This window comes from Pseudomonas oryzihabitans, assembly GCF_032027545.1.
Taxonomy (GTDB): domain Bacteria; phylum Pseudomonadota; class Gammaproteobacteria; order Pseudomonadales; family Pseudomonadaceae; genus Chryseomonas; species Chryseomonas oryzihabitans_F.
Map to the genome: position 1 here is coordinate 338727 of NZ_JAVSJB010000004.1, position 56110 is coordinate 394836.

The following is a 56110-nucleotide window of genomic DNA, read 5'->3' on the forward strand; positions in this document are numbered from 1 at the left end:
TGGAAGAAGGCGCCCGCCTGGCCCGGCCGGGCGAATTCAGCGAGCGCGCCTTCCTCAACGACAAGCTCGACCTGGCCCAGGCCGAGGCCATCGCCGATCTGATCGAAGCCAGCACCGAACAGGCCGCACGCAATGCCCTGAGGTCGCTGCAGGGCGAATTCTCGCGGCGGGTGGAAAGCCTGGTCGAGCAGCTCATCCGCCTGCGCATCTACGTCGAGGCCGCCATCGACTTTCCCGAGGAGGAGATCGACTTCCTCGCCGATGGCAAGGTGCAGGGCCTGCTGGAAGACGTCCAGGCGGAATTGCGCGACGTCCAGCGCGAGGCCAATCGCGGCGCCCTGCTGCGCGACGGCATGACCGTGGTGATCGCCGGCCGACCCAATGCCGGCAAGTCCAGCCTGCTCAATGCCCTGGCTGGGCGCGAGGCGGCCATCGTCACCGACATCGCCGGCACCACCCGCGATGTGCTGCGCGAACATATCCACCTCGATGGCATGCCACTGCATGTGGTCGATACCGCCGGTCTGCGCGATACCGACGACCGGGTCGAGCAGATCGGCGTCCAGCGCGCCCTGGACGCGATCGCCAGCGCTGATCGCGTGTTGCTGGTGGTGGACGCCAGCGCCCCGGAAGCCCGGGATCCCCAGGCGCTCTGGCCGGAGCTGCTCAGTACCCGGCCGCCGCTGGAGAAGCTGACGGTGATCCGCAACAAGACCGACCTCACCGGCGAGGCCACTGGCCTGGTCGAACAGGGCGAAACGGTCGAGATCGCCCTCAGCGCCACCGATGGCCAGGGTGTCGAGGCCCTGCGCGAGCACCTCAAGGCCTGCATGGGTTTCGAGCAGACCACCGAGGGCGGCTTCAGCGCCCGCCGGCGCCATCTGGACGCCCTGCAGCGTGCGGCCAGCGCCCTGGACCACGGCTATCGGCAACTCACCCTGGCCGGTTCGGGCGAGCTGTTGGCCGAGGATCTGCGCCAGGCGCAACAGGTGCTGGGCGAGATCACCGGTGCCTTCAGCTCCGACGACCTGCTCGGTCGCATCTTCTCCAGCTTCTGCATCGGCAAGTAGTCCCGCCTCGCGCTTCAGGCCTGCGCAATGCAGGCCTTGTCTATCCTCATTCCCCCCTCACGAGCTCTGTTGATAACCCTGCCTGAGGTCTGCCCATAAAACGGTGCATGAACTGTCCATGACTGCCACTGTGGATAAGCACGCAAAGGGTCCACAGGATGCTGAGAGCTTGTATCCATCCACAGCACAAGACGTACACGGGGTTCAGGTTTTCCCCAAGTCACGGCTGACGCGGGCTGGATAAGCTTATCCACAGCAGAGGGCCTGCATATACATAAGCTCTATATCAGTCCTTTTAAACATTTCTTCCCTATTGTTTATATTGATCGCCGCCGGAGCCGACTGGTCATTTTTTGGCCAGAGGCCCTTCTGCAAGATCGGTCGAGGCCTTATACTTGCCGGCTTTCCTTTGAATTCCTGCCAACAGGCACGAGGTGCGTGGTGGACTTTCCTTCCCGTTTCGACGTCATCGTGATCGGTGGCGGCCATGCCGGTACCGAAGCGGCCCTGGCGGCCGCCCGCATGGGTGTGCGCACCCTGCTGCTCACGCATAATGTGGAAACTCTCGGCCAGATGAGCTGCAACCCCGCCATTGGCGGTATCGGCAAGAGCCATTTGGTCAAGGAGATCGATGCCCTGGGCGGCGCCATGGCCGCGGCCACGGATCTCGCCGGCATCCAGTTCCGTATTCTCAACAGCCGCAAGGGACCTGCCGTGCGCGCCACTCGCGCCCAGGCCGACCGCGTGCTGTACAAGGCGGCGATTCGCTACACCCTGGAAAACCAGCCGAACCTGTGGATATTCCAGCAGGCCTGCGATGACCTCATCGTCGAAGGTGATCGCGTCGCCGGCGTGGTTACCCAGATGGGCCTGAAATTCCACGCCGACAACGTGGTACTGACTGCCGGGACCTTCCTCGGTGGACTTATCCACATCGGCCTGCAGAACCACAGCGGTGGACGAGCCGGCGATCCGCCGGCCATTGCCCTGGCCCACCGCCTGAGAGAATTGCCGCTGCGGGTCTCGCGCCTGAAGACTGGTACGCCGCCGCGCATCGACGGTCGCTCGGTGGATTTCTCGGTGATGACCGAGCAGCCCGGGGATACCCCGTTGCCGGTGATGTCCTTCCTCGGCAATCGCGAGCAGCATCCCGCACAGGTCAGTTGCTGGATCACCCACACCAATGCCCGCACCCACGACATCATCCGCGCCAACCTGGACCGTTCGCCCATGTACTCGGGCGTGATCGAAGGGGTAGGGCCGCGTTACTGCCCGTCCATCGAGGACAAGATCCATCGCTTCGCCGACAAGGACAGCCACCAGGTCTTCCTCGAACCCGAAGGCCTGACCACCCACGAGCTCTACCCCAACGGCATCTCCACCTCGCTGCCCTTCGACGTGCAGCTCGAGGTGGTGCGCTCCATGCGCGGCATGGAGAACGCCCATATCCTGCGACCCGGCTACGCCATCGAATACGATTTCTTCGATCCGCGGGATCTCAAGTACAGCCTGGAGACCAAGGTCATCGCCGGGCTGTTCTTCGCCGGCCAGATCAATGGCACCACCGGCTACGAAGAAGCCGGCGCCCAGGGCCTGCTGGCCGGTGCCAATGCCGCGCTGCGCGCCCAGGGCCGTGAGGCCTGGTGTCCGCGCCGCGACGAAGCCTACCTCGGCGTGCTGGTGGACGACCTCATCACCCTGGGCACCCAGGAGCCCTACCGGATGTTCACCTCGCGCGCCGAATACCGGCTGATCCTGCGCGAGGACAACGCCGACCTGCGCCTGACCGAGAAAGGCCGCGAGCTGGGCCTGGTGGACGACCAGCGCTGGGCGTTGTTCGAAGCCAAGCGCGAGGGTATCGCCCTGGAAGAGCAGCGTCTCAAGACGACCTGGATTCGTCCGGGCACGCCCCAGGGCACGGCGGTCGCCGAACGCTTCGGCACCCCGCTCAACCACGAATACAACCTGCAGAATCTGCTGGCCCGGCCAGAGATCGACTATGCCGGACTGATGGCCGCGGTGGGCGAGACGCCGGCCGAGACCCAGGTCGCCGAGCAGATCGAGATCAAGACCAAGTACGCCGGCTACATCGATCGTCAGCAGGACGAGATCCAGCGCCTGCGCGCCAGCGATGCCGTGGCGTTGCCGGTGGAGCTCGACTACGCCACCATCTCCGGCCTGTCCAAGGAGATCCAGCACAAGCTGGCCCAGGCCCGTCCCGAGACCCTGGGCCAGGCGTCGCGCATTCCCGGCGTGACGCCGGCGGCGGTCTCGCTGCTGCTGATCCACCTGAAGAAGCGCAGCGCCGGTCGCAGCCTGGAGCACAGCGCCTGATGGCCAGCGCGATCCAAGCCAACGAACTGCGCCAGGGCGCCGCGACCCTGGGAGTGACGCTCTCCGCCGCGGTGGAAGAGCGGCTGCTGGGCTACCTGGACCTGCTGGTCAAGTGGAACAAGGCCTACAACCTCACCGCGGTGCGCGATCCCAACGAGATGGTCTCGCGGCACCTGCTCGACAGTCTCAGCATCGTCCCCTACGTCATCGAAGGAAACTGGCTGGACGTAGGCAGCGGCGGTGGCATGCCGGGCATCCCCTTGGCGATCCTCTTTCCCGAGTCGCGCTTCACCCTGCTCGACAGCAACGGCAAGAAGACGCGCTTCCTGACCCAGGCCAAGATCGAGCTGGGCCTGGCCAATCTCGAGGTGGTCCACGCCCGGGTCGAGGCCTACCAGCCCGACGCGCCCTTCACCGGCATCGTCTCGCGGGCGTTCAGCGCCATCGACGACTTCGCCAACTGGACGCGGCACCTGGGCGACCAGGAAACACACTGGCTGGCGATGAAGGGGCTGCACCCCGACGACGAGCTGGCCAAGCTACCAGCGGATTTCCGGGTTGCGGCGGCGCACGTCCTCGCCGTTCCCGGTTGCCAAGGCCAGCGGCACTTGCTGATACTGCGCCGCACGATTGGAGAGGGGTAAGGCGGGGACATGGCCAAGGTTTACGCGATAGCCAACCAGAAGGGCGGAGTGGGCAAGACCACCACGTGCATCAATCTCGCCGCTTCCCTGGCCGCCACCAACCGGCGCAAGGTGCTGTTGATCGACCTCGATCCCCAGGGTAACGCCACCATGGGCAGCGGGGTGGACAAGCACGCCCTGGAGCATTCGGTACTGGACGTCCTCACCGGCGCCTGTGGCCTGATCGACGCCATGCACTTCTCGGAGCACGGCGGCTACCAGCTGCTGCCCTCGAACCGCGACGTCACCGCGGCGGAAGTCGAGCTGCTGGAATTGCCCGGCCGCGAGAGTCGCCTGCGCGACGCCCTGGCACCGGTGCGGGACAACTACGACTTCGTGCTCATCGACTGTCCGCCGTCGCTGTCCATGCTGACCATCAACGGCCTGGTGGCCGCCGATGGGGTGATCATCCCCATGCAGTGCGAATACTTCGCCCTGGAAGGCCTGACCGACTTGATGGGCAGCATCCAGCACATCGCCCAACGGCTCAATCCACAGTTGAAGATCGAAGGCCTGCTGCGCACCATGTTCGATCCGCGCATCGGCCTGGCCAATGATGTCGCCGCCCAGCTCAAGCAGCATTTCGGCGACCAGTTGTACGAAACCATCATTCCACGCAACGTCCGTCTGGCCGAAGCGCCCAGCTACGGTATGCCCGCCCTGGTCTACGACAAGAGTTCGAAGGGCGCCGTGGCCTATCTGGAGCTGGCCAGCGAGCTGGTCAAACGTCAGCGCAAGGCGGCTCGTACCGCCAAGACCGCCTAAGGAATCCCCATGGCTGTGAAGAAACGAGGACTGGGCCGCGGCCTCGATGCCCTGCTCGGTGGCGCCAGCGTCAAGGTCCTGCAGGAGCAGGCCGCCGCCGCACCGGTCAGCGAACTGCAATCGCTGCCGCTGGACATCATCCAGCGCGGCAAGTACCAGCCACGCCGGCACATGGATCCGGTCGCCCTGGAAGAGCTGGCCAACTCCATCCGCGCCCAGGGGCTGATGCAACCCATCGTGGTGCGCGCCATCGGCGAGGGTCGCTACGAGATCATCGCTGGCGAACGCCGCTGGCGCGCGAGCCAGCAGGCTGGCCTGGACCATATCCCGGCGCTGGTGCGCGACGTGCCCGACCAGGTGGCCATTGCCCTGGCATTGATCGAGAACATCCAGCGACAGAACCTCAATCCGCTTGAAGAGGCCATGGCCCTGCAGCGGCTGCAGGACGAATTCGAACTGACCCAGGCCCAGGTGGCCGAGGCCGTCGGCAAGTCGCGCTCGGGGGTCACCAACCTGCTGCGCCTGCTGGCCCTGGCCGAGGACGCCAAGGAACTGCTGGCCAAGGGCGAACTGGAAATGGGGCATGCCCGTGCCCTGCTCGGTCTACCCAAGGCTCGTCAGGCCGAAGGGGCGCGGCACGTTGTCGCACGGGGTCTCACCGTCCGCCAGACCGAAGCCCTGGTACGCCAATGGCTCAGCGGAGCGGAACCGGTCGAGAAGGCACCCGCCGTGGACCCGGACATCAGCCGCCTGGAGCAGCGGCTGGCCGAACGTTTGGGCGCTAGCGTGCAGATCCGCCACGGCGAGAAGGGCAAGGGCCAGCTGGTGATCCGCTATACCTCTTTGGACGAACTTCAAGGCGTACTGGCGCACATTCGCTGACACAAATGGCTGTCAGCCTGGGCGGCAATCTGTCCGGGGTGGCTTGAACCACCCCTGGCGCGCCCCTATACTTTGCCCGCTTTTTGTCGGCACAAAGCATGCCAGTGAAAACAACTATTAAGCCGACACCAGAGGACTTCGAGCCGATGGACCGCCGCACGCCCAAACGCCTGCCTTTCCATCACCAGCCTGCCTTTCGCCTGCTGCTCGTCCAACTGGCCGTCGCGTCGTGTGCCGCCGTTGTCTTGTTTTGCTTCGTCGGTAAGGTCACCGGTTATTCCGGATTGTTGGGCGGGCTGATTGCCTGGCTGCCCAATCTGTATTTTTCGTTCAAGGCGTTCCGCTATCGCGGCGCCCATGCCGCCCAAGACATCGTCCGTTCTTTCTACTCGGGCGAGGCGGGCAAACTGATTCTCACGGCAGTGCTCTTTGCACTGACGTTTGCCGGGGTAAAACCGCTTTCGGCTCCTGCACTGTTCGGCGTCTACCTGTTGACGCTGATGGTCAATGCCGGCGCCCCCCTGCTACTGAAAAAACCGACTAGACCTTAAAGGCATTCGAGGCACACATGGCAGCAGACTCCGCTTCGGCTTATATCCAGCACCACCTGCAGAACATGACCTATGGCCTGCACCCGGTGAACGGCTGGAGCTTCGCCCATACCCCCGCCGAGGCCAAGGCCATGGGCTTCTGGGCCTTCAACTTGGATACCCTGGGTTGGTCGGTCGCCCTTGGCCTGATCTTCCTGTTCATTTTCCGCAGCATCGCCAAGAAGGCCACCAGCGGCCAGCCCGGTCGCGTGCAGAATCTGGTCGAGATCCTGGTCGAGTTCGTCGATGGCAGCGTCCGTGACACCTTCCACGGCAAGAATGCCCTGATCGCCCCGCTGGCCCTGACCATCTTCGTCTGGATCTTCCTGATGAACCTGATGGACCTGGTACCGGTGGACTGGCTGCCGATGCTGGCCATGGCCATCGGTGGTGACCACACCTACTTCCGCGTCGTGCCCACCACCGACCCGAACGCCACCCTGGGCATGGCCCTGTCGGTGTTCGCCCTGATCATCTTCTACAGCATCAAGATGAAGGGTATCGGCGGGTTCTTCGGCGAGCTGACCCTGCACCCCTTCAGCAGCAAGAATCCCCTGCTGCAGATCATCCTGATCCCGATCAACTTCCTGCTCGAATTCGTCACCCTGATCGCCAAGCCGATTTCGCTGGCACTGCGACTGTTCGGCAACATGTATGCTGGCGAGCTGATCTTCATCCTGATCGCCATCATGTTCGCCAACGGTCTGGCACTGGGTGGTCTGGGTATCGTGCTGCATTGGGCCTGGGCGGTGTTCCACATCCTGATCATCACCCTGCAAGCCTTCATCTTCATGATGCTGACCATCGTCTACCTGTCGATGGCGCACGAAGAAAGTCACTAAGGAATGGCCTCTGGACGCTGCTGACGGCGTCCAGAGGCGGTTCTGCCGTGAGTCCCGGGGGGCCTTGTCCACCGGGTAACTTGGGAAAACTTTTTCGCTTCAACCTTAACCAAGACGACTAAAAAAGTCGGGAGGAAAGATGGAAACTGTAGTTGGTCTGACCGCGATCGCCGTTGCTCTGCTGATTGGCCTGGGCGCTCTGGGTACCGCCATTGGCTTTGGTCTGCTGGGTGGCAAGTTCCTCGAAGGCGCCGCTCGTCAGCCGGAAATGGTTCCGATGCTGCAAGTCAAGATGTTCATCGTCGCCGGTCTGCTCGACGCCGTGACCATGATCGGTGTTGGTATCGCCCTGTTCTTCACCTTCGCTAACCCCTTCGTTGGTCAGATCGCCGGCTGATCACCCTTCGGGGTGCAGGCAGGACTGATGGACAACGAACGAGCGAGGTGTTGGCGTGAACATTAATGCAACCCTGATAGGCCAGTCCGTTGCCTTCTTCATCTTCGTGCTCTTCTGCATGAAGTACGTGTGGCCGCCGATCATCTCGGCGCTACGTGAGCGTGAGAAGAAGATTGCCGATGGCCTTGACGCTGCCAACCGCGCGGCTCGTGATCTGGAAGTGGCACAGCAGCAAGCCAACCAGAAAGTGAGCGAAGCCAAGGGCCAGGCAGCCGAGATCATCGAGCAAGCCAACAAGCGTGCCGCCCAGATCGTCGAGGACGCACAGGCCAAGGCCCGTGTCGAAGGCGAGCGGATCAAGGCGCAGGCTCAGGCTGAAATCGAGCAGGAAATCAACAGTGCGAAGGACGCCCTGCGTGCTCGCGTCGGTTTGCTGGCCGTGGCCGGCGCCGAGAAGATCCTCGGATCGACCGTTGATGCCAATGCTCATGCCCAGTTGGTCGACCGACTGGCAGCGGAAATCTAAGCGAGGCCACCAATGGCAGAACTGAACACGCTGGCCCGGCCCTATGCCAAGGCGGCTTTCGAGTTCGCACAGGCCCAGCAGCAGCTGACCCAATGGTCGGCAGCGCTCGGGCTGCTCGCCGCGGTATCCCAGGACGGGACCGTGCGCCAGCTGCTTCAGCAGCCGCAGTTGACCGCGGACGCCAAGGCCGGATTGCTCATCGACGTATGTGGCGATCAGCTGGATGCACAGTCCCAGAACTTCGTTCGGACCGTGGCAGAAAACGACCGGATCGACCTGTTCCCGGCCATCGCCGAGATCTACGAGGCGTACAAGGCCGAACAGGAAAAATCCATTGAGGCGGAAGTCACCAGTGCTTTCGCCTTGAGCGACGAACAGCAAGACAAACTCGCCAAGGCTCTCAGCGCAAGGCTAGGTCGACACGTGCGACTAAATGCATCCGAGGATGCGAGCCTGATCGGTGGTGTGGTTATCCGCGCCGGCGACTTGGTAATCGATGGCTCCGTTCGCGGCAAGCTCGCGCAACTGGCCGAAGCGTTGAAACCTTGAGTTTGAAGGGGCAGTAGCATGCAGCAACTCAATCCTTCCGAAATTAGTGAAATCATCAAGGGTCGCATCGACAAGCTCGACGTGACCTCGCAAGCCCGCAACGAAGGCACCATTGTCAGCGTCTCCGACGGTATCGTGCGCATTTTCGGTCTGGCCGACGTCATGTACGGCGAAATGATCGAATTCCCCGGCGGCATCTATGGCATGGCCCTGAACCTGGAGCAAGACTCCGTCGGCGCCGTGGTCCTGGGTAGCTACCTGGGTCTGGCCGAAGGCATGAGTGCCAAGTGCACCGGCCGCATCCTGGAAGTCCCGGTCGGTCCGGAACTGCTGGGTCGCGTCGTCGACGCCCTGGGTAACCCCATCGATGGCAAGGGTCCGCTGAACGCCAGCGCCACCGACGCCGTCGAGAAGGTCGCACCGGGCGTGATCTGGCGTCAGTCGGTCGACCAGCCGGTGCAGACCGGCTACAAGGCCGTCGATGCCATGATCCCGGTCGGCCGCGGTCAGCGCGAGCTGATCATCGGTGACCGTCAGATCGGCAAGACCGCCATGGCGATCGATGCCATCATCAACCAGAAGAACAGCGGCATCCGCTGCGTCTACGTCGCCATCGGCCAGAAGCAGTCGACCATTGCCAACGTGGTCCGCAAGCTGGAAGAGCACGGCGCCCTGCAGAACACCATCGTGGTGGCAGCCAGTGCGTCCGAATCGGCTGCCCTGCAGTTCCTGGCGCCCTACTCGGGCTGCACCATGGGCGAATACTTCCGCGACCGCGGTGAAGACGCCCTGATCGTCTATGACGATCTGTCCAAGCAGGCCGTAGCCTATCGCCAGATCTCCCTGCTGCTGCGTCGTCCGCCAGGCCGCGAAGCCTATCCCGGCGATGTGTTCTATCTCCACAGCCGTCTGCTCGAGCGTGCTTCCCGCGTTTCCGCCGACTACGTCGAGAAGTTCACCAACGGCGCCGTGACCGGCAAGACCGGCTCGCTGACCGCACTGCCGATCATCGAGACCCAGGCCGGCGACGTGTCCGCCTTCGTTCCGACCAACGTGATCTCCATCACCGACGGCCAGATCTTCCTGGAAGCCGGCCTTTTCAACTCGGGCATCCGCCCGGCGGTCAACGCCGGTGTCTCGGTATCCCGTGTGGGTGGTGCGGCCCAGACCAAGATCATCAAGAAGCTGTCCGGCGGTATCCGTACCGCGCTGGCCCAGTACCGTGAACTGGCGGCCTTCGCCCAGTTCGCCTCGGACCTGGACGAAGCCACCCGCAAGCAGCTCGAGCATGGTCAGCGCGTCACCGAGCTGATGAAGCAGAAGCAGTACGCGCCCATGTCCATCGCCGAGATGTCCCTGAGCCTGTATGCCGCCGAGCGTGGTTTCCTGAGCGATGTGTCCCTGGACAAGATCGGTAGCTTCGAGCAGGCCCTGATCGCCTACTTCAACCGCGATCACGCCGACCTGATGGCCAAGATCAACGTGAAGGGCGACTTCAACGACGAGATCGACGCCGGCATCAAGGCGGGAATCGAGAAGTTCAAGGCCACGCAAACCTGGTAAGCCGCGACGGGGGCGCCAGCCCCCGTTTGCCAACCCGATAGGTGTCACATGGCAGGCGCAAAAGAGATTCGCGGCAAGATCGCGAGCATCAAAAGCACACAGAAGATCACCAGCGCCATGGAAAAGGTTGCGGTCAGCAAGATGCGTAAGGCTCAGGCCCGCATGGCTGCCAGCAAACCTTATGCCGAGCGCATCCGCGCTGTGATCGGCCACCTGGCCAACGCCAACCCCGAGTACCGCCATGCCTTCATGGTGGAACGCGAGGTCAAGCGCGTCGGTTACATCGTGGTCAGCTCCGATCGGGGTCTGGCCGGTGGTCTGAACACCAACCTGTTCAAGGCTCTGGTCCGCGACATGAGCGACCAGCGCGGCAAGGGTGTGGAAATCGATCTGGCGGTGATCGGGGCCAAGGGCGCCTCCTTCTTCCGCAGCTTCGGCGGCAACGTGGTCGCGGCCATCAGCCACCTTGGCGAAGCCCCGGCGATCGGCGATCTGATCGGCAGCATCAAGGTGATGCTGGATGCCTACCTGGACGGCCGTATCGACCGTCTGTACGTGGTATCCAACGTCTTCGTCAACACCATGACCCAGAAGCCGACCATCCAGCAGCTGGTACCCCTGGTGCCGACCGAGGGCGGTGAGCTGCAGGGCAAGCATTGGGACTACCTCTACGAACCCGACGCCAAGACCCTGCTCGACGGTCTGCTGGTGCGCTACGTGGAATCCCAGGTGTACCAGGCCGTGGTCGAGAACGCTGCCAGCGAACAGGCCGCGCGGATGATCGCGATGAAGAACGCCACCGACAACGCCGGCGATCTCATCAAGGAGCTGCAGCTGGTCTACAACAAGGCTCGCCAGGCTGCAATCACCCAGGAAATTTCGGAAATCGTCGGCGGCGCCGCCGCGGTCTGACGGACAGCTTAAACATTCGAGGAACGCGAAATGAGTAGCGGACGTATCGTACAAATCATCGGCGCCGTGATCGACGTGGAATTCCCGCGCGACGCGGTACCGCGCGTCTATGACGCCCTCAAGGTGCAGGGTGCCGAAACCACCCTGGAAGTCCAGCAGCAGCTGGGCGACGGCGTGGTTCGTACCATCGCCATGGGTAGCACCGAAGGCCTCAAGCGTGGCCTGAACGTAGGCAACACCGGCGAGGCCATCAAGGTCCCGGTCGGCGTCAAGACCCTCGGCCGCATCATGGACGTGCTGGGCAACCCCATCGACGAAGCCGGCCCCATCGGCGAGGAAGAGCGCTGGGAAATCCACCGCAAGGCCCCGTCCTATGCAGAGCAGGCTGGTGGTAACGATCTGCTGGAAACCGGTATCAAGGTCATCGACCTGGTCTGCCCCTTCGCCAAGGGCGGCAAGGTCGGCCTGTTCGGCGGCGCCGGCGTGGGCAAGACCGTGAACATGATGGAACTCATCCGTAACATCGCCATCGAGCACAGCGGTTATTCCGTGTTCGCCGGCGTGGGCGAGCGTACCCGTGAAGGGAACGACTTCTACCACGAGATGAAGGACTCCAACGTTCTGGACAAGGTCGCCCTGGTCTATGGCCAGATGAACGAGCCGCCGGGCAACCGTCTGCGCGTGGCCCTGACCGGTCTGACCATGGCCGAGAAATTCCGTGACGAAGGCCGTGACGTCCTGCTGTTCGTCGACAACATCTACCGCTACACCCTGGCCGGTACCGAAGTGTCCGCGCTGCTGGGTCGTATGCCGTCCGCGGTGGGCTACCAGCCGACCCTGGCCGAGGAGATGGGTGTCCTGCAGGAGCGCATCACCTCCACCAAGCTGGGTTCGATCACCTCCGTACAGGCTGTTTACGTCCCTGCGGATGACTTGACCGACCCGTCCCCGGCGACCACCTTCGCCCACCTGGACGCTACCGTGGTTCTGTCCCGTGACATCGCCTCCCTGGGTATCTACCCGGCGGTCGATCCCCTGGACTCCACCTCGCGCCAGCTGGACCCGAACGTGATCGGCCAGGAGCACTACGACACCGCTCGCGGCGTCCAGTATGTGCTGCAGCGCTACAAGGAGCTGAAGGACATCATCGCGATCCTGGGCATGGACGAACTGTCCGAGTCCGACAAGCAACTGGTGTCCCGCGCGCGTAAGATCCAGCGCTTCCTGTCCCAGCCGTTCTTCGTGGCCGAAGTCTTCACCGGTTCGCCCGGCAAGTACGTGTCCCTCAAGGACACCATCGCCGGCTTCTCCGGGATCCTGCGTGGCGACTACGATCACCTGCCCGAGCAGGCGTTCTACATGGTCGGCGGCATCGACGAAGCCATCGAGAAAGCCAAGAAACTGTAACTGCCGCGCCCGGCGACGGGCGCTCTTAGAGGCACGCTATGGCCAAGACAGTCCAATGCGACATCGTCAGCGCGGAAGGGGAAATCTTCTCCGGCGCGGTGGAGATGATCATCGCCCACGGCCACCTGGGTGATCTGGGTATCGCCCCGGGCCATGCGCCGCTGCTTACCGATCTGAAACCGGGCCCCATCCGCCTGGTCAAGGCCGGGGGCGCCGAGGAGGTGTTCTACATCTCCGGCGGTTTTCTGGAAGTGCAGCCGAATGTCGTCGAAGTGCTGGCCGATACCGCCAGCCGCGCCGGTGACATCGACGAAGCTGCCGCTCTGGAAGCCAAGCAGCGCGCCGAGGCAGCCCTGAGCGACAAGGGCACGGAGTTCGACTATACCGCTGCCGCGACTCAGCTCGCCGAAGCCGCCGCTCAGCTGCGCACCATCCAGCAGCTCAAGCGGCAGGCCAAGCGCTAAGCGCAAGGTCAGGCTGTAACGACAAGGGTAGCTTCGGCTACCCTTTTCTTTTGTCGCCCGAAAAGTGGGGCGAGCAATTCCGCTTGGTCGGACGTCGAGGGTCCCAGTTGCCTTCGGCCCCGGCCCGTCTCTTCCTCCTGTCTCCGAGGTTCCGATGTCCCTGGAAATCGTCATCCTGGCCGCTGGCCAGGGCACCCGCATGAGATCCGCTCTACCCAAGGTGCTGCATCCCGTGGCCGGTCGCAGCATGCTGGGGCATGTCCTCGACCGCGCCCGCGACCTGAAGCCGGTCGGGATCCACGTCGTCATCGGGCACGGTGCGGACGAGGTGCGCAGCCAACTGGTCGCCGACGACGTGAGCTTCGTGGTCCAGGCCGAGCAGCTCGGTACCGGTCATGCCGTGGCCCAGGCCGCGCCGGCACTGACGGCGGAGCGGGTACTGATCCTCTACGGCGATGTACCCCTTATCCAGACCGAGACTCTGGAGCGTCTCTTGCAACAGGTCGATGACCAACACCTCGCCTTGCTGACAGTGGAGCTGGACGATCCCACCGGCTATGGCCGCATCCTCCGTGACGGCGAGGGCCGGGTCACCGCCATTGTGGAGCACAAGGACGCCAGCGAGGCCCAGCGCGCCATTCGCGAAGGCAATACCGGTATCCTCGCAGTACCCGGCCGGCGTTTGGCCGACTGGCTAGGAAGGCTGTCCAACAGCAACGCCCAAGGCGAGTATTACCTGACCGATGTCATCGCCTTGGCGGTAGCGGATGGCCTGACCATCGCTACCAGCCAGCCGGCGGACGCCATGGAAGTGCAGGGCGCCAATGACCGGCGGCAACTGGCGCAACTGGAGCGTCATTTCCAGCAGCGCGCCGCCGAGCGTCTGATGCTGCAGGGTGTGACCCTGTTGGACCCGCAACGCTTCGATCAGCGCGGCCAGGTCGAGGCCGGACGGGATGTCTGCATCGACGTCAACGTGATCCTGGAAGGTCGGGTGGTGCTGGATGAGGGCGTCAGCATCGGTCCGAACTGCGTGATCAAGGACAGCGTTCTCAAGCGCGGCGCCATCATCAAGGCCAACAGCCACCTGGATGGCGTGGTCGTGGGGGAGGGCGCCGACGTCGGTCCCTTCGCCCGACTGCGGCCCGGGAGCGAACTGGGTGCCAAGGCCCACGTGGGCAACTTCGTCGAGCTGAAAAATGCTCATTTGCAGGATGGCGCCAAGGCCGGCCATCTCACCTACCTCGGGGATGCCAGCATAGGACCGGGCAGCAACATAGGTGCGGGCACCATCACCTGCAACTATGACGGAGCCAATAAGTTTCGAACCGAAATCGGGGCAGACGTCTTCGTTGGTTCCAATAGTTCCCTGGTGGCGCCGGTTACCCTGGGTGCGAGGGCGACCACGGCTGCAGGTTCGGTCATCACTGCGGATGTGCCAGAGGATACCTTGGCACTGGGCCGTGCACGGCAGATCAACAAGAGTGGCTGGCAGCGTCCGAAAAAGACTCCCAAGACTTGACGTCGAAGGGCTATTAGGTTTTGATTCGATCCATTATCTTTCGAATCGAAATTTATGACTCGTCGCAATATCGTTCAGCGTCGCCATGCCATCCTCGCCCAGCTCCAGGCGCTGGGTGAGGTGAGCGTCGACGAACTGGCCCGGCAGTTGGAGACGTCCGAGGTGACTATCCGTAAGGATCTGGCCGCCCTCGAGCGCAACGGGCTGCTGCTGCGTCGCTATGGCGGTGCGGTGGCCATGCCCCAGGAGCTGCTGGTCGAGGCACCGCCCCAGGCCTCACCTTTCAAGCAGGCCATCGCCCGGGCGGCCGCCCAGCGGCTGCGCGAACACGCCCGGATCATCATCGACTGTGGCAGCACGACCGCAGCGCTGATTCCACAACTCGATCGCCGCCCTGGTCTGGTGGTCATGACCAATTCCCTACAGGTGGCCATGGCCCTGCGCGAGTTGGAGCAGGAGCCGATGCTGCTGATGACCGGTGGCACCTGGGACCCGCATTCGGAATCCTTCCAGGGCCAGGTCGCCGAGCAGGTATTGCGCTCCTATGACTTCGACCAGCTGTTCATCGGCGCCGACGGCCTCGATCCCGAGCGGGGGACCACGACGTTCAACGAGCACCTGTCGCTATCGCGGGTGATGGCCGAGGTAGCACGCGAGGTGGTGGTCATGGCCGAAGCGGACAAATTGGGCAGGCGAATTCCAAATCTGGAACTACCGTGGGAAAAGGTGGACGTCCTCATCACCGATGAACGCCTGTCGTCCGAGGCGGCACAGGCAATCGAAAGGCGCGGTGTGCAGGTCGTCCGCGCCGCTGTGGAAAACTAGACAATCAGGTCATCCACAGTCGGCGCTGAAAAGTCGCTGTGGATAAGACCGGCAACGGGAGGTAAGCATGTGTGGAATCGTCGGCGCCATCGCCGAGCGTAACATCACCGCCATTCTGGTCGAGGGTCTCAAGCGCCTGGAGTACCGCGGCTACGATAGCGCTGGCCTGGCCCTGCTGGATGCCCAGGGTGAGCTGCAGCGGCTGCGCCGCATCGGCAAGGTCAGCGAACTGGAGGCAGGTCTGCTCGCCGATCCCCTGGCTGGCCGCCTGGGCATCGCCCATACCCGCTGGGCCACCCATGGCGCCCCTACCGAAGCCAATGCCCACCCGCATTTCTCCCAGGGTGATGTGGCGGTGGTGCACAACGGCATCATCGAGAACCACGAGACCCTGCGGGCCCAGCTCAAGGCCCAGGGTTACGTCTTCACCTCCCAAACCGATACCGAGGTCATCGTCCACCTGTTGCATCTCAAGCTGCAGGACAGTGGCGACCTGACCACGGCACTCAAGGCAGCGGTCAAGGAACTGCACGGTGCCTATGGCCTGGCGGCCGTCTGGCGCCAGCAACCGGATCGCCTGGTGGCGACCCGTAGCGGTAGCCCGCTGGTGATCGGTCTGGGGCTGGGCGAGAACTACCTGGCCTCCGACCAATTGGCGCTGCGTCAGGTGACCGACCGCTTCGTCTACCTGGAGGAGGGTGACGTCGCCGAGATTCGCCTCGATCAGGTCAGCCTGTGGAACGTCGATGGCCAGCCGGTACAGCGTGAAACAGTGCAGTACCACGAAGGCAGCGAGGCTGCCGACAAGGGCGCCTATCGTCACTTCATGCTCAAGGAAATCCACGAGCAGCCCAGCGTGGTCCAGCGCACCCTCGAAGGTCGTCTGGGTGATGGCCAGGTCTTGCCGGAGGCTTTCGGACCAGCCGCGTCCGCGTTGTTCGCCAAGGTCCGTCAGGTGCAGATCGTCGCCTGCGGTACCAGCTTTCATGCCGGCTCGGTGGCGCGGTACTGGATCGAGGAGTACGTGGGCATTCCCTGCCACGTGGAGGTCGCCAGCGAATTCCGCTATCGCCGCGTCGCGGTCAGTCCGGATACCCTGTTCGTCACCATCTCCCAGTCCGGCGAGACAGCCGACACCCTGGCCGCCCTGCGTATGGCCAAGCAGTCCGGCTATCTGAGCAGCCTGGCGATCTGCAACGTGGCGACCAGCTCCCTGGTGCGCGAATCCCAGCTGAGCTTCCTGACCCAGGCCGGCCCGGAAATCGGCGTGGCCTCCACCAAGGCTTTCACCACCCAGCTGGTCTCGCTGCTGCTGCTGACCCTGAGCCTGGGCCGCTGCCAGCAGCGCCTGGATGCCGGTGTCGAAGCCGAGCTGGTGGCCGAACTACGTCGGCTGCCGGCACGGCTGGACGAAGCCCTGGCCATGGACAAGACTGTCGAGAAGCTGGCGGAGTCCTTCGCCGAGAAGCACCACACCCTGTTCCTGGGGCGTGGCGAGCAGTATCCCGTGGCGATGGAAGGCGCACTCAAGCTCAAGGAAATCTCCTACATCCACGCCGAGGCCTATCCGGCCGGCGAACTCAAGCACGGTCCCCTGGCGCTGGTAGATGCCGACATGCCGGTGGTGACGGTGGCTCCCAACAACGAGCTGCTGGAAAAGCTCAAGTCCAACCTGCAGGAAGTGCGCGCCCGCGGCGGTCAGCTGATCGTCTTCGCCGACGAGCGCGCCGGCTTCGAAGATGGCGAAGGCACTCGTATCGTGACCATGCCGCACATCCACGACGCCCTGTCACCGATCCTCTATACGATCCCGTTGCAGCTGCTGTCCTACCACGTGGCCGTGTTCAAGGGCACCGACGTGGACCAGCCGCGTAACCTGGCGAAATCGGTAACGGTGGAGTAAGCAGGTTCCACGTGGAACTTGCTGGTTTTGGAGAGCAGCGTTGTTGCAGGAGCGGGTAGGCGTCTAGGTTTCCTCTCCTGCACTGCTTCTCGGCTACTCGTCAGCGTACCCGATCCAAGGCGCGTACATCGGTAAGGGTGGTCTATATTGGCTGCTGTGCCGACCGCTACCGGCCGCTGGTTGATGGAGTCTTCTCAGGTGAGGTCCAAGGATGTCGCTTCACGATTGGTTCGGTTTTGTCGCAGTCGCCATGCTGGTTACCCTTACGCCGGGTCCCGGGGTAATCATGGCGCTATCCAATTCGGTGGCGTGCGGGCCACGGCGGGCGATGCTTGGCTCGGTTGGCAATGCCTGCGGCTTGCTGGTGGTCTCGACCGCCACCAGTGCCGGGCTGGGGATACTGTTACAGGCATCAGCTACGGCCTTCCTGCTGCTCAAGGTGCTCGGCGCAAGCTACCTGATCTACCTGGGCATCAAGCAATGGAAGAGCCGTGCCAGTGCCTTCGACACCCTCGACCAGCCGGCCAGGCGCGCGCTCACCAACAACAGACTGATGTTCAACGGCATGCTGGTGGCGCTGACCAACCCCAAGGCGATCTTGTTCTTCGCTGCCTTTCTGCCGCAATTCATCCGCCCGGTTGGTGACTCGAACACTCAGTTGAGCATTCTGGTGCTGACCTTTGCGGCCTGCTCGATGCTCTCCCATCTCTTCTATGTGACCCTGGCTCAGGTGCTGCGGCGCCAGCTCGCCTCGCCGAATCGTGCACGGTTGATGAACCGGCTGTTCGGTGCCTCGTTCGTGGCCTTGGGGGCAAGCCTGTTCACCGTTCAAGCCAAGACAGCCTGAGTATCGGGCAGAGGTTCACTTCTCCTGGCAGAACTCGTTCAGGGCACGCGCCAGCTGCCCTGGTTCTGCTGGCGACAGGCGACGGCCAGGAAGCGACCATCGCCGGGTTCGCCGTAGTAGTGGATATCCTGCCGGTAGGGCACGCCGGGGCTGCGTGCGTCCTGGCAGATACCGATCTCGCCTACGGGGCAGCGCTCGACGAAGCTCACCTCGGTCTGCTGATCCTTGAGCTGGGGCTGGCAGAAACCTTCGCGGAACAGTTTGTCCGGGATGTCGATGTTGCTCTGGCAGATCTGCACGTCCACACTGCCCTGACGGCTGCGAATCACACAGGCGTCAGCCAGCGCCAATGACGGCAACAGCACCAGGGTGATCAGCAACCGCCACATTCCATCCATCCTCCCACGCAAAGTCGCCACTCTAGCATTCGACCTCCCACCATGCGCCTCGCCAATATCAAGACCCATGTGATCGCCGGTCCCCTGGGGGCCGGCAAGACCACCCTGATACGCCAGCTGTTCGCTCAACGGCCGAGCGACGAGCGTTGGGCGATCCTGGTCAACGAATTCGGCCAGGTGGGCCTCGATGCGGCGCTGATGGCCCTGGACGACGAGGGACTGAGCATCGCGGAAGTCCCGGGTGGTTGCCTCTGTTGCGTCCAGGGCGTGCCCCTGCAGGTAGCCCTGACGCGATTGCTCAGACGCGCAAGACCTCATCGCCTGTTCATCGAACCCTCAGGCCTGGGCCATCCCGCCAGTCTCTACCGCCAGCTCCAGGCGCCGCCTTGGGATGGGGTGCTAACCCTGCAACCCCTGATTTGGGTGGTGGATGCCGGGCAACTGCTCGAGGGTCAGCCCTTGCCGGATGCCCAGCAACAGGCACTCGAGCAGGCCGGACTGATCGTGCTCAACAAAAGCGCGGGCCTGGACCGGACGCTCTTGCCTGCGCGGCTGGGCGACAGATCGCTGTACTGGACCGAAGGGGGGCGAGTCACCCTCGCCGAGCTGCCCCAGACTACCGATGAGCTGCCGCGCAGCGGCGAATTGCCCGAGCTGGTTGTTGCACCCAGCCCGCAGGCGCTGTTGCTGCCCAATCGCCCGCTGCGCTTCAGCCATACCCAGGAGGGCTACCATGCCGTTGGCTGGCGCTGGCATCCCCGGCACAGTTTCGATGGACCGGCGCTGTCGGCCCTGCTGGCCGGACTCCCCGGTCTGCTCAGGCTGAAAGCCGTCCTGCAGTTGGAAGGCGGCTGGCAGGCCTACAACGGTCTGGCCGGACAGGCTAGCTGGGAGCCTACTCTGTGGCGGCGCGATAATCGGGTGGAGCTGATCTTGGAGAAGATGCCGGATCTAGAGGCCCTCGAAAAAGGCCTGCGCGGGACCATTCGCGACATTTGAGGTTGCCAAATTTGTTCAGTTAATGATAATGATTATTAAATTTACTTCCTCTGCGTATTGCTCCCATGGCTCCGACGTCTCTTGCCAAGCCTGAACCTCTCGTAGTCGCCGCGCGTGCCGATGGTGATGAAGTGGAATCCGTCCCGGGCCCCGTCAGGGCCGCCTTGGCAGGCGACGTGGAGCCCGTGGCGGGGGTCAATGCCAAGCGTAGCGAACCCTCGGCTACCATCCTGTCGTTCCGGATGCCGGAGCGTAACGAAGAGATCCTCACCCCGGTACTGACTTCGGTAGGCGCTGCCGAACCGAGCGAGCAGCCACCGCGCGGTCGTGGCTGGGGTGCCGCCTCGGTACTGTCGCTGCTGATGCATGCCAGCATGGCGGCGGCCCTGTTCGTGGTGGTCCAGGCGCCCCCGGAGCTGAAGATCGCCAAGGGCGACGAGCCCATGCAGGTCAGCTTCATCCAGCTGCCCAAGCCGACCCCCGAGCCGCCGGCGCCCACGCCGGCACCCCCGGCACCGCCGCCTCCCCAGCCCGAGCCGCCACCACCGGAGCCGCCCAAGCCCGTGGAGCCACCGAAACCGGTGGAACCACCCAAGCCGGTGGTGGAGAAGCCCAAACCCAAGCCGAAGCCCAAGCCGGTTGAGCATACCCAGCAGAAGCCGCTGCCGAAGAAGGTCGAACCCGCGCCAGAGCCGGTGGCGGAAGCCGCTCCCACCTCCAGTTCGGCACCGACGCCTGCGCCCGCCGCCCCGGCATCCAGTCAGCAGTCACCGGCCACCAGCCAGGTCTCCGGTCCGCCGAAGACCGCCGGCCTGCCCACCGGCAGCATCGACGATGCCGATATCCGGCCGATCAAGATGACGCCGCCGGAGTATCCGGAGATGCTGCGTCGTCGCGGCGTGGGTGGCGAGGTACGGGTGATGTTCACCGTCACCGCCGAGGGCCGGCTGGCCGATATCCAGGTGCTGGAAGCCTCCAATGCGCAACTGGAGCGCGCCGTGCTCGAGGTGCTCGGCGAATGGCGCTTCGCCCCGCGCGTAGCGGGCGGCCAGATCGTGCCGCGCAAGGCCACCAAGACCTTCAACTTCAAGATCCAGCGCCGCTAGGTTGCGGAGTCCTGCGGGGCTCCGCCTCATGTTCACCGGGTTGTTCCAGGCCCAGGTAGCGGAACATGCCGTGGGCGATCTCGCGTTCACCCATGATCACTTCATCCACGCCGTTGTTTTCCAGGTGACGAATCTCGTCGTCGTGATGAGCGCGGGCGAGGATGTGCAGGCCGGGCGCCAGCTCGCGTGCCCGGCGAGCGATTTCCGCGGCTTCGAAGCCGGTGGGAATGGCCAGCAGTAGCGCCCGGGCTTCCTGGAGCTTCGCCCGGGCCAGCACCTTTTCCTGGGTCGCATTGCCCAGGATCGCCTTGAAGCCCTTCTGGCGCAGCGCCGTGACATGCTCGGGTTCGTCGGCGATGACGATCAGCGGCGACCCTGTGTCATCCAGGCGCTCGCAGATGTAGCGGCCGACCCGGCCATAGCCTACCAGTACCAGGTGACCCCGCTGCGCGACGGTGTCGGGCTCGTCGTCGTCCAGTTCCGGCGCATGCTTGCCCTTGACGTTGACCAGCCGGCGCCCCTCGCGACGTTCCATCCAGGGCTGCAGCAGGTCGATGCCGTGGAACAGCAGCGGATTGAGGATGATGGAGATGATCGCCGCGGCCAGGATGAGATCGTGGGCGCCCTGGTCGAGTAGCTTCAGCGACAGGCCGAGGCTGGCGAGGATGAAGGAGAATTCACCGATCTGCGCCAGGCTCGCGGCGATGGTCAGGGCCACGCTCAGCGGTCGGCGATAGGCCAGGACGATCAGCGCCGCGGCGATGGACTTGCCGAAGACGATCACTGCCACCGTGGCCAGCACCGCCAAGGGTTGCTCCAGCAGGATCGCCGGATCGAAGAGGCTACCCACCGAAAAGAAGAACAGCACGGCGAAGGCTTCGCGCAATGGCAGCGAATTTTCCGCGGCGTCATGGCTGAGCTCCGATTCGTTGAGCACCACCCCGGCGAAGAAGGCGCCCAGGGCGAAGGACACGCCGAACAGCGCCGCCGAGCCGTAGGCGATACCCATGGCGATGGCCAGGGTCGCCAGGGTGAACAGCTCTCGCGAGCCGGTGCGGACCACCCGGGCCAGTAGCCAGGGAATGGCCCGCCGCCCCACCACCAGCATCAGGGCAATGAAGGCCCCCACCTTGAGGGCGGTGAGGCCCAGTTCGAGCGCCAGACTGCTGTCTCCCTGCGCCTCGGCCTCACCGCCCAGCGGCCCGGCCAGTGCCGGCAGGACCACCAGCGCCAGTACCATCAGCAGGTCTTCGACGATCAGCCAACCCACGGCGATCCGGCCGCGCCGGCTTTCCACCATCTGGCGTTCTTCCAACGCCCGCAGCAGTACCACGGTACTGGCGACCGACAGCGACAGGCCGAAGATCAGACCGCTGCCCAGGCTCCAGCCAAGGAAATGGCTGACGCCCATGCCCATGAGGGTGGCGACCGCGATCTGGACAACGGCGCCGGGGACGGCGATGCGCCTGACCGCCAGTAGATCCTTGATGGAAAAATGCAGTCCCACGCCGAACATCAGCAGGATGACGCCGATCTCGCTCAGCTCCTTGGACAACTCGGGATCGGCGACGAAGCCGGGCGTGAAGGGGCCAGCCGCGACGCCGGCGAGCAGGTAGCCGGCGATCGGTGGCAGCTTCAGCCGGGTAGCCAGGGTGCCGAAGGCGAAGGCCAGGACCAGGCCGATCGCCAGGGTGGATAGCAGGGGGGTGTCATGCGGCATGGCAGGCTCCGGGAGGGGAGTTGCCAGATCCTGGAGCCGCTGCCGTCGAACGACGGCGACCTAGCCGGCAAAACTCAGAGGGTGTCCTTGAGTGCCTGATAGCGCTCCTGAAGTTCCCGACGGATCTGCCGGCGCTGCTGCGCCTGTACACAGCGGCGCTTCTCGTCCGGGGTCGCCGGTTCGAGTTGGGGGACCGGGCAGGACTTGCCGTTCTCGTCCACCGCGACCATGGTGAAGAAGCAGCTGTTGGTGTGGCGCACCGAGCGCTGCTGGATGTTCTCGGTGATGACCTTGACGCCGATTTCCATGGAGGTGGTGCCGGTGTAGTTCACCGAGGCGAGGAAGGTCACCAGTTCGCCGACATGCACGGGCTCGCGAAAGATCACCTGGTCCACCGACAGGGTGACCACGTAGCGACCGGCATAGCGGCTGGCGCAGGCGTAGGCCACTTCGTCGAGGTGCTTGAGCAGGGCACCCCCGTGGACGTTGCCGGAAAAGTTGGCCAGGTCCGGGGTCATCAGGATGGTCATGCTCAACTGGTGGTTGCCGGCTTCCAAGGGCGTGTCCTCAAGGGGTGGGAAATCCTGTAGACGGCGCACTGGCGCCGACTGTCACAGCCGTCAACGACCTGCGGAAAGGCCGAAGTCGATGGGCAGGTCGGCTCCGGAAATCGCCGCTGCCTGGGGCTGGCAGAGGAAGTAGACGAACTCGGCCACTTCCTTGGGCTGGATGAAGCGGGCGGTATCGCCCTGGGGATAGCGATTGAGCAGGTTGCGGCGGTAGCCGGCGGGATCGCCGCTGCCATAGTGGTCAGCCTGGAAGTCCAGCATGGGGGTGTCGATGTCTCCAGGGGACACGGCATTGACCCGTACCCCATCGCGGGCGAGCTCTACCGCCAGATTCTGGCTGAAGAAGCGCACGGCGGCCTTGGCTGCGCCGTAAGCGGCCGCTCCGGCGATGGGTTGGCGACCGGCGCCGCTCGCCACATTGATGATGACGCCGCGGTTTTCCTTGAGGAAGGGAATGGCGGCCGAGCACATGAAGAAGGTGGCCTTGAGATTGACCGCCATCACCAGGTCGTAGTCCTCTTCGCTGAAGGTTTCCACCTCGCCTTCGCGCCAGATGCCGGCGGCGTTGATCAGGGCATCCAGCCGCCCGGTGCGGGCCATCACCTTGCTGACCAGGCTACGGCAGCCCTCGGCATTGGAAATGTCGGCGGTCACGCTGGAGTCCAGGCCGACGATGCCGTTCAGTCCGTGCAGGCCCTCGGCATCGCGGTCGGCCGCGGCGACGCGCCAGCGACTTTGGGCGAAACGCTGCGCCAGGGCGCGGCCGAGGCCGCCAGCGGCGCCGGTGATCAGGACGACGGGAGTGCTCATGACGCATCCTCCGGAAGTGATGGCCTTATCCAGACCCACGCAGGGCAGGGTCGTTCAGTGCCGGTAGCGTCAGCTTTCCAGCCAGACGTCGCGTGCCCAGACCCACACCGAATCCCAGGACTCGTCGGTCAGGTCGCCGTCTTCCCACAGCAGTACCTCGCCTTCTTGGCTGACGCAGTAATAGCCGTCGTCGCTGGCGCAGAGGGGAATGTATTCCCGCGGCAGGCCTTCGTCCCAGGCAGTGGCGGCGACTTCCGGCAGATAGGTATGGGACTGGGGATCGGTGACGGTCACCGGCTCGATGCGGCCGTAGACCACGTCGCTGACGGTGAGCAGGAATTCGCGGAATTCCGGCGGCAGGCTGATGAGTAGTTCTTCCTCGATCTCGACCAGCAGGTCTTCATCGGGCAGCTCCAGGGGCACCGGAACGGGTTCGTTTTCTTCACGCAGGCGTTCGATGACGTCTTCCATAGCAGGCCTCTCTCGAAATGCGCACCGGATGGAATAGGGAAGAGGCGCGCAAGGTTAGCAGTTCAGTCCGGGATAACGGCAGTTTCCCTACGGACTTGATAGCGTTTTCGAGAGATGGTCGGCGTCGCGTGGCCATGAAAAAGCCCGGCGTAGAGCCGGGCTTCTCGATACCGCCTTCGCTTAGGTGTTCTGGCGGATACCGGCCAGCAGCCAGGGCTGGTTCTCACCGGCCATGCGCTCCATGCGCCAGCTCTCGCTAAACGGCTGGCCTTGGTCGAAGCGCGATTCCTTGGAAACGCCACTGAAGGTGATGGTGGCGATGGTCTTGCCCTGCAGATCCTCTACCCCGTCCAGGTTGGCGTTGAGGTTCTCGATGTAGGTGGACTGGAAGCCTTCACCCAGGGCAGCGCGCTCGTCACGCAGCCACTGCAGCATCTGCGGGGTGACGAACTCGGCGATCTTGTCCATCTCGTTGGCATCCCAGTGCTGCTGCAGGCTCATGAAGTGCTCACGGCCAGCGGCGACGAAGCGCTCGGCATTGAACCAGCTCGGCGCATCGATCACCGGGGCGGTACCGGCGGCGCCACCGAACAGACCGCCATTGGTGGGCTGGGTCGGCATCTCACGCTGCATCGGGGCATGGCCAGCGACGGCGGGCTGCGGACCGGCCTGCTGCTTGCGACGGGCGATCAGGCGGAAGATCACGAAGGCGATGAGCGCCAGGATCAGGAAGTCGAAGAACTGGAAGCCTTCGAAGCCGTCACCCATGAACATGGAGGCCAGCAGGCCACCGGCGGCGATGCCGGCCAGCGGGCCGAGCCAACGGGAAGCGCCGCTGGCCGGACGGGCCGCGGCGGCAGCGCTGGCACCGGCAGCGGGTGCAGCCATGCCGGGTTGCTGCGGCGGCGCAGCCTGACGGGTCTGGTGGATGGGCGCGGCGCCGGCGGACTTGCCGCCGCCCATGCGCTTGGCGTTGGCGTCCAGGCTGAGCGTGAGGCCCAGGCAGAGGATCATGAAGAAGCTCATCAGGCGTTGCATGTGGTGTTCTCTCAGTGAAGAGTCTGGTGTTGGATACATCTTGCGCTGCCCGGTCAAGTACAGCCAGCGTGAATTGTTTCGGTATTTTGCCCTGTCGGCTTTCCAGCGCAGCTCTCGAAGCGTGTCGTTTCGGGTGGAAATTTCCAGGCACATCAATCTATTACAGATCTTTGCAGCATCCGTCACAAGAGGTTGCAGATGCTAGTCTTGAACTCCAGTCAGCGCAGGTGTCGGGAGAATGCCCGGCCCGTCAAAGGAGGGCCCGGCCGATGCACGCTCTAGCTTTCATCCAGGACATGGCGGTCATCATGCTGGTGGCCGGCGTGGTGACCATCCTCTTCCACCGCTTCAAGCAGCCCGTGGTTCTGGGCTACATCCTCGCCGGCTTCATCATCGGACCCCATACCCCGCCCTTCGGTCTGATCCACGACGAAGAGAGCATCAAGACCCTCGCCGAGGTGGGCGTCATCTTCCTGATGTTCAGCCTCGGCCTGGAATTTTCCCTGCGCAAGCTGTTCCGCGTGGGCGCCACGGCCTTCATCGCCGCCTTCCTGGAGATCAGCCTGATGCTCTGGCTGGGCTACCAGGTGGGGCAGCTGTTCGGCTGGTCGCACATGGATTCGCTGTTCCTCGGTGCCATCCTGGCCATCTCCTCGACCACCATCATCGTCAAGGCGCTCAACGAGCTGAAGATGAAGCACGAGCGCTTCGCCCAGCAGATCTTCGGTGTGCTGATCGTCGAGGACATCCTCGGCATCGGCATCATCGCCCTGCTGTCGGGCCTGGCGGTGAGTGGCTCGGTGGAGCCGGGCGCGGTGGCCGCGACCCTGGGCAAGCTCAGCCTGTTCATGATCGTGGCGTTGGTGATCGGCATCCTGCTGGTGCCGCGCCTGCTGGCCTACGTGGCCACCTTCGAGAGCAACGAGATGCTGCTGATCACGGTGCTGGGGCTGTGCTTCGGCTTCTGCCTGCTGGTGGCCAAGCTGGAGTACAGCGTGGTGCTGGGAGCCTTCCTGATCGGCGCCATCATGGCCGAGTCACGCCAGCTGCTGCAGATCGAGAAGCTGGTGGAGCCCCTGCGCGACATGTTCAGCGCCATCTTCTTCGTCGCCATCGGCCTGCTGCTCGATCCCAAGGTGCTGATCGAGTACGCCTGGCCGATCACCGTGATCAGCATCGTCGTGGTACTGGGCAAGATCCTCGCCTGCAGCCTGGGTACCCTGATCGCTGGCAACGATGGCCGTACCTCGCTGCGGGTGGGCATGGGCCTGGCGCAGATCGGCGAGTTCTCCTTCATCATCGCCACCCTGGGCATCACCCTGGGGGTCACCAGCCATTTCCTCTATCCGGTGGCGGTGGCTGTCTCGGCGGTCACCACTCTGCTCACGCCCTATCTGATCAGGGCGGCCGATCCGCTGGCGCTGTGCATCGGCAGCTGGTTGCCGCAGCCGCTGCAGCGGGTACTGGGGGTCTATGGCGAGTGGCTGCGCAGCATCCAGCCCCAGGGGGAGAAGGCGATACTGGCCGGGATGATGAGACGCATCCTGCTGCAGGTCGGTATCAACCTGTCGTTGGTCATCGCCATCTTCCTCGGCGGCACCTATTTCGCCGGCGGCCTGGCCGGCTGGCTGAGCACCTGGATCACCGATGCCGACATGCAGAAGGCCTGCATCTGGGGTGGCGCGCTGCTGCTTTCGCTGCCCTGCCTGATCGCCGCCTACCGCAAGCTCAAGGCACTGGCCATGTTGATGGCCGAACTCAGCGTGCGCCAGACCCAGGCCGGACGCTACACCCAGCCTGTGCGACGGCTGGTCAGCGAGCTGATCCCGCTGCTGTCGCTGGCCGCCATCCTGGTACTGCTCGCCGCCCTGAGCAGCAACATCCTGCCACGCGGCGAGTGGCTACTACTGATCGCGGTGGTGGCGGTAGGGGTGATCGCCCTGCTGTGGCGCTGGTTCATCCGCGTGCATTCGCGCCTACAGATCGCCTTCATCGAGACGCTGGAGCAGGACAAGGGTGGTCAACACTAGGGCGCATTTCCCGTTCGCAGGCATTGCCGCCCGGGGATCGACGCGGCAGAATCGCTCTAAGTCGGTCGTTTGAATAACAGTGCCGATGGCAAAGGATTGCATAATGCAGGAAATGGGCTAGGCCGCCTTCTGCCGTCCGGCAATCTCCCACCGGTGGTCTGGCCCGTTTCCTGCGCCCTTTCAGGGCCTCCAGGCGAGGAGTAATACGCCGCCGCCGATGGCGGCGATGCCGCACCACTGACGCAGGTCCAGGCGCTCACCCAGCAGCGCCACACCGAAGATGGCCACCAATACCACGCTCAGCTTGTCCACTGGCGCTACCAGCGAGGCTGGACCGAGCTTGAGCGCCCGGTAGTAGCACAGCCAGGACAGGCCGGTCGCCACGCCCGAGAGCAGCAGGAACAGATAGGTCCGACCGGCGATGCTGGCCAGGGGCTGCGCCTGACCGGTGGCCGCGACGATGGCTGCCAGGACCAGGACCACCACCAGGGTGCGCAGCAAGGTGGCGAAGTCAGCGTTGACATGCTCCACGCCAAGCTTGCCGAAGATGGCGGTGAGGGCGGCAAAAGCCGCTGCCAGCAGGGCCCAGAACAGCCAGGACGCTGTCATCCTAGAGCGGCTCGAGCTTGGCGTAGCTCACCATCAGCCACTTGCTGCCTTCGGAGGTGAAGTTCACCTGTACCCGGGCATGGGCGCCGGAGCCTTCGTAGTTGAGGATGACGCCCTCGCCGAACAGCGCGTGGCGCACCGGCTGGCCGAGGCTGAAGGTGGTTTCCGGGATCGGCGCCTGGGCGAAGGGGCTGGGGCGGTTGCCGGCGAAGGGCTGCTTGACCGCATTGGATAGCCGCACTTCCTGGATCAGCCCATCCGGTACCTCGCGGACGAAACGCGAGACCTTGTTGTAGGTCTCGCTGCCGTAGAGACGACGGGTCTCGGCATAGCTCATCACCAACCGGCGCATGGCGCGGGTGATACCCACATAGGCCAGGCGACGTTCTTCTTCCAGACGGCCGGGTTCCTCCAGGCTCATCTTGTGCGGGAACAGCCCTTCTTCCATGCCGGCGAGGAACACCAGGGGAAACTCCAGGCCCTTGGCGCTGTGCAGGGTCATCAGCTGGACGCTGTCCTCATGGCTATCGGCCTGGGTGTCGCCGGATTCCAGGGCAGCGTGGTCGAGGAAGGCCGCCAGGGGCGTCATCTCCTCGTCGCCGCTGAAGTCGAAGGAACGCGCGGCGCTGACCAGTTCCTCCAGGTTTTCCACTCGGGCCTGGCCCTTTTCGCCCTTCTCTTCCTTGTGGAAGGTGACCAGGCCAGTCTGCTCGATGATCTGCTGCACCAGGTTGTGCAGGGACAGGTCCTCGGCCTTGAGCGCCAGGGTGTCGACCAGTTCGACGAAGGCGTTGAGCGCCGCGGCGGCGCGACCGGAGACCGCGCGGGCGCCGACCAGGTCGTGCAACGCCTGCCACAGCGAGGTGTTCTGGGCCCGCGCGGCGCTGCGCAGGGCTTCCACGGTCTTCTCGCCGATGCCCCGCGGCGGCACGTTGATCACCCGCTCCAGGGCGGCATCGTCGTGACGATGCTGGATCAGCCGCAGGTAGGCCATGGCGTTCTTGATCTCGGCGCGCTCGAAGAATCTCAGGCCGCCATAGATGCGATAGGGGATCTTCTCGCGTAGCAGGGCCTCTTCCAGCACCCGCGACTGGGCGTTGGAGCGATAGAGGATGGCCATCTCGCTGCGCCGGATGCCCTTCTTGAATTCGCTCTCGATGGTCTCGACGATGTAGCGCGCTTCGTCGTGCTCGTTGAAGCCGGCATAGAGGGTGATGGCCTCGCCCTCGCCGGTGTCGGTCCACAGCTCCTTGCCGAGGCGGCCGAAGTTGTGGGCGATCAGGCCGTTGGCGGCCTTGAGGATGGTGTCGGTGGAGCGATAGTTCTGCTCCAGGCGGATGATCTCCGCGGAGAAGTCCTCGTTGAACTGCTGGATGTTCTCGATCTTGGCGCCGCGCCAGCCGTAGATGGACTGGTCGTCGTCCCCCACCACCATGAGGCTGGCGCCGTTCTGGGCGAGCAGCTTGAGCCAGGCGTACTGGACGGCGTTGGTGTCCTGGAATTCGTCCACCAGCAGATGCTGGAAGCGCCGCTGGTAGTGTTCCAGCAGGCTGGGACTGTTGCGCCACAGGTCCAGGGCGCGCAGCAGCAGCTCGGAGAAGTCGATCACCCCGGCGCGAGCGCAGGCCGCCTCGTAGGCTTCGTAGATGCTGCGCATGGTGCTGAGGAAGAGATCACCCGCGGCCTGGATATGCTGCGGACGCAGGCCCTCGTCCTTCTGGCCGTTGATGAACCACTGCGCCTGGCGCGCCGGCCAGCGCTGCTCGTCGAGGCCCAGCTCGCGGATCACCCGCTTGACGATGCGCTGCTGGTCGTCGCTGTCGAGGATCTGGAAGTTCTGCGCCAGCCCCGCTTCCTGCCAGTGGGCGCGCAACAGACGATGGGCCAGGCCGTGGAAGGTACCGACCCACATGCCCTGCGGACTCATGCCCAGCAGCTGCTCGATGCGATGGCGCATCTCGGCGGCGGCCTTGTTGGTGAAGGTCACCGAGAGGATGGAGTGCGGCGAGGCGCGCTCGACCTGGATCAGCCAGGCGATACGGTGTACCAGTACCCGGGTCTTGCCCGAACCGGCACCGGCCAGGACCAGTTGGCGACCCAGGGGCGCGGCCACGGCCTGGCGCTGGGCGTCGTTGAGGGAATTGAGCAGCAGGGAGATGTCGTCGTTCATCGCCGCATTCTACCGACGCGGGGAAAGGAGCGCCAAACCAGACGGATGGGAGGCGAAGGGGTAGGGCGGGGCGGAAGAGCCTCTGGCCAGCAGGGCTGGCCAGAGGGGGTTAGAAAGGGGCGTAGCCGTAGCGGCCGGGCCGTCAGGCGGCGATCGGCGAACGCCAGTCGTCGGAGCCAGAGGTGCCGGAGACTTCGTGGGTCCAGACGATCTTGCGGTAGGTGAAGTAGACGTCTTCCAGATGAGTGAAGTGGGCCATGCTCGGGTCCTGGCAGTTGGGCATGCGCGACTGGACGTCGACGATGATGGCATCTTCCAGTTCGATGGTGAAATAGTGCTCCTGGGTGCCGGTGGCCGAGGTGCGGTACCACTCCAAGCGGCACTTGTTCAGGCGTTCGCCGGAGGTCAGGGCGTTGAAGATCAGCGGCGAGGCCTTGTCGAAGACCTTGGTGATCATCAGCGGTTTGTGCACGCGCTGGCCGGTGGGCTGGCCGGACTGGGGATCACGCGGGATGATCACCTGGTGGTTGAAGGCCTGGACCAGGATCTGGTCTTCATGACCTTCCTGGAAGATGTTGCCGACCGAATCCTCGGTGAAGGTGCCGGCGGTGATCAGGCCTTGCTTGGTGCCTTCGAGGGACAGATACGCGGGGGTTGGCATGGCGCTCTCCTTGCCTGGGTAATGGGCTTCACGGCCCGGGTGAGCAGTGACCAGACAAATGCCGTGCCATCCAAGTAAAAGTCCTTTTAAATCAATTACTTGATCGTGATTCGAGAAGCCAGGGCAGGGCGACTGTGCGCGGGTGCTCAAGGAGTTGCGCAGAAGCTTGCGCGCGGCTGGAAAAAAGTTGTCCTGCAGCCGGTAGTCCGGCCCGGTGAAGGCTACGCAGAGCCCGGCGCGACGCCCCGTGCGGCCGTGCTGAATCGTAATGAGCAAGAGCCTTGGCAGGCGTTATGTAGTATAAGTGCCAGGCACTACATCCCCTCTGCTAGACGAGATATTGCCTGTGAACCTCATGCAACACATTGCTCAATCCCGCCACCTGCTGCGCAAGTCGGAGCTCAAGGTCGCCGAGCAGGTGATGGTGGATCCGGCAGCGGTCATGCACAGCTCCATGGCCGATCTGGCCCACAACGTCGGCGTGAGCGAGCCCACCATCGTGCGCTTCTGCCGCGCCATCGGTTGCGATGGCTTCCAGGATCTCAAGCTGCGCCTGGCGCAGAGCCTGGCGGCGGGGGCCAGTTTCGGCCAGTTCGCCATCCATGAAAACGATGCGGTGGAGGACTTCAGCCTGAAGATCTTCGACACCACCCTGCATACCCTGATGGACGTGCGCGAGCGGCTGGACATGCGCGCCCTGGAGACGGCCATCGAGGCCATCGCCAAGGCCCAGCGGGTGATGTTCTACGGCTTCGGCGCCTCCGGTTCGGTGGCCAACGACGCCCAGCACAAGTTCTTCCGCCTGCAGCTCAGCGCCACCGCCTATTCCGACCCGCACATGCAGGCCATGTCGGCAGCGACCCTGACCCCCTCCGATGCGGCCATCTGCATCTCCCAGTCGGGTCGTTCCAAGGACCTGCTGATCACCGCCAACCTGGTGCGCGACAATGGCGCCGCGCTGATCACCCTCTGCCCGGGGCAGACGCCGCTGGCAGAACTGTCCACGGTGAACATCGCCATCGACGTGCACGAGGACACCGACATCTACGTGCCCCTGACCTCGCGCATTGCCCACCTGGTGGTGATCGATGTCCTGGCCATGGGCGTGGCCATGTCGCGCGGGCCGGCACTGGTAGAGCACCTCAAGGGCGTGAAGCGTAGTCTGCGCAGCCTGCGGCTGTCGTCTAAGTCGGCCAAGCACAGCGACACCCAATAGTCGTCTTACTGTCGCCAAACGGTCACCTGCAAGGGGGAAGCTGCCCATTCCGATCCCAGCCCGGAGGAATAGGCATGACCGCTCTCGTCCAGGAATCCAGCGTTCGTCTCGACAGCAAGGCCCGCAGAAAGCTACAGGATCAACGGCGGATGAAGTTTCGCCGCGCCATCGAAGCCCGCGCCGAAGAGCAGCGCCTCGCCGTGGAACTCGATGAATTGCTGTTTCTCAATCAGCTGCTGGACGAGCGCCAGGCCCAGCGCCGGCAGCAGGCTCCAGGGCAATACCTAACGCATTGATCAGGCTGCGCTGGCCGCGCAAGTAGTCGACGAAGGCCCGCGCCACCGGCGACAGCGGCTTGCCACGCGGATGGACCACGCACCAGGAGCGCCGCAGTGGCAACTCGGCGACGTCCAGCTCCACCAGGCTGCCAGCGACCAGGTCGCTGCGAATGGCCTGGCGCGGCAGCAGCGCCAGGCCGAGGCCGGCGCGGACCGCTTCGCGTTGCGCCTCGAAGGCGCCGATCTCCAGTTGCTCGGCGAAGTGGGCGCGTTTCTGCTTGAGATAGTCCTCGCAGGCCTGGCGCGTGCCGGAGCCGATTTCGCGCACCAGCAGTGGATAGGTCGTCAGGTCGCGCAGGCTTAGCCCGCTGCGCCCCGCCAGGGCGTGCCCCGGACGCGCCACGGCGACGATGGCGTTATCCAGCAATGGCAGGAATTCCAGGTCTGCACCGCTCGGCACCCCGGACATCAGCGCCACGTCCTCGCGATTCTCCGTCAACCGTCGCAGCACCCGGGCGTGGTTGCCCACGGTCAACGCCAGGTTGACCTGGGGATGACTGCCGCGGAACTGGCCGAACAGGTGTGGTGCCAGGTACTGGGCGCTGCTCTCCACCCCCAGGCGCAACTGGCCGTGCAGGGCACCGCGCAGATTCGACAGTTGCATGTCCAGGCTACCCAGCCGCGCGAAGAGATCGCGCCCGGTCTGGCGCAGGGCTTCACCCGCTTCGGTGAGATAGAGGGTGCGATTGACGTAGTTGAACAGCGGAGCCCCCACCACCTCTTCGAGCTGGCGCACCTGGAGACTCACCGCCGGCTGGGTGAGCGCCATGATGTCGGCCGCCCGGCTGTAGGAGCGGGCTTCGCAAACGGCCTCGAACACCTGCAGTTGGCGAAAGGTGAGTCGCATCAGCGGCTTGCGCATGGGCATCGGCAAGATCCATAAGGGGTTACTTATGGAGTATCCAACAATTATTTATTTTCCATAAGAGACCCCCTGGCGTAGCTTCGAAGGCACCGGCAATAACAAGGCTGCGGACCGCAGCAGACAAGGAGCCAGGTGTGATCAAGAAGATACTCATCGCCAATCGGGGCGAGATCGCCGTCCGCATCGTGCGAGCCTGTGCCGAGATGGGCATTCGCTCGGTGGCGGTCTACTCCGACGCCGACCGCCAGGCGCTCCACGTGAAACGTGCCGACGAGGCCCATGGGATCGGCAGCGATCCGCTCGAGGGTTATCTCAATCCGCGCAAGCTGGTGAATCTGGCCGTGGAAACCGGCTGCGATGCCCTGCATCCCGGCTATGGCTTCCTTTCCGAGAATGCCGAGCTGGCGGAAATCTGCGCCCAGCGCGGTATTCGCTTCATCGGGCCATCCGCCGAGGTCATCCGCCGCATGGGCGACAAGACCGAGGCGCGCCGCAGCATGATCGCCGCGGGCGTGCCCTGCACCCCTGGCACCGAGGGCAACGTGGCGGATCTGGCCGATGCCCTGCGCGAAGGCGATCGCCTGGGCTATCCAGTGATGCTCAAGGCCACCTCCGGCGGGGGCGGTCGTGGTATCCGCCGCTGCAACTCCCGCGAAGAGCTGGAGCAGGCCTATCCGCGGGTGATCTCCGAGGCGACCAAGGCCTTCGGCTCGGCCGAGGTGTTCCTCGAGAAGTGCATCGTCAATCCCAAGCACATCGAGGCGCAGATCCTCGCCGACAGCCACGGCAACACCGTGCACCTGTTCGAGCGCGACTGCTCCATCCAGCGGCGTAACCAGAAGCTGATCGAGATCGCGCCCAGCCCGCAACTCACCCCCGAACAGCGCGCCTATATCGGCGACCTGTCCGTGCGTGCGGCCAAGGCGGTGGGCTACGAGAACGCCGGCACCGTGGAATTCCTGCTCGCCGAAGGCGAGGTGTATTTCATGGAGATGAATACCCGGGTGCAGGTGGAGCACACCATCACCGAGGAAATCACCGGCATCGACATCGTCCGCGAGCAGATCCGCATCGCCTCCGGCCTGCCGCTGTCCTTTGCCCAGGAAGATGTCCAGCACCGCGGCTTCGCCCTGCAGTTCCGCATCAACGCCGAGGACCCGAAGAACAACTTCCTGCCGAGCTTCGGCAAGATCACCCGCTACTACGCACCGGGCGGCCCCGGGGTGCGCACCGACACCGCCATCTATACCGGCTACGTGATCCCGCCGTACTACGACTCCATGTGCCTCAAGCTGATCGTCTGGGCGCTGACCTGGGAAGAAGCCATGGATCGTGGCCTGCGCGCCCTGGACGACATGCGCGTGCAGGGGGTGAAGACCACCGCGCCCTATTACGAGGCCATCCTGCGCGATCCGGAATTCCGCAGCGGACACTTCAATACCAGCTTCGTGGAAAGCCACCCCGAGCTGACCCAGTACTCGATCAAGCGCAACCCGACGCACCTGGCCATCGCCATCGCCGCTGCCATCGCCGCCCATGCCGGTTTGTAAGGACAGAACAATGAAAAGCATCCAGATCACCGACACCATCCTGCGCGACGCCCACCAATCGCTGTTGGCGACCCGCATGCGCACCGAAGACATGCTGCCGATCTGCGCCAAGCTCGACCAGGTCGGCTACTGGTCGCTGGAAGTCTGGGGCGGCGCCACCTTCGACGCCTGCGTGCGCTTCCTCAAGGAAGATCCCTGGGAGCGCTTGCGCCAACTGCGACAGGCGCTGCCCAACACCCGCCTGCAGATGCTGCTGCGCGGCCAGAACCTGCTGGGCTATCGGCACTACAGCGACGATGTGGTCGAGGCCTTCGTCAAGCGCGCCGCGGCCAATGGCATCGACGTCTTCCGCATCTTCGATGCCATGAACGATGTGCGTAACCTGGAGACCGCCATCCGCGCGGTCAAGGCCAGCGGCAAGCACGCGCAGGGTACCCTCTGCTACACCACCAGCCCGGTACATACCGTGGCGGCCTTCGTCGACCAGGCGCGGTGCATGGCCGACCTGGGGGTGGATTCCATCGCCATCAAGGACATGGCCGGCCTGCTCACGCCCTATGCCACCGGCGAGCTGGTCAAGGCACTCAAGGAGGCCCTGAGCCTCGACGTGGTGGTGCACTCCCACGACACCGCCGGGGTGGCCGCCATGTGCCAGCTCAAGGCAGTGGAGAACGGCGCCGACCGCATCGATACGGCCATTTCCAGCCTGGCCTGGGGCACCAGCCATCCGGGCACCGAGTCCATGGTCGCGGCACTGCGCGACACGCCCTTCGACACCGGTCTGGACCTTGCGCTGCTGCAGGAAATCGGCCTGTACTTCCATGCGGTGCGCAAGAAATACCACCAGTTCGAGAGTGAATTCACCGGGGTCGATACCCGGGTGCAGGTCAACCAGGTGCCGGGCGGCATGATCTCCAACCTGGCCAACCAACTGCGCGAACAGGGCGCCCTCAACCGCATGAACGAGGTGTTGGAAGAGATCCCACGGGTGCGCAAGGACCTGGGCTACCCGCCCCTGGTGACCCCGACCTCGCAGATCGTCGGCACCCAGGCGTTCTTCAACGTGCTGGCCGGCGAGCGCTACAAGACCATCACCAACGAGGTGAAGCTCTATCTGCAGGGTCGTTACGGCAAGGCGCCGGGCGAGATCTGCGAGCAGTTGCGCAAGCAGGCCATCGGTCAGGAAGAGGTCATCGAGGTGCGCCCGGCCGATCTGCTCAACCCCGAGCTGGCGCGGCTGCGCGCCGAGATCGGCGACCTGGCCAAGAGCGAAGAAGATGTCATGACCTTCGCCATGTTCCCCGACATCGGGCGCAAGTTCCTCGAAGAGCGTGCCGCCGGCACCCTGGTGCCGGAAGCCCTGCTGCCCATTCCCAGCGCGGACGGCGTGGCGGCGGTGGGCGGCCAGGGCGTGCCCACCGCCTTCAGCGTCGACGTGCACGGCGAGACCTATCAGGTGGACATCACCGGCATCGGCCTCAAGAGCGAGGGCAAGCGGCACTTCTACCTGTCCATCGACGGGGTACCGGAAGAGGTGGTGTTCGAAGCCAGTGGCGATTTCGTCGCCGAGGGTGGTCAGCGGCGCCGCCAGGCGGAGCGTCCCGGCGACGTCAGCACCACCATGCCGGGCAATATCGTCGAGGTGCTGGTGAAGGAGGGCGATCAGGTCAGGGCCGGGCAGGGCGTGCTGGTCACCGAAGCCATGAAGATGGAAACCGAGATCCAGGCGCCCATCGCCGGTACCGTCACCGCGGTGCGGGTGGCCAAGGGCGATCGGGTCAATCCAGGCGAGGTGTTGATCGAAATCGAAGGCTGAGAGCTCTTCGATTTCCCTCGGGGGCCAATAGCCCCCTTTTTATATGGTCATCCTCTATCCGTTCGATTGATAAAAAGCACTAACACCTTCCGATAGGGTCTGCTATTTAATATAGCCAAGGCTATAACGATCCCGGGAGGATTCGCGATGCTGAAAGATCTCAAGAGACGCGCCCTGCGTGGCCTGCTGGACAAGCTGCTCGACCAGCCCGCCGAACGTCGTCCGCTGGATAGGCAGCCCGAGCGCGTGCGGGGTGTGTCGGTCCACGCCGCTCATTGATCCCCTGCTGATCAGGCAGGGGCCGCTCGGCCTTTTGCACCTCTCATCAGCGCCTCCGGTACGTCCTGTACGAGGCGCTTTTCCCTGCTCGTCTCCCCCTTTGCCCTCTTCATCCAAGGTTACAAAGTCCCGGCGCACGTTCGATAGTTTGTGCTATCTAATATAGCCAAGGCTATAAGTTCCTGGGAGGCGGCGGATGCTGAAGAAGACGAGACGCTGGGCACTGGCGGGGCTGCTGGGATTGTTGCTCGGCAACGCCCAGGGCGCCGAGCCGTTCAAGGTGGTCACCACCTTCACGGTGATCGCCGACATGGCGCGCAATGTGGCGGGTGATGCTGCCCGGGTGGAATCCATCACCAAGCCCGGCGCCGAGATCCACAACTACCAGCCGACCCCAGGCGATCTGCTCAAGGCGCGTGATGCCCAGCTGGTGCTGTGGAACGGCCTGAACCTGGAACTGTGGTTCGAGCGTTTCTTCAGCCGCATGAAGGACGTGCCCAGCGCGGTGGTCTCCCAGGGTGTCGAGCCCATCGCCATCGCCCAGGGTCCCTATGCCGGCAAGCCCAATCCCCATGCCTGGATGTCACCCCAGGCGGCGTTGATCTACGTCGACAATATCCGCGATGCGCTGGTACGGCACGATCCGGCCAATGCCGAGACCTACCGGCGTAACGCCGAGGCCTACAAGGCGCGCATCACCACCACCCTCGACCCCCTGCGCCAGCAGTTGCAGGCGATTCCCGAGCAGCGCCGCTGGCTGGTGTCCAGCGAGGGTGCCTTCAGCTACTTGGCGCGGGACCTGGGGCTCAAGGAGCTCTATCTCTGGCCGATCAATGCCGATGCCCAGGGCACACCGCAGCAGGTGCGCCGGGTAATCGAGACGGTGCGTGCCGAGCGGATTCCGGCGGTGTTCAGCGAGAGCACCGTCTCCGCCGCACCGGCCGAGCAGGTGGCGCGGGAGAGCGGTGCCCGCTACGGCGGGGTGCTCTACGTGGATTCCCTGAGCGCCGCTGACGGCCCGGTACCGACTTATCTCGACCTGCTACGAGTGACCACCGATACGCTGGTGAAGGGGCTGGCGCCATGATCGTCCTCGACGGTGTCAGCGTGACCTATCGCAATGGCCATACCGCCTTGCGCGAGGCCAGCCTGGTGGTGCCCGGCGGCTCCATCACCGCCCTGGTGGGGGTCAACGGCAGCGGCAAGTCGACGCTGTTCAAGGCGATCATGGGCTTCGTGCCCATCCGTGCCGGGCAGGTGCAGGTCGATGACCTGCCGGTGGCCCAGGCGCTCAAGCGCAACCTGATCGCCTACGTGCCCCAGAGCGAGGACGTGGACTGGGACTTTCCGGTACGGGTAGAAGACGTGGTGCTCATGGGCCGCTATGGACGGATGAATTTCCTGCGGCTGGCGCGTGCTGCCGATCACCAGGCGGTGGACGCCGCCCTGGCCCGGGTGGGGCTGACGGAGTTGCGCAAACGGCAGATCGGCGAACTCTCCGGCGGCCAGAAGAAGCGCGTCTTCCTCGCCCGCGCCCTGGCCCAGGACAGCCGGGTGATCCTCCTGGACGAACCCTTCACCGGGGTGGACGCCACCTCCGAGCGCGCCATCATCGAGCTGCTCCAGGCGCTGCGCGCCGAAGGGCGTTCGATGCTGGTCTCGACCCATGACCTGGCCAGCATCGAGCGCTTCTGCGACCGCACCGTGTTGCTCAACCGCACGGTGCTGGCCCAGGGGCCGACCGCCGAGGTCTTCACCCGGGAAAACCTGGAGCGTACCTTCGGCGGCGCCCTGCGCCTGTTCGAGGGCGGCCAACGACAGTCCCGGCCGCCGCAATGGCGAGAGCGTGCCTGATGGAGTGGCTGCTGGAGCCGCTGGGCTATGGCTACATGAGGAACGCCCTGGGCGCCGCCGCGCTGGTGGGTGGCCTGTGCGCCTTTCTTTCCGCCTATCTGATGCTCAAGGGTTGGTCGCTGATCGGCGATGCCCTGTCCCATGCCGTGGTGCCGGGCGTGGCCGGTGCCTACCTGCTGGGGTTGCCGCTGGCCCTGGGTGCCTTTCTCGCCGGCGGGGCAGCGGCAGGCGCCATGCTCGGCCTGCGGCAGTACACGCGGCTCAAGGAAGACGTCATCATCGGCCTGATCTTCAGCGCCTTCTTCGGTGGCGGGCTGTTCCTCGTCTCGCTGGCGCCGGTAGCGGTGGACATCCAGACCATCGTCTTCGGCAACATCCTGGCCATCACCCCCGAGGCCAGTCGCCAGCTGCTGATCATCGCCGCCATCTCCCTACTAGTTTTGCTGCTGAAGTGGCGCGACCTGCTGCTGGTGTTCTTCGACGAGGGCCAGGCGCGCGCCTGCGGCCTCAATCCCACCGGCTACAAGCTGCTGTTCTTTACCCTGCTGGCGCTGAGCACCGTGGCGGCCATGCAGACGGTGGGCGCCTTTCTGGTCATCGCCCTGGTAGTGACACCGGGGGCGACGGCCTATCTGCTCAGTGATCGCTTCTCGCGGGTGGTGCTGATCAGCGTGGCCATTGGGGTCGGCAGCGGACTGCTGGGTACCTATCTCAGCTACTTCCTCGATGGCGCCACCGGCGGTTGCGTGGTGGTGCTGCAGACGCTGGTCTTCCTGCTGGCCTTCCTCTTGGCGCCGCGCCATGGCCTGCTGGCCAACCGGCGACGGGCGCGACGCAGCGCGGAGGCCGGCTGATGGAGTGGCTGCTGCTGACCGTCGAGGTCGATTTCATGCGCCAGGCGCTGCTGATGGCGGTGCTGGTGGCGGTGCCTACGGCGCTGCTGTCGTGCTTTCTGGTGCTCAAGGGCTGGGCGCTGCTGGGCGACGCCATCGCCCATGCGGTGTTTCCCGGCTTGGTGCTGGCCTCGGCGCTGGGCGCCCCCCTGGTGGTGGGCGCCTTCGTCGCCGGGCTGGGCTGCGCCCTGGCCACCGGTTATCTCAAGCGCCACAGCCGGGTGAAGCAGGACACGCTCATGGGAGTGGTCTTCTCCGGGATGTTCGGCCTGGGGCTGGTACTGCATGCCAGGCTGCCCACCGAACTGCACCTGGACCACATCCTGCTCGGCGATCTCCTGGGGGTGACCCCGGCGGCCTTCTGGCAGATGACGGTGATTGCCGCCGTGGTGGTGCTGGTCCTCGCCTGCCGCTGGCGCGACCTGCTGGTGCTGGCCTTCGATGCGGCCCAGGCGCGGGCGCTGGGGCTGCGGGTGGACCTGCTGCACTACGGCCTGCTCGGCTTGATCGCCCTGACGGTGGTCGGCGCCCTGCAGGCAGTGGGCATGGTACCGGTGGTGGCATTGCTGATCGCCCCGGGGGCAACGGCCTTTCTGCTCACCCGCTCCTTTGGCATGATGCTGCTGGTAGCCACGGCGCTGGCTGTGACGGCGGCCCTGGGCGGCGTGCTGCTGAGCCTGGCCTGGGACAGCGCACCGGCGCCGACCATGGTGGTGTTGCTGACCGCTGGCTTCCTGCTCGCCCTGGCATGGCGCCTGTGGCGGGATCGACGTCGCTCGGGCGATAAGGGCGTTCAATCGGCCTGATGTAATCGGTTGACTGGCCTGGCCAGGCGCTCCCGGTCACGCTCGCCTTCCCTCAGGAGAACAATTATGAAAACCGTTGCCCAGTTACTCGCCGCCAAAGCCCAGCAGGACGTCTACACCACCACGCCGGAAGCCTCGGTGCTCGAAGCGCTGCAATTGATGGCCGACAAGAACGTCGGGGCGCTGCCGGTGATGCGCGGAGGCGAACTGGTGGGCATCGTCAGCGAGCGTGACTACGCCCGCAAGATGGTGTTGCAGGGGCGTTCCTCCTACGCCACCCCGGTGAGCGCCATCATGACCGCCGCGGTGATCATCATCCTGCCGTCGCAGAGTGTCGCCGAGTGCCTGGCGCTGATGACCGAACATCGCCTGCGTCACCTACCGGTAATGGGGAACGGCCAACTGATCGGCCTGCTGTCCATTGGCGACTTGGTCAAGGAAATCATGGTCGAACAGGCCGCGCTGATCCGCCAGCTGGAAGGCTACATCCGCGGCGAGTGAAGACGGCTGTCTCAACCTGTCCCAAATTCCGTAACGACAATCATTACCATCCGTGTCCTTTCTCGTCTGGAGGGCACGTTGTATGGCAAGGTCGCACCCGTTCATCCCCACACCTTTGGCTCTGGGCCTGGCGCTGGCCAGCCTGGCGGCCGGCGCCGAGGAGATTACTGAACTCGATACCACGGTGGTCACCGCATCCGGCTTCGAACAGCGGCTAGAGGACGCCCCGGCTTCGGTCACGGTGATCGATGCCGAAACCCTGCGCAAGCGTCCGATCCGTGACCTGGGCGATGCCCTGCGCGACGTCGAGGGCGTGGTGGTCAACGGTTCGGCCAACGAGACCGATATCTCCATCCGCGGCATGCCTGGGGATTACACCCTGATCCTGGTTGACGGCAAGCGCCAGAGCGGTCGGGAGTCGCGGGTCAACGGCAACCGCGGCTATGAGCAGAGCTTCATTCCGCCGGCGGCCGCCATCGAGCGGATCGAAGTGGTGCGCGGGCCCATGTCGTCGCTGTATGGCTCCGATGCCATTGGCGGGGTGATCAACATCATCACCAAGAAGAATGTGACGGAATGGCATGGTTCCCTGACCACCGACTACATCGCCCAGCAGCACAAGGATCAGGGCAATTCGCGGCAGGGCCAGTTCTTCCTCGGCGGCCCGCTGCATGCCGACCTGCTCGGCCTGCAGCTCTGGGGCCGCTACCTGGATCGCCAGGCCGATGCTGACGTCCAGCAGACCCAGGGTTTCAGCAAGGCGCGTCACCGCGACCTGACCGGGCGTCTGGTGTTCACCCCGAACCAAGACCACGAGATCATGCTGGAAGCCGGCCAGACGCGCCTGCGCAACGGCGATGGCCTGAGCAACGACTGGGCCACCCGCCAGCAGGACAACGACCGCGATCACTGGTCGGTGAGCCATACCGGGCACTGGCAGGGCGGGATGCGCTCGGACGTGTCCCTGGCGCACGAGGAAACCTCGCGCGAAGGCCTGGCCACGCCGGCGCAGACCGACGTCTTCGGGCGCAAGCCGCAGGTGAACAACACCGTATTGGATGCCAAGCTGGTGACCCCGCTGGATGATCACCTGCTCACCACCGGGCTGCAGTACAACCACGGCGAGGTGCAGGACTGGAACCAGGGCCTGGGCGACCGACGCCAGTATTCCTTCTCGGTGACCCAGCGGGCGCTGTTCGCCGAGGACGAATGGGCCATCACCGACAGCTTCGCCCTCACGGGTGGGCTACGCCTGGACGACCACGAGCAGTACGGCAAGCATTGGAGTCCGCGGCTCTATGGCGTCTGGCACTCCACACCTGAATGGACCTTCAAGGGCGGCGTCTCGCGTGGCTTCAAGGCGCCGGAGATCCGCGCCGTGGTACCCGGCTACGCCTATCTGCGGCGCAATCGATTCGTCATGCTCGGCAACCCGGATCTCAAACCGGAAACCAGCACCAACTACGAGGTGGCGGCGCTCTGGTCCAACCGCAACAACCTCGAGGCCTCGGCGACGCTGTTCTACAACGACTTCAAGGACAAGCTTTCCACCGTCACCACCACCCAGCGCTGGAACAACTACATCCGCATGGATCGCATCAACGTCGACGAGGCGGTGATCCGCGGCGTCGAGCTGAGCGGCGGTTGGGACATCACCAAGGCCCTGCGCCTGGGCGGCAACTTCACCTACCTGGACTCCGAGCAGCGCAGCGGTCCCAACAAGGGCGCGCCGCTGTCGCTGACCCCCGAGCGCAAGGCCAATCTGCGGCTGGACTGGACCCTGACGGACCGGCTCAACCTGTGGACGGCGCTGGACTACTACGGTGAAGAGTATGACGCCACCCTGACTGCTGAATCGGCGCCGGCCTACACCACCTGGGACGTGGGCGGCGGCTTCGTGGCCACGCGCAACCTGAGCTTCAATGCCGCGATCCGCAACCTGAACGACCGTCGCCTGGACGACGAGACCTATGGCACGGTGAACTACGGTCGGCATCTCTGGGTGAGTGCGACTATGAGTTTCTAACTGGATGAGTGTTGGGTTTCCCTGAGCAACTGTCCTTTGACGTAACCCATTGATCGCGGCCATGGGCCGCTCCTACAGGTGTTTACCTATCCGTAGGAGCGGCCGCATCGGCGGACCGCCATGGCCGCGATTTTAGTTGGGCTGATCCAAATCAAGTGGCCAGCGGCAGGATCACCCGGGCGCACAGGCCGCCTTCCGGGCGGTTGTGCAGGTGCAGCTCGCCGCCGTGGGCAAGGATGCAGGCACGGGCGATGGCCAGGCCGAGGCCGAGGCCACGGGGCGAGAGCTGGTCCGGTGGCCGGTAGAAGGGTTCGAAGACCCGCTCCAACTGGTCGGCCGGCAGGCCCGGTCCCTGGTCGAGGATGTCCAGTTGCAGCAGGCGCGAATCGAGGCGGCTGAGCTGCACCTGGGCACTGCCGCCATGCTGCAGGGCGTTGTCGAGCAGATTGCCCAGGGCCCGCTTGAGCGCCAGCGGGCGACCCCGCAGCGGGGCCGGTCCGTTCTCCGGCCAGGTCACCGGCTGGCCCAGCGCCCGGTAGCGCTCGTGCAAATCCTGCAGCAGTGCGCTCAGGTCGATATCCTGGTGGACTTCGGTTTGGCGCTCGCCCCGGATGAAATCCAGGGTCTCCTGCACCATGGCGTCCAGCTCGCCCAGGCTTTCCTCCATGTCGTCGCGTTCGGCCGAGGGCTCCAGCAGTGCCAGCTGTACCCGCAGCGCGGCCAGCGGGGTATTGAAGTCATGGCTGATGGCGGCCAGCATGCGCACCCGGTCGTCCAGATGGCGCAGCAGCCGCTCCTGCATCAGCTCGAAGGCCGCCGCCAGCTCCCGTGCCTCGCGGGGACCCCGCTGCACCTCCAGCTGGCTGCGTTCGCCACGACTCAACCCCTCGGCGGCCACGGTGAGCCGCCGCAGCGGTCGCACCAGCTGGCCGATCAGCAGCCAGGCCAGCAGCAGCACCGGCAGGGCACCCAGCAGCAGCGACCAGCCCAGGGCGCTCAGCCAGTCATCGCGGCGCGAGGGATATTGCACGGCATTCAGCCAACGACCATCAGGCAGGGCCAGGCTGCTGCGCAGGCGCAGTGGCGCCCAGCCGGCCGGGGTCAGCGGCGAGGCGCGGGCGGCCGCGCCGGTGAGGCCTTCCAGCTGCATCACCAGGCCGTCCGGCGACTGCCCCAGGCGTTGCGCCAGGTCCCGCGCCAGGCGTCGCTCCTCGCTGAGCATGGGGAAGGGTGCCACCTCTGGCGTCGCCGCCACCCAGACCCGCGCTGGCGCCTTGGCCAGGGCGTGCAACAGCGCCCCGGCCTGCTGCTCGGGCAGGTGGGCGACGGCCATGCGGGCGACCGCCAGGCGTTCCAGCGCCTGGCCATAGGACAACGGATGCACCAGTGAGCCATTGTAATGCAGGATCAGCGCCGCCGCGCCGTGGGCCAGCAGTAGCGTGGCGAGGAACAGCATGCAGAGGCGCGGCGTGATGCCCTGCAGCCAGCCCCCGAGCGCGAGCGCCACGGCTAGTCCAGGGCCTCGACCGGGCAGTCCAATAGATAGCCACGACCCCAGACGGTACGCAGCGGCGATTCGCCTGCGTCCTGGGCCAGGCGCAGGCGCAGCCGGCTCACCTGGCGATCCAGCGAGCGGTCTTCCAGCGGGCGCTCCGGCGAGCGGATCCGCGCCAGCAACAGATCGCGATGCAGCACGGCCTGGGGCTGGCGCAGGAAGGCCAGCAGCAGGCGCCCCTCGGCCTGGCCCAGGCGGCGAGCGCTGCCGTCGGGATGCTGCAACGTCTGGGTGAGGGGGGCGTAGTACCAGCCGGCGAAGCGATAGGCCGTCGCCGGAGCGGGTTCCTCCGCGGGTAGCGGGGCGGTGGCCCGGTAGCGCCGGTGCAGGGTGCGGATCCGCGCCACCAGTTCGCGTGGCTCGAAGGGCTTGGTGACATAGTCGTCGGCGCCCTGTTCCAGGCCGAGTACCCGGTCGTCCACCTCGCCACGGGCGGTGAGCAGGATCACCGGGGTGCTGTCGCGCTGGCGCAGGTCGCGGCAGAGGCTGAAACCGTCGCCGTCCGGCAGCATCACGTCGAGGACGATGACGTCGAAACGTTGCTCGGCGAGCAGCGCCTTCATCCGCGCGGCGTCGGCCGCGGTGGTGACCTCGATGCCCTGGCGCCGCAGATAGAGGGCCAGGGGTTCGCGCAGCTTGCGGTGGTCTTCGACGAGCAGGACGTGGATGGTGGTCACGGCGATCAGGCTGGTGGTAGCAACCGCTCTAGGATAGCGCTTTGCCATCTCGCTTGGTATTGCTTCTCATTTGCCGGATGCGACCGCCAGGGCGCTGAGCTGGCGCCCGTCGGCGTCGAAGTTGTCCGGCGCCAGCCAGCGCTGGAAGCCGGCATCCACCGTTGGCCATTCACCGTCCAGCAGGCTGTACCAAGCGGTGTCGCGATTGCGTCCCTTGACCACCCGGTGCTGGCGGAACAAGCCTTCGTAGCTCAGGCCCAGTCTCTCGGCAGCTCGCTTCGAGCGGGCGTTGGCGTTGTCGCATTTCCATTCCAGCCGGCGATAGCCCAGGGCGAAGGCTTCCTGCATCAGCAGATACACGGCCTCGGTGGCCAGGGGCGTGCGCTGCAGGCGTCCACCGAAGGCGACGTGGCCGATCTCGATGCTGCCGTGCTCGGGGACGATGCTCATCAGGCTGAGTTGTCCCAGGGTGCATCCATCGCGCGGGTCCACCACCGCATAGAACAGCGGGTCGCGGCCCTGGGCCAGATTGGCCAGCCAGGCGTCGAAGGCGGCCCGCTCGGTGAAGGGGCCGTAGGGCAGGAAGTCCCACAGCGCCGGGTCGTCGGCGTGCAGGGTTTGCCAGAGGTCGGCACCGTGGCGCGCCGGATCGAGGGGTTCCAGGCGCACATGGTGACCGTGCAGCAGCCGAGGTTGGGGCACGTGGGCGGGGGTCCAGGCGAGGGTGGTCATGGGCGGTCTCCCAACAGGTGGCGGTACTGGATGAATCCGGAACGCAAGGCGACGCGGTCGTAGAGCTGGCGCCCCGGGTAGTTGGTTTCCTGGGTCAGCCAGTGCACCCGGTCGCAGCCAGCGGCCGCGGCGCAGGCGTAGACATGCTCGATCAGGGCCCGCCCCAGGCCACTCCCGCGATGCCCCGCGGCGACATAGAGATCCTGCAGGTAGCAGTAATCGGCTTCGGTCCAGCAGGAACGGTGATAGATGAAGTGCACCAGCCCAAGGGCGTGGTCACCCTCCCAGGCCAGGGCGCCGTGCACGGGTTCGTGCGGATCGAGCAGCCGCTGCCAGGTGCTGGCATAGGTGGTTTCTGGCAGGACGGTCTCGTAGAAGGCCAGGTAGGCCTGCCAGAGGTCGCGCCAGACGCCGTGGTCGGCCGGGGTGAGCGGGCGAATGGTCATGGGGGCTCCGGGGTCAGGACGGGGCGGTCATCAGCCCGGCCAGGGCCTGGGCGCTCGGATCGGCGCTGGCGGTCAGGCCCTGGCGGACGCCCTCGTGATCGGCAGCGTTGCGGTTCTGGCTGAGCTTGGCGATGCCCTGAAGGCTGTCGATGGGCAGGCGCAGGCCGCGGATGGCGCGCAGCATGCCCTGCAGGTAATCCGTGGGTGCATCCGCTACCCGCCAGGGCACGGGCCGTCCGGCTTCGTGCTGGTCGGTGAGGCGCTCCAGCAAGGGCAGCAGGCGCTCGGGGTCGTCGAAGACCTCGACCGTGCCGCGGGCGTGCACCGCCTGGTAGTTCCAGGTCGGGACAACCCGCCCGTGCTCGGCCTTGCTCGGATAGAAGGCTGGGCTGACATAGGCCTGCGGACCCTGGAAAACCGCCAGTACCTGCCCTTGTTCGACCAGAGCCTCAGCCTGGGGATTGCTGCGCGCCAGGTGGCCATAGAGGGTGCCGCAGGGCCCTTCGGCAGGCTCCAGCCAGAGTGGAAGATGGCTGACCAGCGGCCCGCTGGCGGTCTGGCTGACGAGCAAGGCGAGGGCGTGGTCGCGCAGGTGCTGGTGCAGCCTGGGCAGGTCGTCGAGACGGAAAGCGGGATTGGGGTACATGGGTGAGATCTCCAGCAGCATCTCGCCATGCTAAGGTCAGCTTTGGCTCCCCGTAAGAGCCAATTCCTGCGACTTCGAGGGTGCCAATCATGCTGGGATTCGATCCCTCGGGCCTGCTGTTGGAACCGGGCCAGGGCCTGGCCCGCCAGCTCTATCAAGGCTTGCGCGGGCGCATCCTGGCCGGCGAGCTGGCGGCCGGGGTAAGGCTGCCGGCCAGCCGTGAAATGGCGCGATTGCTGGGTGTCTCGCGCAACACCGTGACCGCCGCCTACGAACAGCTGCTGGCCGAGGGCTTTCTCGATAGTCATCTGGGCGATGGCACCTACGTGGCCGGCGTGGCCCAGGCGCTGGCGCCTCGGACGGGCGCCGTATCGACGGCGCCGCAGGCCCCCGCCAGCGTCCCGCCTGGCGCACCGCGCGCCTTCCGCGTCGGGTTGCCGGCGGTGGATCTGTTTCCCTTCGCTACCTGGGCACGGTTGCAACAGCGCTTCTGGCGCCAGCCGGATGCGGCGCTGCTGGGCTATCGCGAGCCCGGCGGGGAACCGCGTCTACGTCGGCTGCTGAGCGCCTATCTGCGCCAGGCGCGTGGACTGGTCTGCGCCCCCGAGCAGATCCTCATCACCACTGGCGCCCAGCAGGCCATCGAACTCTGCGCCCGGCTGCTGCTGGCCCCTGGCGCCCTGGCGGCGATGGAGGACCCCGGCTATCGCGCGGCGGGCCTGGCGCTGCAGAGCGGTGGCGCGCGTTTGCAGGGCATCGCGGTGGATGGCGCTGGGCTCAGGACAGAGGAACTGGCCGAGCAGCGAGACTGCCGGCTGGTCTATGTCACCCCCTCGCACCAGTATCCCACCGGCGCCGTGCTCTCCCTGCCGCGGCGCCTGGCACTGCTGGACTGGGCGCGGCAGGCAGACGGCTGGATCGTCGAGGACGACTACGACGGCGAGTACCGTTACCAGGGCGCACCCCTCGCGCCCCTGGCCGCACTGGATCGCCACGGGCGGGTGCTCTATGTCGGCACCTTTTCGAAGATCGCCTTTCCCGGCCTGCGCCTGGGCTATCTGGTGGCGCCGCCGGCCCTGGTGCCGGCCCTGCTGGCCTTGCAACGGGCCGGCATTCGCCATCTGGACAGCGCCACCCAGACGGTAATGGCCGACTTCATCGAGCAGGGTCATTTCCAGCGCCACATCCGCCGCATGAGGCGTGCCGCGCGCAGTCGCCGCGATGCCCTGCTGGCCGGCTGGCCAGAGGTCGCCGGCTGCGCCGCGCCGGACGTCCCGGTGGCCGGTTTGCACCTCTGCCTGCCGGTGGCGAGCCTTGCCCGAGAAGCCGAGCTGGTGGCCCAGGCGGCAGCGGTCGAGGTGGAGCTCAATCCCCTGTCGCGCTACTGGCTACCCGAAGGCCCAACTCCGCCCGACACCCGCGCTGGTTTGGTACTGGGCTTTGCGGCGGTGCCGGAGGTGCGGATTGCCGAGGCGCTGGCGAGGTTGCGGGGGGCCTGGACTTGAGTCGCTAGCCCTGCCGCCGATGCTCCCCAAAGGCCGCGGTAATGGCCCTGAGGGTCGCCCGGGTACGGGGATCGGTGAGCGACGAATGCAGCTCGATGGCCTGGGAGGGGATGGCGGGCAAGCCCAGTGCCGGGCCGACGTCCACCAGATTGGCCGTTACGAGCCGGCGCGGAAAGGCGGCCACGGCGAGACCGGCGGCGAGGGCCGCGGCGACCGCCGAGGTGCCACCGACGAAGACGCTGGTCCAGGGAATGCCGGCCGCGTCCAGCAGCCGGTTGGCCGGATCCCGCACGGCGCACTGGGTCAGGTAGCTGGCGAGGCGCAGGGGCTCGCCGGGGCGCGGCGCGAAGTCCGCCGCGGCGTACCAGCCGAAGTGCTCGGGGCCGAGCACTTCGCCCTGCCGACGGTCGTCGTCGCTGCGGATGATGACGGCGTCGAATTCGCCCTTGTCGTAGGCGCTCAACAAGGCGGGAGCATCGTCTACCGAGACCTCCAGGGTCAGGCACGGATCGAGCGCCTTGAGTCGCGCCAGCAGGGTCGGCACCTCGGGACCGAAGAGATGGATCGCGATGCCCAGGGTGAAGCGCCGATGTGGCTGGTCGCTCAAGGCCGCCAGGGCCTGCTCGTGGGCGAAGAGGAAATCCCGCGCCCGCGGTAGGAAGCGCTCCCCGCCGACCGACAGGCGCACCTGGCGCGGCGTGCGCTCGAGCAGCCGCTCGCCCAGGCGATTTTCCAGTCGCTTGAGCTTGACGCTGAGGGCGCCTTGGGTCGAGCCGAGGAGGTCCGCTGCCCGGGTGAAACTACGCAGCTCGGCGATGGTGACGAAGGCCTGTACCGCGTCGACATCGAGACTCTTCATATATCCATCCACTTTTGTTGTCACTGAAATATCCAGCTATACGATTGTTAAATAAACCGCCGCCCGGCATGTTCGCAACCTCTAGTCGTTCGGCGTCGGCCCGCGCCCTGGCCGACAATTGCCCCGGAGGTCTCCCGCGATGCCATCACCTTCTCCGTCCCGCAAGAACCTGGCCTTGGTCGCCATCTGCCTGTCGGCGCTGATGCTCGGCCTGGAGATCACCAGCATTCCTGCCATCCTGCCGCTGTTGGAGGGCGCGGTGCCGGCCGACTTTCGGCAGCTGCAATGGATCATGAACGCCTACACCCTGGCCATGAGCACGGTGCTGATGGCCATGGGTGCGCTAGGTGATCGCTTCGGGCGCAAGCGCGTCTTCATCGCAGGCACCCTGGTCTTCGGGCTGGCGTCCTTGGCCTGTGCTCTGGCACCCTCGGCGCTGGCGCTGATAGGCGCGCGCTTCCTGCAGGGCCTGGCCGCGGCGGCGATGCTGGCCTGCCAGATCGCCTTGTTGTCGCGGCAATTTCCCTCGGGCGCCGAACGCGGCCGGGCGTTCGGCTATTGGGGGATCGTCTTCGGCGCCGGCCTCGGGTTCGGGCCGCTCGTCGGAGGTGCACTGGCGACCCTGGCGAGCTGGAACTGGGTGTTTCTGATCCATGTCGGTCTCGCCGCGGTCACCGTCGCCTGCGCCCTGGGTGGCCTTGAGGAGTCGGCCAATCCCGCGGCGCAGCCCCTGGACCTTGCGGGCATGCTCACCCTGTCACTGGCGGTGTTCGGCGGCGTCTATCTGATCATCCAGGGGCCGGCCACAGCTGCCGTCGGGTGGCTGGGGTGGGGCCTGAGCCTGGGGTGCCTGTTGCTCTTCGTCGTCATCGAGCGACGCCAGGCCCAGCCCATGTTCGATTTCGCCGTGTTGCGCGTCCGACGTTTCAGTGGCGCGCTGCTGGGCGCCAGTGGCATGAATTTCAGTTTCTGGCCCTTCGTCGTCTATCTGCCGCTCTATCTGCAAGCCGTGCTGGGCCTGGACGCCCTGGCCACGGGTGGGATGGTGCTGGCCTACACCCTGCCCACCGTCCTGGTACCGCCACTGGCGGAGCGCCTGCTGTTGCGTCATGGCCCCGGTCTGGTCATTCCCCTGGGGCTCGGCCTGATCGGCCTGGGCTTCGCCCTGCTCAGTCTGGCGGTGAGCCTGGGGGCTGACCAGGTGCCCGCGCTGGTGCCCGGCTGCCTGCTGGCCGGTATCGGTGTGGGTCTGACCAATACCCCGGTGACCAACACGGCCACGGCGGCTTTGCCCGTAGAACGGAGCGGCATGGCTTCGGGGCTGGACATGAGCACGCGGATCATTGCCCTGGCGCTGAATATCGCGCTCATGGGCGCCATCCTGCTGGGTGGCGTCGCGGCACACTTGGATACGGCGGCGACAACGCTGGATGGCAGCGGACTTGAGTCGCTGGCCGAGGCCATTGCCGCCGGTAACCTCGGAGTGGCGCAGGCCCAGGGGGTCGACCTGTCGCTGGCGCGCGCCGCGCTCGGTCAGGGAGTCGGTTGGGTGACCAGCTATGCCGCGGCCTGCGCCTGCGGTTTCGCGTTGCTGAGTTTACGGCTGCTGCGCCCGGCGCGATCTGGGCGGTGTCAGTGCCTAGCGAAAGGTGGCGAGCCCTAACGTCCCCGATACGCTTTCCCATAATGCCGCTCCAGGCGCGACTGGGCGAATTCCATGGCCAGCGACAGCAGCCAGTAGAGCACCGCCGCGGTGGTCAGCATCTCCAGGTAGCGATAGCTGGAGCGGCCGTAGGACTGGGCGAGGAACATCACTTCCCAGACGCCCATCACCGAGACCAGGGAGGAGTCCTTGAGCATGGAGATGAATTGGCTGGTGGTGGGCGGGATGATGCTGCGCATGGCCTGGGGCAGGGTCACGCGCCAGAAGATCACCCGCGGTGCCAGGCCCAGGGCCAGGGCCGCCTCGCGCTGACCGGCGGGAACGCCGAGCAGGCCGGCACGGAAGATCTCGCTGAGGTAGGCGCCGTAGTTCAGTGACAGGGCGAGGATGCCGGCGCTGATGGCGCCGGGCACCACACCGATCTGCGGCAGGCCCAGGTAGATCAGCAGGATCTGGATCAGCAGCGGGGTGCCGCGAAAGAAGGAGGCATAGAAGGTCGCCACGCCATAGGCCAGGGCGCTGGACGACAGCCGTCCCAGCGCCGTGGCGAAGCCCAGCAGCACCGATACGGCGATGGAGCAGAGGCTGAGGAACAGCGTCAGGGCCGCGCCCTGCAGGAAGCCATTGGGGCCCAGGCGCCAGCCCACCAGATTGGGTAGGCGTGGCCAGACGCTGGCGAACTTGAGATCGAAGCCGAGTACGAAGACCGCGCCCCCGGCCAGCAGCGCCAGCCAGGTCAGCCAGACGCGGGTACGAAAGCTCAGCCAGGGGCGCTGTTGGGCAGGAGGCGGAAGCTCACTCATTGGGCTTGGGTGATGTCGGCGCCGATCCACTTCTCGGAGAGGCGCTTCAGGGTACCGTCCTGGCGCAGGCCCTCGATGATCTCGCGCAGCTTGGCGGCGAATTCCGGATCGCCCTTCTCGATAGCCACGGCGTTGGGCTCGGCATAGAGCGGCGCACCGGCCAGCTTGAACTTGGCGTCCTGGGCGATACGCGGCTGGGCGGTCACCAGGTTGGTCAGCACCGCGTCCAGTCGTTTGCCGGCGCCCAGGGCCAGGTCCTGGAAGGCGACGTTGTCGTCGGGGAAGGGCACCACCTGGACGTCGTCGAAGGGATAGCTCAGGGGTTTGTCTTCCTGGCCTTCGATGGTGAGGTCCTTGTTCAGGTAGCTCTCGTAGGACGAGGCGCTGGTGACGCCGACCTTCTTGCCGGAGAGGTCCTTGGCGCCGTGGATGCGGTCGTCACCGGCGTTGACCACGATCACCGCCGGCGAGGCGTAGTAGTCGACCGGGAAGTCGAACACCTGGGCGCGCGCCTGGCTCGGCGTCATGGAGCAGATGCAGACGTCGTAGCGACCGCTCCAGCGGCCGGCGGCGATCACGTCCCAGGACGGTGTTTCCAGGCGCAGCTTCACGCCCAGCTTGTCGGCCACCGCCTTGGCCACGTCCACGTCGAAGCCCTCCAGCTGGTTCTGGGCGTTGAGTTGGGAGAAGGGCGGATAGCTTTCCATGAGCACATTGACCAGCTCGCCCTTGGCCTTGATTCGATCCAGGGTGGCGCCGGCCGAGGCCGAGTTGGCGACCAGCGCCAGGGTCAGGCCGAGGGCCGATAGCAGAGCGGTTCTCATGGGGGGCGTCCTTTGCAAAGGGTAAGAGGGCCTGGTATTAGAGAGATATGAGAACCGATATTGAACTCTGTTTTGGTTATAAGGGAAAGTGAAATAGCTATATGGCCAATATGAATCTCGTTCTTCTCGACGGCGGCATGGGCCGCGAGCTACAGCGCCGCGGCGCGCCTTTCCGCCAGCCGGAGTGGTCGGCCCTGGCCCTGAGCGAGGCGCCGGAGCAGGTGGAAGCCGTGCACCGTGCCTATATCGAGGCCGGCGCCCAGGTGATCACCAGCAACAGCTATGCGGTAGTGCCCTTCCATATCGGCGAGGCGCGTTTCGCCACCGAAGGCGAGGCCTTGGCCGCGCGGGCCGGCGAATTGGCGCGTCGTGCCGTGAGGGCCAGCGGGCAACAGGTGCGGGTGGCGGGCTCCCTGCCGCCGCTGTTCGGCTCCTATCGCCCCGATCTGTTCGAGCCGGCGCGGGTCGACGAGGTGCTGCAACCGCTGATCCGTGGCCTGGCGCCCCATGTCGATCTCTGGCTGGCGGAAACCCAGAGCTCCCTGGCCGAGGTGCGTGCCATCGCCGCCGGGCTGCCCGACGATGGCAAGCCGCTGTGGCTGTCCTTCACCCTGAAGGACGAAGACGTCGACGAGATCCCACGGCTGAGATCCGGTGAGCCGGTGGCCGCGGCCGCGCAGCTGGCGGTGGAGCTGGGCGCCGGGGCCTTGCTGTTCAATTGCAGCCAGCCCGAGGTGATGGCCGCGGCGCTGGATACCGCGCGTGAAACCTTCGCTGCGGCAGGTATCGCGATTCCTTTCGGCGCCTATGCCAACGCCTTCCCGCCCCAGCCGGAAGAGGCCACCGCCAACGACGGCCTCGACCCTTTGCGCCCGGACCTGGATCCGCCCGGCTACCTGAGCTTCGCCCAGGACTGGCAGGCGCGCGGCGCGAGCCTGATTGGCGGCTGCTGCGGCATCGGTCCGGAGCATATCGCCGTACTCAAGGCGCGACTGCGCGGCTGACCGCGGGTTTCACCGGGCAAGACGAGAGCGAGCGGCGCCGTCCGCCGCCCTCGGCGAGCCGAGCTGATCAGGCCTGTCTGGCAGGTTGGTGTCATCTTCGTGACATCCCGCAACATCCGCCTTTCGCCACGCAAGGCTGGCGAAAGGTTGACGGCTTAGGATCCGCTCAAGACCCGCCTCCGTGAGCGGGCGATGTGCCTACAAAAATAACCAGGATCCTCGCCATGTCGTATCTGTCCTTCCAGGCGTCCCCGCGCGCCATCGTCCCCTGGATCTTCGCCCTCACCGCGCCCCTGCGCCGCGGCTGAACCTCTTTCCTTTTCGCGAACATCCAGAGGTACCTCCCATGCTGACTTTCCTCGGCTTCGCCATGGTCATGACCTTCATGTACCTGATCATGACCAAGCGCCTGTCTCCGCTGATCGCCCTGACCATGGTGCCGATCGCCTTCGCCGTGCTGGCGTGGGCGCTGTCCAGCGAATTCGCCAGCCTCGGCCACGTCAAGCTCGACGCCCTCGGCCCGATGATGCTCGACGGCATCCGCAAGCTGGCGCCCACCGGCGTGATGCTGCTGTTCGCCATCCTCTACTTCGCCGTGATGATCGACACCGGCCTGTTCGACCCGGCGGTGCGCTGGATCCTCAAGCTGGTCAAGGGCGATCCACTCAAGGTGGCCATGGGTACCGTCTTCCTGACCCTGGTGGTGTCCCTGGACGGTGACGGCTCGACCACCTACATGATCTGCGTGGCCGCCATGTTCCCGCTGTACAAGCGCCTGGGCATGAATCCGCTGATCATGACCTGCCTGATGCTGCTCTCCAGCGGGGTGATGAACCTGACGCCCTGGGGCGGCCCGACCGCCCGCGCCGCCAGTGCCCTGCACGTGGACCCGGCCGACGTCTTCGTGCCCATGATCGCGCCCATGCTGCTGGCCATCGCCTGGCTGTTCTTCCTCGCCTACCTCTATGGGCGCAGCGAGCGCGCCCGCCTGGGCATCCTGCAGATCGGCGAGACCGAAGGCGCCGACGTCACCGTCTCCCAGTGCGCCGAGGCCCGCCGGCCGCACCTGCGCTGGTTCAACGGCCTGCTGACCCTGGCGCTGATGGCGGCGCTGGTCGTCGGCGTGCTGCCGATGCCGGTGCTGTTCATGATCGCCTTCGGCATCGCCATGATCGTCAACTACCGCTGCCTGAACATGCAGAAGCAGCGCATCGCCGCCCATGCCGAGAACGTCCTGGCGGTGGTCTCGCTGATCTTCGCCGCGGGCATCTTCACCGGCATCCTCTCGGGTACCGGCATGGTCGACGCCATGTCCAAGGGGCTGCTGGCGGTGATTCCGGACGCCCTGGGGCCGTACATGGCGGTGATCACCGCCCTGGTCAGCCTGCCGTTCACCTTCTTCATCTCCAACGACGCCTTCTACTTCGGCGTACTGCCGGTGCTGGCCGAGGCCGCCGCGGCCTACGGCATCAGCCCGGTGGAGATCGCCCGGGCCTCCATCGTCGGCCAGCCCGTGCACCTGCTCAGCCCCCTGGTGCCCTCGACCTACCTGCTGGTGGGCCTGGCCAAGGTGGAGTTCGGCGACCACCAGCGCTTCACCCTGAAATGGGCCACCGTGACCTGCATGTTCCTCTTGGTCGGTGCTTTGTTACTGGGTGTGTTTCCGCTGTACAGCCGCTAGAGTTTTACCAACTGTACGACTAGCCTTGCCGGCTGTTCGAAAACGGCGCGTCGTCCGACGCGCCTTTTCCTTTAAAGCGCGCTGCCAGACGCGCCTTCGCGATGAGAGGATTTGCAATGGAGTGGTTGACCAACCCGGAAATCTGGGTCGCCTTCTTTACCCTGACGGCCCTGGAGATCGTCCTGGGGATCGACAACATCATCATGATCTCCATCCTGGTCAGCCGCATGCCCAAGCACATGCAGGCGCGGACCCGCTTCTTCGGCCTGGCGCTGGCCATGGTCACCCGCATCCTGTTGCTGCTGTCCATCACCTGGGTGATGCGCCTCACCGCCGACCTGTTCTTCGTCTTCGGCCAGGGCATCTCCGGGCGTGATCTCATCCTCTTCTTCGGCGGCCTGTTCCTGCTGTGGAAGAGCAGCGCCGAGATCTACCACGGCCTGGAAGGCGAGGAAGAGCAGGACGAGGGCGCCCCGCAGAAGAAGGGCAGCGGCTTCATCGGCACCATCATCCAGATCGCCATCATCGACATCGTCTTCTCGCTGGACTCGGTGATCACCGCGGTGGGCATGGTCAGCCACGTGCCGGTCATGGTCGCGGCCATCATCGTCGCGGTGCTGGTGATGATGCTGGCGGCCGGTGCCATCAGCAATTTCATCGACAAGCACCCGAGCCTGAAGATGCTGGCGCTGTCCTTCCTGATCGTGGTCGGTACCGTGCTCATCGCCGAAGCCTTCGAGGTCCATGTGCCCAAGGGCTACGTCTACTTCGCCATGGCCTTCTCGCTGGCGGTGGAAGCCATCAACATCCGCCTGCGCGGCAAGGCCAAGGCCCGCGAGGCGGTCAAGCTGCGCAAGGAGCAGATCTGATCGCCGCGGCGGAACCCGCACCGGTCCCCGCCGCCTAAAC

General features: G+C 65.3%; 55 protein-coding genes (1 of these 55 running past the window's edge). 37 read left to right on the top strand and 18 right to left on the bottom strand.

Going from position 1 to position 56110, the window contains the following annotated elements:
• From mnmE to RND78_RS08985, 18 genes are all read left to right on the top strand, one after another.
• Window positions 1-1070, top strand: partial view of a tRNA uridine-5-carboxymethylaminomethyl(34) synthesis GTPase MnmE gene (gene mnmE / locus RND78_RS08900; RefSeq protein WP_312727864.1) — the 3' portion only. Its footprint begins 295 nt before the window's first position; 1070 of the gene's 1365 nt are visible here — the last part of the coding sequence; the start codon falls outside the window, past its left edge; it ends in the stop codon at window positions 1068-1070.
• A 441-nt stretch (window positions 1071-1511) separates the two neighbouring features.
• Window positions 1512-3404, top strand: a complete 1893-nt coding sequence (mnmG, locus tag RND78_RS08905; protein ID WP_312727865.1) for a tRNA uridine-5-carboxymethylaminomethyl(34) synthesis enzyme MnmG — start codon at window positions 1512-1514, stop codon at window positions 3402-3404.
• Window positions 3404-4048: a 16S rRNA (guanine(527)-N(7))-methyltransferase RsmG gene (rsmG, locus tag RND78_RS08910; protein ID WP_312727868.1), complete on the top strand. Its 645-nt coding sequence runs from the start codon at window positions 3404-3406 to the stop codon at window positions 4046-4048. Before mnmG ends, rsmG begins: the two co-directional genes overlap by 1 nt.
• 9 nt (window positions 4049-4057) lie before the next feature.
• The gene (locus RND78_RS08915; RefSeq protein WP_059228648.1) at window positions 4058-4852 is read left to right on the top strand and encodes a ParA family protein; all 795 of its coding nucleotides are present in this window, start codon (window positions 4058-4060) and stop codon (window positions 4850-4852) included.
• 9 nt (window positions 4853-4861) lie between these two features.
• A complete protein-coding gene (locus tag RND78_RS08920) occupies window positions 4862-5734 on the top strand; it encodes a ParB/RepB/Spo0J family partition protein (RefSeq protein WP_312727872.1) in 873 nt (290 codons plus the stop codon).
• Window positions 5735-5880: 146 nt separating this feature from the next.
• Window positions 5881-6285, top strand: coding sequence for a F0F1 ATP synthase subunit I (locus RND78_RS08925; protein WP_312727875.1), 405 nt, complete (start codon window positions 5881-5883; stop codon window positions 6283-6285).
• Window positions 6286-6302: 17 nt separating this feature from the next.
• Window positions 6303-7166, top strand: a complete 864-nt coding sequence (gene atpB, locus RND78_RS08930; RefSeq protein ID WP_312727877.1) for a F0F1 ATP synthase subunit A — start codon at window positions 6303-6305, stop codon at window positions 7164-7166.
• Window positions 7167-7305: 139 nt separating this feature from the next.
• Window positions 7306-7563 (top strand): F0F1 ATP synthase subunit C, encoded by a 258-nt coding sequence (atpE, locus tag RND78_RS08935; protein ID WP_003097235.1) that lies wholly within the window; start codon window positions 7306-7308, stop codon window positions 7561-7563.
• A 55-nt stretch (window positions 7564-7618) separates the two neighbouring features.
• Complete coding sequence (locus RND78_RS08940; protein WP_059228655.1) at window positions 7619-8089, top strand: F0F1 ATP synthase subunit B; 471 nt, start codon at window positions 7619-7621, stop codon at window positions 8087-8089.
• A 12-nt stretch (window positions 8090-8101) separates the two neighbouring features.
• A complete protein-coding gene (locus RND78_RS08945) occupies window positions 8102-8638 on the top strand; it encodes a F0F1 ATP synthase subunit delta (protein ID WP_312727884.1) in 537 nt (178 codons plus the stop codon).
• Between the two features lie 18 nt (window positions 8639-8656).
• Window positions 8657-10201: a F0F1 ATP synthase subunit alpha gene (gene atpA, locus RND78_RS08950; RefSeq protein WP_312727886.1), complete on the top strand. Its 1545-nt coding sequence runs from the start codon at window positions 8657-8659 to the stop codon at window positions 10199-10201.
• Between the two features lie 48 nt (window positions 10202-10249).
• On the top strand, window positions 10250-11113 hold the full coding sequence (gene atpG / locus RND78_RS08955; protein WP_059228661.1) for a F0F1 ATP synthase subunit gamma: 864 nt from the start codon (window positions 10250-10252) through the stop codon (window positions 11111-11113).
• 30 nt (window positions 11114-11143) lie between these two features.
• Window positions 11144-12520 (top strand): F0F1 ATP synthase subunit beta, encoded by a 1377-nt coding sequence (gene atpD, locus RND78_RS08960; protein ID WP_059228664.1) that lies wholly within the window; start codon window positions 11144-11146, stop codon window positions 12518-12520.
• Between the two features lie 38 nt (window positions 12521-12558).
• Window positions 12559-12984, top strand: coding sequence for a F0F1 ATP synthase subunit epsilon (locus tag RND78_RS08965; protein WP_007160117.1), 426 nt, complete (start codon window positions 12559-12561; stop codon window positions 12982-12984).
• A gap of 154 nt (window positions 12985-13138) precedes the next feature.
• Window positions 13139-14506: a bifunctional UDP-N-acetylglucosamine diphosphorylase/glucosamine-1-phosphate N-acetyltransferase GlmU gene (glmU, locus tag RND78_RS08970; protein ID WP_312727892.1), complete on the top strand. Its 1368-nt coding sequence runs from the start codon at window positions 13139-13141 to the stop codon at window positions 14504-14506.
• A 54-nt stretch (window positions 14507-14560) separates the two neighbouring features.
• The gene (locus tag RND78_RS08975; RefSeq protein WP_312727893.1) at window positions 14561-15331 is read left to right on the top strand and encodes a DeoR family transcriptional regulator; all 771 of its coding nucleotides are present in this window, start codon (window positions 14561-14563) and stop codon (window positions 15329-15331) included.
• 67 nt (window positions 15332-15398) lie between these two features.
• The gene (gene glmS / locus RND78_RS08980; protein ID WP_312727896.1) at window positions 15399-17234 is read left to right on the top strand and encodes a glutamine--fructose-6-phosphate transaminase (isomerizing); all 1836 of its coding nucleotides are present in this window, start codon (window positions 15399-15401) and stop codon (window positions 17232-17234) included.
• Between the two features lie 211 nt (window positions 17235-17445).
• On the top strand, window positions 17446-18081 hold the full coding sequence (locus tag RND78_RS08985; protein ID WP_312727899.1) for a LysE family translocator: 636 nt from the start codon (window positions 17446-17448) through the stop codon (window positions 18079-18081).
• A gap of 38 nt (window positions 18082-18119) precedes the next feature.
• Here RND78_RS08985 and RND78_RS08990 read toward each other — a convergent pair whose 3' ends face one another.
• Window positions 18120-18470: an NADH:ubiquinone oxidoreductase gene (locus RND78_RS08990; RefSeq protein WP_312727902.1), complete on the bottom strand. Its 351-nt coding sequence runs from the start codon at window positions 18468-18470 to the stop codon at window positions 18120-18122.
• 51 nt (window positions 18471-18521) lie between these two features.
• Between RND78_RS08990 and RND78_RS08995 the strand changes: the two genes are divergently transcribed.
• Both RND78_RS08995 and RND78_RS09000 read left to right on the top strand, forming a co-directional pair.
• Window positions 18522-19478, top strand: a complete 957-nt coding sequence (locus tag RND78_RS08995) for a CobW-like GTP-binding protein (RefSeq protein ID WP_312727904.1) — start codon at window positions 18522-18524, stop codon at window positions 19476-19478.
• Window positions 19479-19609: 131 nt separating this feature from the next.
• Window positions 19610-20584 carry a TonB family protein gene (locus tag RND78_RS09000; protein WP_312727907.1) on the top strand — a complete coding sequence of 325 codons (975 nt, stop codon included), beginning with the start codon at window positions 19610-19612 and terminating at the stop codon, window positions 20582-20584.
• Here RND78_RS09000 and ybaL read toward each other — a convergent pair.
• From ybaL to RND78_RS09025, 5 genes are all read right to left on the bottom strand, one after another.
• Window positions 20565-22304, bottom strand: a complete 1740-nt coding sequence (gene ybaL / locus RND78_RS09005) for a YbaL family putative K(+) efflux transporter (protein WP_312727909.1) — start codon at window positions 22302-22304, stop codon at window positions 20565-20567. The genes RND78_RS09000 and ybaL overlap by 20 nt on opposite strands.
• Window positions 22305-22378: 74 nt before the next feature.
• Window positions 22379-22861: an acyl-CoA thioesterase gene (locus RND78_RS09010; protein ID WP_312727910.1), complete on the bottom strand. Its 483-nt coding sequence runs from the start codon at window positions 22859-22861 to the stop codon at window positions 22379-22381.
• 63 nt (window positions 22862-22924) lie between these two features.
• Window positions 22925-23683: an SDR family oxidoreductase gene (locus tag RND78_RS09015; protein ID WP_312727911.1), complete on the bottom strand. Its 759-nt coding sequence runs from the start codon at window positions 23681-23683 to the stop codon at window positions 22925-22927.
• Window positions 23684-23752: 69 nt separating this feature from the next.
• A complete protein-coding gene (locus RND78_RS09020) occupies window positions 23753-24154 on the bottom strand; it encodes an SMI1/KNR4 family protein (RefSeq protein WP_007160107.1) in 402 nt (133 codons plus the stop codon).
• Window positions 24155-24334: 180 nt separating this feature from the next.
• Window positions 24335-25192 carry a TIM44-like domain-containing protein gene (locus RND78_RS09025; protein ID WP_312727913.1) on the bottom strand — a complete coding sequence of 286 codons (858 nt, stop codon included), beginning with the start codon at window positions 25190-25192 and terminating at the stop codon, window positions 24335-24337.
• A 269-nt stretch (window positions 25193-25461) separates the two neighbouring features.
• Here RND78_RS09025 and RND78_RS09030 point away from each other — a divergent pair, with 269 nt between their 5' ends.
• On the top strand, window positions 25462-27222 hold the full coding sequence (locus tag RND78_RS09030; RefSeq protein ID WP_312727916.1) for a cation:proton antiporter: 1761 nt from the start codon (window positions 25462-25464) through the stop codon (window positions 27220-27222).
• Window positions 27223-27402: 180 nt separating this feature from the next.
• On the opposite strand, the gene RND78_RS09035 is transcribed toward RND78_RS09030, so the two are convergent.
• From RND78_RS09035 to RND78_RS09045, 3 genes are all read right to left on the bottom strand, one after another.
• Window positions 27403-27831 (bottom strand): EamA family transporter, encoded by a 429-nt coding sequence (locus RND78_RS09035; RefSeq protein ID WP_312727919.1) that lies wholly within the window; start codon window positions 27829-27831, stop codon window positions 27403-27405.
• 1 nt (window position 27832) lies between these two features.
• On the bottom strand, window positions 27833-30001 hold the full coding sequence (gene uvrD, locus RND78_RS09040; protein ID WP_312727922.1) for a DNA helicase II: 2169 nt from the start codon (window positions 29999-30001) through the stop codon (window positions 27833-27835).
• Window positions 30002-30143: 142 nt separating this feature from the next.
• Window positions 30144-30662 (bottom strand): Hcp family type VI secretion system effector, encoded by a 519-nt coding sequence (locus tag RND78_RS09045; protein WP_059228695.1) that lies wholly within the window; start codon window positions 30660-30662, stop codon window positions 30144-30146.
• 346 nt (window positions 30663-31008) lie between these two features.
• Between RND78_RS09045 and hexR the strand changes: the two genes are divergently transcribed.
• Window positions 31009-31878 carry a transcriptional regulator HexR gene (gene hexR, locus RND78_RS09050; protein ID WP_312727926.1) on the top strand — a complete coding sequence of 290 codons (870 nt, stop codon included), beginning with the start codon at window positions 31009-31011 and terminating at the stop codon, window positions 31876-31878.
• A 74-nt stretch (window positions 31879-31952) separates the two neighbouring features.
• Complete coding sequence (locus RND78_RS09055; protein WP_312727928.1) at window positions 31953-32174, top strand: PA3496 family putative envelope integrity protein; 222 nt, start codon at window positions 31953-31955, stop codon at window positions 32172-32174.
• Here the strand turns inward: RND78_RS09055 and RND78_RS09060 are convergent.
• Entirely contained in the window at window positions 32104-33078 is a 975-nt protein-coding gene (locus RND78_RS09060; RefSeq protein WP_312728119.1) for a LysR family transcriptional regulator, read from the bottom strand. The two genes, RND78_RS09055 and RND78_RS09060, sit on opposite strands and share 71 nt — an antisense overlap.
• A gap of 137 nt (window positions 33079-33215) precedes the next feature.
• On the opposite strand from RND78_RS09060, the gene RND78_RS09065 reads away from it, so the two are divergent.
• The 9 genes from RND78_RS09065 to RND78_RS09105 all read left to right on the top strand — a co-directional run bounded on the left by RND78_RS09065 (window position 33216) and on the right by RND78_RS09105 (window position 42806).
• Window positions 33216-34631 carry an acetyl-CoA carboxylase biotin carboxylase subunit gene (locus tag RND78_RS09065; protein WP_312727931.1) on the top strand — a complete coding sequence of 472 codons (1416 nt, stop codon included), beginning with the start codon at window positions 33216-33218 and terminating at the stop codon, window positions 34629-34631.
• 10 nt (window positions 34632-34641) lie between these two features.
• The gene (oadA, locus tag RND78_RS09070; RefSeq protein ID WP_312727934.1) at window positions 34642-36447 is read left to right on the top strand and encodes a sodium-extruding oxaloacetate decarboxylase subunit alpha; all 1806 of its coding nucleotides are present in this window, start codon (window positions 34642-34644) and stop codon (window positions 36445-36447) included.
• A gap of 147 nt (window positions 36448-36594) precedes the next feature.
• Window positions 36595-36726: a hypothetical protein gene (locus tag RND78_RS09075; RefSeq protein WP_312727936.1), complete on the top strand. Its 132-nt coding sequence runs from the start codon at window positions 36595-36597 to the stop codon at window positions 36724-36726.
• A gap of 196 nt (window positions 36727-36922) precedes the next feature.
• Window positions 36923-37813 carry a metal ABC transporter substrate-binding protein gene (locus RND78_RS09080; RefSeq protein WP_312727939.1) on the top strand — a complete coding sequence of 297 codons (891 nt, stop codon included), beginning with the start codon at window positions 36923-36925 and terminating at the stop codon, window positions 37811-37813.
• Entirely contained in the window at window positions 37810-38580 is a 771-nt protein-coding gene (locus tag RND78_RS09085; RefSeq protein ID WP_312727942.1) for an ATP-binding cassette domain-containing protein, read from the top strand. The genes RND78_RS09080 and RND78_RS09085 overlap by 4 nt, the downstream gene beginning before the upstream one ends.
• The gene (locus tag RND78_RS09090) at window positions 38580-39434 is read left to right on the top strand and encodes a metal ABC transporter permease (RefSeq protein WP_312727944.1); all 855 of its coding nucleotides are present in this window, start codon (window positions 38580-38582) and stop codon (window positions 39432-39434) included. The genes RND78_RS09085 and RND78_RS09090 overlap by 1 nt, the downstream gene beginning before the upstream one ends.
• Window positions 39434-40279 (top strand): metal ABC transporter permease, encoded by an 846-nt coding sequence (locus tag RND78_RS09095; protein WP_312727946.1) that lies wholly within the window; start codon window positions 39434-39436, stop codon window positions 40277-40279. Before RND78_RS09090 ends, RND78_RS09095 begins: the two co-directional genes overlap by 1 nt.
• 66 nt (window positions 40280-40345) lie before the next feature.
• Window positions 40346-40780 (top strand): CBS domain-containing protein, encoded by a 435-nt coding sequence (locus RND78_RS09100; RefSeq protein ID WP_059228712.1) that lies wholly within the window; start codon window positions 40346-40348, stop codon window positions 40778-40780.
• An 82-nt stretch (window positions 40781-40862) separates the two neighbouring features.
• Window positions 40863-42806: a TonB-dependent receptor domain-containing protein gene (locus RND78_RS09105; RefSeq protein ID WP_312727950.1), complete on the top strand. Its 1944-nt coding sequence runs from the start codon at window positions 40863-40865 to the stop codon at window positions 42804-42806.
• 151 nt (window positions 42807-42957) lie between these two features.
• Here the strand turns inward: RND78_RS09105 and RND78_RS09110 are convergent, their stop codons facing one another.
• From RND78_RS09110 to RND78_RS09130, 5 genes are read right to left on the bottom strand one after another with little or no spacing between them, the layout of a single operon-like run.
• Window positions 42958-44313, bottom strand: coding sequence for a HAMP domain-containing sensor histidine kinase (locus tag RND78_RS09110; protein ID WP_312727953.1), 1356 nt, complete (start codon window positions 44311-44313; stop codon window positions 42958-42960).
• A 2-nt stretch (window positions 44314-44315) separates the two neighbouring features.
• Complete coding sequence (locus tag RND78_RS09115; protein ID WP_312727956.1) at window positions 44316-45086, bottom strand: response regulator transcription factor; 771 nt, start codon at window positions 45084-45086, stop codon at window positions 44316-44318.
• Between the two features lie 18 nt (window positions 45087-45104).
• Window positions 45105-45770 carry a GNAT family protein gene (locus RND78_RS09120; RefSeq protein WP_312727957.1) on the bottom strand — a complete coding sequence of 222 codons (666 nt, stop codon included), beginning with the start codon at window positions 45768-45770 and terminating at the stop codon, window positions 45105-45107.
• Window positions 45767-46216: a GNAT family N-acetyltransferase gene (locus RND78_RS09125; RefSeq protein WP_312727959.1), complete on the bottom strand. Its 450-nt coding sequence runs from the start codon at window positions 46214-46216 to the stop codon at window positions 45767-45769. The genes RND78_RS09120 and RND78_RS09125 overlap by 4 nt, the downstream gene beginning before the upstream one ends.
• 13 nt (window positions 46217-46229) lie before the next feature.
• Window positions 46230-46862, bottom strand: a complete 633-nt coding sequence (locus RND78_RS09130; RefSeq protein ID WP_312727962.1) for an FMN-binding negative transcriptional regulator — start codon at window positions 46860-46862, stop codon at window positions 46230-46232.
• Between the two features lie 80 nt (window positions 46863-46942).
• On the opposite strand from RND78_RS09130, the gene RND78_RS09135 reads away from it, so the two are divergent.
• A complete protein-coding gene (locus tag RND78_RS09135) occupies window positions 46943-48367 on the top strand; it encodes a PLP-dependent aminotransferase family protein (protein WP_312727965.1) in 1425 nt (474 codons plus the stop codon).
• Window positions 48368-48371: 4 nt separating this feature from the next.
• Here the strand turns inward: RND78_RS09135 and RND78_RS09140 are convergent, their stop codons facing one another.
• Window positions 48372-49226, bottom strand: a complete 855-nt coding sequence (locus RND78_RS09140; RefSeq protein ID WP_312727967.1) for a LysR family transcriptional regulator — start codon at window positions 49224-49226, stop codon at window positions 48372-48374.
• Between the two features lie 139 nt (window positions 49227-49365).
• Between RND78_RS09140 and RND78_RS09145 the strand changes: the two genes are divergently transcribed.
• Window positions 49366-50889 (top strand): MFS transporter, encoded by a 1524-nt coding sequence (locus RND78_RS09145; protein WP_312727969.1) that lies wholly within the window; start codon window positions 49366-49368, stop codon window positions 50887-50889.
• Here RND78_RS09145 and RND78_RS09150 read toward each other — a convergent pair.
• Together RND78_RS09150 and RND78_RS09155 are read right to left on the bottom strand one after the other, a co-directional pair.
• On the bottom strand, window positions 50886-51692 hold the full coding sequence (locus RND78_RS09150; RefSeq protein WP_312727971.1) for an amino acid ABC transporter permease: 807 nt from the start codon (window positions 51690-51692) through the stop codon (window positions 50886-50888). The genes RND78_RS09145 and RND78_RS09150 overlap by 4 nt on opposite strands.
• Window positions 51689-52516, bottom strand: a complete 828-nt coding sequence (locus RND78_RS09155) for an ABC transporter substrate-binding protein (RefSeq protein ID WP_312727973.1) — start codon at window positions 52514-52516, stop codon at window positions 51689-51691. Before RND78_RS09155 ends, RND78_RS09150 begins: the two co-directional genes overlap by 4 nt.
• Window positions 52517-52617: 101 nt before the next feature.
• Here RND78_RS09155 and RND78_RS09160 point away from each other — a divergent pair, with 101 nt between their 5' ends.
• The 3 genes from RND78_RS09160 (at window position 52618) to RND78_RS09170 (ending at window position 56070) form a co-directional block, all read left to right on the top strand.
• A complete protein-coding gene (locus RND78_RS09160; protein ID WP_312727975.1) occupies window positions 52618-53520 on the top strand; it encodes a homocysteine S-methyltransferase family protein in 903 nt (300 codons plus the stop codon).
• A gap of 346 nt (window positions 53521-53866) precedes the next feature.
• Window positions 53867-55201, top strand: a complete 1335-nt coding sequence (locus RND78_RS09165) for a CitMHS family transporter (protein WP_312727978.1) — start codon at window positions 53867-53869, stop codon at window positions 55199-55201.
• A 116-nt stretch (window positions 55202-55317) separates the two neighbouring features.
• Window positions 55318-56070: a TerC family protein gene (locus RND78_RS09170; RefSeq protein ID WP_312727980.1), complete on the top strand. Its 753-nt coding sequence runs from the start codon at window positions 55318-55320 to the stop codon at window positions 56068-56070.
• Window positions 56071-56110 lie beyond the last annotated feature (40 nt).

Coding starts and splice junctions, on each gene's coding strand:
- rsmG (WP_312727868.1), top strand. CDS start 3,404: ATGGCCAGCGCGATCCAAGCCAACGAACTGCGCCAGGGCGCCGCGACC.
- RND78_RS08915 (WP_059228648.1), top strand. CDS start 4,058: ATGGCCAAGGTTTACGCGATAGCCAACCAGAAGGGCGGAGTGGGCAAG.
- RND78_RS08920 (WP_312727872.1), top strand. CDS start 4,862: ATGGCTGTGAAGAAACGAGGACTGGGCCGCGGCCTCGATGCCCTGCTC.
- RND78_RS08925 (WP_312727875.1), top strand. CDS start 5,881: ATGGACCGCCGCACGCCCAAACGCCTGCCTTTCCATCACCAGCCTGCC.
- atpB (WP_312727877.1), top strand. CDS start 6,303: ATGGCAGCAGACTCCGCTTCGGCTTATATCCAGCACCACCTGCAGAAC.
- atpE (WP_003097235.1), top strand. CDS start 7,306: ATGGAAACTGTAGTTGGTCTGACCGCGATCGCCGTTGCTCTGCTGATT.
- RND78_RS08945 (WP_312727884.1), top strand. CDS start 8,102: ATGGCAGAACTGAACACGCTGGCCCGGCCCTATGCCAAGGCGGCTTTC.
- atpA (WP_312727886.1), top strand. CDS start 8,657: ATGCAGCAACTCAATCCTTCCGAAATTAGTGAAATCATCAAGGGTCGC.
- atpG (WP_059228661.1), top strand. CDS start 10,250: ATGGCAGGCGCAAAAGAGATTCGCGGCAAGATCGCGAGCATCAAAAGC.
- atpD (WP_059228664.1), top strand. CDS start 11,144: ATGAGTAGCGGACGTATCGTACAAATCATCGGCGCCGTGATCGACGTG.
- RND78_RS08965 (WP_007160117.1), top strand. CDS start 12,559: ATGGCCAAGACAGTCCAATGCGACATCGTCAGCGCGGAAGGGGAAATC.
- glmU (WP_312727892.1), top strand. CDS start 13,139: ATGTCCCTGGAAATCGTCATCCTGGCCGCTGGCCAGGGCACCCGCATG.
- RND78_RS08975 (WP_312727893.1), top strand. CDS start 14,561: ATGACTCGTCGCAATATCGTTCAGCGTCGCCATGCCATCCTCGCCCAG.
- glmS (WP_312727896.1), top strand. CDS start 15,399: ATGTGTGGAATCGTCGGCGCCATCGCCGAGCGTAACATCACCGCCATT.
- RND78_RS08985 (WP_312727899.1), top strand. CDS start 17,446: ATGTCGCTTCACGATTGGTTCGGTTTTGTCGCAGTCGCCATGCTGGTT.
- RND78_RS08990 (WP_312727902.1), bottom strand. CDS start 18,470: ATGTGGCGGTTGCTGATCACCCTGGTGCTGTTGCCGTCATTGGCGCTG.
- RND78_RS08995 (WP_312727904.1), top strand. CDS start 18,522: ATGCGCCTCGCCAATATCAAGACCCATGTGATCGCCGGTCCCCTGGGG.
- ybaL (WP_312727909.1), bottom strand. CDS start 22,304: ATGCCGCATGACACCCCCCTGCTATCCACCCTGGCGATCGGCCTGGTC.
- RND78_RS09015 (WP_312727911.1), bottom strand. CDS start 23,683: ATGAGCACTCCCGTCGTCCTGATCACCGGCGCCGCTGGCGGCCTCGGC.
- RND78_RS09020 (WP_007160107.1), bottom strand. CDS start 24,154: ATGGAAGACGTCATCGAACGCCTGCGTGAAGAAAACGAACCCGTTCCG.
- RND78_RS09025 (WP_312727913.1), bottom strand. CDS start 25,192: ATGCAACGCCTGATGAGCTTCTTCATGATCCTCTGCCTGGGCCTCACG.
- RND78_RS09030 (WP_312727916.1), top strand. CDS start 25,462: ATGCACGCTCTAGCTTTCATCCAGGACATGGCGGTCATCATGCTGGTG.
- RND78_RS09035 (WP_312727919.1), bottom strand. CDS start 27,831: ATGACAGCGTCCTGGCTGTTCTGGGCCCTGCTGGCAGCGGCTTTTGCC.
- uvrD (WP_312727922.1), bottom strand. CDS start 30,001: ATGAACGACGACATCTCCCTGCTGCTCAATTCCCTCAACGACGCCCAG.
- RND78_RS09045 (WP_059228695.1), bottom strand. CDS start 30,662: ATGCCAACCCCCGCGTATCTGTCCCTCGAAGGCACCAAGCAAGGCCTG.
- RND78_RS09055 (WP_312727928.1), top strand. CDS start 31,953: ATGACCGCTCTCGTCCAGGAATCCAGCGTTCGTCTCGACAGCAAGGCC.
- RND78_RS09060 (WP_312728119.1), bottom strand. CDS start 33,078: ATGCGCAAGCCGCTGATGCGACTCACCTTTCGCCAACTGCAGGTGTTC.
- oadA (WP_312727934.1), top strand. CDS start 34,642: ATGAAAAGCATCCAGATCACCGACACCATCCTGCGCGACGCCCACCAA.
- RND78_RS09075 (WP_312727936.1), top strand. CDS start 36,595: ATGCTGAAAGATCTCAAGAGACGCGCCCTGCGTGGCCTGCTGGACAAG.
- RND78_RS09080 (WP_312727939.1), top strand. CDS start 36,923: ATGCTGAAGAAGACGAGACGCTGGGCACTGGCGGGGCTGCTGGGATTG.
- RND78_RS09085 (WP_312727942.1), top strand. CDS start 37,810: ATGATCGTCCTCGACGGTGTCAGCGTGACCTATCGCAATGGCCATACC.
- RND78_RS09090 (WP_312727944.1), top strand. CDS start 38,580: ATGGAGTGGCTGCTGGAGCCGCTGGGCTATGGCTACATGAGGAACGCC.
- RND78_RS09095 (WP_312727946.1), top strand. CDS start 39,434: ATGGAGTGGCTGCTGCTGACCGTCGAGGTCGATTTCATGCGCCAGGCG.
- RND78_RS09100 (WP_059228712.1), top strand. CDS start 40,346: ATGAAAACCGTTGCCCAGTTACTCGCCGCCAAAGCCCAGCAGGACGTC.
- RND78_RS09105 (WP_312727950.1), top strand. CDS start 40,863: ATGGCAAGGTCGCACCCGTTCATCCCCACACCTTTGGCTCTGGGCCTG.
- RND78_RS09115 (WP_312727956.1), bottom strand. CDS start 45,086: ATGGCAAAGCGCTATCCTAGAGCGGTTGCTACCACCAGCCTGATCGCC.
- RND78_RS09120 (WP_312727957.1), bottom strand. CDS start 45,770: ATGACCACCCTCGCCTGGACCCCCGCCCACGTGCCCCAACCTCGGCTG.
- RND78_RS09125 (WP_312727959.1), bottom strand. CDS start 46,216: ATGACCATTCGCCCGCTCACCCCGGCCGACCACGGCGTCTGGCGCGAC.
- RND78_RS09130 (WP_312727962.1), bottom strand. CDS start 46,862: ATGTACCCCAATCCCGCTTTCCGTCTCGACGACCTGCCCAGGCTGCAC.
- RND78_RS09140 (WP_312727967.1), bottom strand. CDS start 49,226: ATGAAGAGTCTCGATGTCGACGCGGTACAGGCCTTCGTCACCATCGCC.
- RND78_RS09145 (WP_312727969.1), top strand. CDS start 49,366: ATGCCATCACCTTCTCCGTCCCGCAAGAACCTGGCCTTGGTCGCCATC.
- RND78_RS09150 (WP_312727971.1), bottom strand. CDS start 51,692: ATGAGTGAGCTTCCGCCTCCTGCCCAACAGCGCCCCTGGCTGAGCTTT.
- RND78_RS09155 (WP_312727973.1), bottom strand. CDS start 52,516: ATGAGAACCGCTCTGCTATCGGCCCTCGGCCTGACCCTGGCGCTGGTC.
- RND78_RS09160 (WP_312727975.1), top strand. CDS start 52,618: ATGGCCAATATGAATCTCGTTCTTCTCGACGGCGGCATGGGCCGCGAG.
- RND78_RS09165 (WP_312727978.1), top strand. CDS start 53,867: ATGCTGACTTTCCTCGGCTTCGCCATGGTCATGACCTTCATGTACCTG.
- RND78_RS09170 (WP_312727980.1), top strand. CDS start 55,318: ATGGAGTGGTTGACCAACCCGGAAATCTGGGTCGCCTTCTTTACCCTG.